The sequence below is a fragment of the Peribacillus sp. NPDC096448 genome (genome assembly GCF_044762675.1).
Taxonomy (GTDB): Bacteria; Bacillota; Bacilli; order Bacillales; family DSM-1321; genus Peribacillus; species Peribacillus frigoritolerans_B.
Map to the genome: position 1 here is coordinate 1 of NZ_JBIWEU010000012.1, position 57,671 is coordinate 57,671.

45 protein-coding genes and 2 pseudogenes (1 of these 47 running past the window's edge) are annotated in these 57,671 nt (G+C 39.8%); 13 read left to right on the forward strand and 34 right to left on the reverse strand.

Going from position 1 to position 57,671, the window contains the following annotated elements; all coding sequences use genetic code 11:
- Positions 1 to 312: 312 nt before the first annotated feature.
- From ACIQ0C_RS19390 to ACIQ0C_RS19420, 7 genes are all read right to left on the reverse strand, one after another.
- A complete protein-coding gene (locus tag ACIQ0C_RS19390) occupies positions 313 to 1,626 on the reverse strand; it encodes an HAD family hydrolase (protein ID WP_403062913.1) in 1,314 nt (437 codons plus the stop codon).
- Between the two features lie 450 nt (positions 1,627 to 2,076).
- The gene (locus tag ACIQ0C_RS19395; RefSeq protein ID WP_403063266.1) at positions 2,077 to 2,472 is read right to left on the reverse strand and encodes a GNAT family N-acetyltransferase; all 396 of its coding nucleotides are present in this window, start codon (positions 2,470 to 2,472) and stop codon (positions 2,077 to 2,079) included.
- Positions 2,473 to 2,802: 330 nt separating this feature from the next.
- Positions 2,803 to 2,982 carry a DUF6440 family protein gene (locus ACIQ0C_RS19400; protein WP_403062916.1) on the reverse strand — a complete coding sequence of 60 codons (180 nt, stop codon included), beginning with the start codon at positions 2,980 to 2,982 and terminating at the stop codon, positions 2,803 to 2,805.
- Positions 2,983 to 3,221: 239 nt separating this feature from the next.
- Entirely contained in the window at positions 3,222 to 3,371 is a 150-nt protein-coding gene (locus ACIQ0C_RS19405) for a hypothetical protein (protein ID WP_264741251.1), read from the reverse strand.
- A 576-nt stretch (positions 3,372 to 3,947) separates the two neighbouring features.
- The gene (locus tag ACIQ0C_RS19410) at positions 3,948 to 5,297 is read right to left on the reverse strand and encodes an erythromycin esterase family protein (protein ID WP_403062920.1); all 1,350 of its coding nucleotides are present in this window, start codon (positions 5,295 to 5,297) and stop codon (positions 3,948 to 3,950) included.
- Between the two features lie 429 nt (positions 5,298 to 5,726).
- Positions 5,727 to 7,514 (reverse strand): response regulator, encoded by a 1,788-nt coding sequence (locus ACIQ0C_RS19415; RefSeq protein WP_403062923.1) that lies wholly within the window; start codon positions 7,512 to 7,514, stop codon positions 5,727 to 5,729.
- A 94-nt stretch (positions 7,515 to 7,608) separates the two neighbouring features.
- Entirely contained in the window at positions 7,609 to 8,187 is a 579-nt protein-coding gene (locus tag ACIQ0C_RS19420) for a sensor domain-containing protein (protein WP_403062926.1), read from the reverse strand.
- A gap of 852 nt (positions 8,188 to 9,039) precedes the next feature.
- On the opposite strand from ACIQ0C_RS19420, the pseudogene ACIQ0C_RS19425 reads away from it, so the two are divergent.
- The 4 genes and pseudogenes from ACIQ0C_RS19425 (at position 9,040) to ACIQ0C_RS19440 (ending at position 12,962) form a co-directional block, all read left to right on the forward strand.
- Positions 9,040 to 10,222, forward strand: a pseudogene (locus ACIQ0C_RS19425) (serine hydrolase domain-containing protein).
- Between the two features lie 193 nt (positions 10,223 to 10,415).
- Positions 10,416 to 10,781, forward strand: coding sequence for a hypothetical protein (locus ACIQ0C_RS19430; protein WP_403062928.1), 366 nt, complete (start codon positions 10,416 to 10,418; stop codon positions 10,779 to 10,781).
- A 516-nt stretch (positions 10,782 to 11,297) separates the two neighbouring features.
- Entirely contained in the window at positions 11,298 to 12,401 is a 1,104-nt protein-coding gene (locus tag ACIQ0C_RS19435; protein ID WP_403062931.1) for a serine hydrolase domain-containing protein, read from the forward strand.
- Between the two features lie 423 nt (positions 12,402 to 12,824).
- Positions 12,825 to 12,962, forward strand: coding sequence for a hypothetical protein (locus ACIQ0C_RS19440; RefSeq protein WP_402840313.1), 138 nt, complete (start codon positions 12,825 to 12,827; stop codon positions 12,960 to 12,962).
- 140 nt (positions 12,963 to 13,102) lie between these two features.
- Here the strand turns inward: ACIQ0C_RS19440 and ACIQ0C_RS19445 are convergent.
- Positions 13,103 to 13,329, reverse strand: a pseudogene (locus tag ACIQ0C_RS19445) (helix-turn-helix transcriptional regulator); the annotation flags it as partial.
- A gap of 503 nt (positions 13,330 to 13,832) precedes the next feature.
- Here ACIQ0C_RS19445 and ACIQ0C_RS19450 point away from each other — a divergent pair.
- On the forward strand, positions 13,833 to 14,780 hold the full coding sequence (locus ACIQ0C_RS19450) for an IS110 family RNA-guided transposase (protein ID WP_403062934.1): 948 nt from the start codon (positions 13,833 to 13,835) through the stop codon (positions 14,778 to 14,780).
- Between the two features lie 92 nt (positions 14,781 to 14,872).
- On the forward strand, positions 14,873 to 15,064 hold the full coding sequence (locus ACIQ0C_RS19455; RefSeq protein WP_403062937.1) for a hypothetical protein: 192 nt from the start codon (positions 14,873 to 14,875) through the stop codon (positions 15,062 to 15,064).
- Positions 15,065 to 15,210: 146 nt separating this feature from the next.
- On the opposite strand, the gene ACIQ0C_RS19460 is transcribed toward ACIQ0C_RS19455, so the two are convergent.
- Positions 15,211 to 15,597, reverse strand: a complete 387-nt coding sequence (locus tag ACIQ0C_RS19460) for a DUF1259 domain-containing protein (RefSeq protein WP_402840319.1) — start codon at positions 15,595 to 15,597, stop codon at positions 15,211 to 15,213.
- 182 nt (positions 15,598 to 15,779) lie between these two features.
- A complete protein-coding gene (locus ACIQ0C_RS19465) occupies positions 15,780 to 17,345 on the reverse strand; it encodes a bifunctional metallophosphatase/5'-nucleotidase (protein ID WP_403062940.1) in 1,566 nt (521 codons plus the stop codon).
- Between the two features lie 270 nt (positions 17,346 to 17,615).
- Here ACIQ0C_RS19465 and ACIQ0C_RS19470 point away from each other — a divergent pair, with 270 nt between their 5' ends.
- Positions 17,616 to 17,978, forward strand: coding sequence for a hypothetical protein (locus ACIQ0C_RS19470; protein ID WP_403062943.1), 363 nt, complete (start codon positions 17,616 to 17,618; stop codon positions 17,976 to 17,978).
- Between the two features lie 123 nt (positions 17,979 to 18,101).
- On the opposite strand, the gene ACIQ0C_RS19475 is transcribed toward ACIQ0C_RS19470, so the two are convergent.
- From ACIQ0C_RS19475 to ACIQ0C_RS19510, 8 genes are all read right to left on the reverse strand, one after another.
- Positions 18,102 to 18,287, reverse strand: a complete 186-nt coding sequence (locus ACIQ0C_RS19475) for a hypothetical protein (RefSeq protein ID WP_403062946.1) — start codon at positions 18,285 to 18,287, stop codon at positions 18,102 to 18,104.
- 134 nt (positions 18,288 to 18,421) lie between these two features.
- On the reverse strand, positions 18,422 to 18,865 hold the full coding sequence (locus ACIQ0C_RS19480; RefSeq protein ID WP_402840331.1) for a cell wall hydrolase: 444 nt from the start codon (positions 18,863 to 18,865) through the stop codon (positions 18,422 to 18,424).
- 485 nt (positions 18,866 to 19,350) lie between these two features.
- The gene (locus ACIQ0C_RS19485; protein ID WP_402840334.1) at positions 19,351 to 19,929 is read right to left on the reverse strand and encodes a TetR/AcrR family transcriptional regulator; all 579 of its coding nucleotides are present in this window, start codon (positions 19,927 to 19,929) and stop codon (positions 19,351 to 19,353) included.
- Positions 19,930 to 20,041: 112 nt separating this feature from the next.
- Positions 20,042 to 21,685 carry an amidohydrolase gene (locus ACIQ0C_RS19490; protein ID WP_403062949.1) on the reverse strand — a complete coding sequence of 548 codons (1,644 nt, stop codon included), beginning with the start codon at positions 21,683 to 21,685 and terminating at the stop codon, positions 20,042 to 20,044.
- A gap of 43 nt (positions 21,686 to 21,728) precedes the next feature.
- Complete coding sequence (locus ACIQ0C_RS19495; protein WP_403062952.1) at positions 21,729 to 23,096, reverse strand: APC family permease; 1,368 nt, start codon at positions 23,094 to 23,096, stop codon at positions 21,729 to 21,731.
- A gap of 56 nt (positions 23,097 to 23,152) precedes the next feature.
- Positions 23,153 to 24,091 (reverse strand): agmatinase, encoded by a 939-nt coding sequence (speB, locus tag ACIQ0C_RS19500; RefSeq protein ID WP_403062955.1) that lies wholly within the window; start codon positions 24,089 to 24,091, stop codon positions 23,153 to 23,155.
- Positions 24,092 to 24,308: 217 nt separating this feature from the next.
- Positions 24,309 to 24,620, reverse strand: coding sequence for a hypothetical protein (locus ACIQ0C_RS19505; RefSeq protein WP_403062958.1), 312 nt, complete (start codon positions 24,618 to 24,620; stop codon positions 24,309 to 24,311).
- 611 nt (positions 24,621 to 25,231) lie between these two features.
- A complete protein-coding gene (locus ACIQ0C_RS19510; RefSeq protein ID WP_403062961.1) occupies positions 25,232 to 26,332 on the reverse strand; it encodes a GerAB/ArcD/ProY family transporter in 1,101 nt (366 codons plus the stop codon).
- Between the two features lie 788 nt (positions 26,333 to 27,120).
- On the opposite strand from ACIQ0C_RS19510, the gene brnQ reads away from it, so the two are divergent.
- Positions 27,121 to 28,461, forward strand: a complete 1,341-nt coding sequence (gene brnQ, locus ACIQ0C_RS19515; RefSeq protein ID WP_403062964.1) for a branched-chain amino acid transport system II carrier protein — start codon at positions 27,121 to 27,123, stop codon at positions 28,459 to 28,461.
- A 234-nt stretch (positions 28,462 to 28,695) separates the two neighbouring features.
- On the opposite strand, the gene ACIQ0C_RS19520 is transcribed toward brnQ, so the two are convergent.
- The 12 genes from ACIQ0C_RS19520 to ACIQ0C_RS19575 all read right to left on the reverse strand — a co-directional run bounded on the left by ACIQ0C_RS19520 (position 28,696) and on the right by ACIQ0C_RS19575 (position 47,690).
- Entirely contained in the window at positions 28,696 to 29,118 is a 423-nt protein-coding gene (locus tag ACIQ0C_RS19520; protein WP_403063269.1) for a DinB family protein, read from the reverse strand.
- A gap of 270 nt (positions 29,119 to 29,388) precedes the next feature.
- Complete coding sequence (locus ACIQ0C_RS19525) at positions 29,389 to 29,535, reverse strand: YuzK family famiily protein (RefSeq protein WP_402840357.1); 147 nt, start codon at positions 29,533 to 29,535, stop codon at positions 29,389 to 29,391.
- A 299-nt stretch (positions 29,536 to 29,834) separates the two neighbouring features.
- Entirely contained in the window at positions 29,835 to 30,710 is an 876-nt protein-coding gene (sdaAA, locus tag ACIQ0C_RS19530) for an L-serine ammonia-lyase, iron-sulfur-dependent, subunit alpha (RefSeq protein ID WP_053536547.1), read from the reverse strand.
- A 40-nt stretch (positions 30,711 to 30,750) separates the two neighbouring features.
- Positions 30,751 to 31,413 (reverse strand): L-serine ammonia-lyase, iron-sulfur-dependent subunit beta, encoded by a 663-nt coding sequence (gene sdaAB / locus ACIQ0C_RS19535; protein WP_403062967.1) that lies wholly within the window; start codon positions 31,411 to 31,413, stop codon positions 30,751 to 30,753.
- A gap of 573 nt (positions 31,414 to 31,986) precedes the next feature.
- A complete protein-coding gene (locus ACIQ0C_RS19540; protein ID WP_403062970.1) occupies positions 31,987 to 36,318 on the reverse strand; it encodes an endonuclease in 4,332 nt (1,443 codons plus the stop codon).
- 54 nt (positions 36,319 to 36,372) lie between these two features.
- Positions 36,373 to 39,183, reverse strand: a complete 2,811-nt coding sequence (locus ACIQ0C_RS19545) for a bifunctional metallophosphatase/5'-nucleotidase (RefSeq protein ID WP_403062973.1) — start codon at positions 39,181 to 39,183, stop codon at positions 36,373 to 36,375.
- A gap of 806 nt (positions 39,184 to 39,989) precedes the next feature.
- Entirely contained in the window at positions 39,990 to 40,775 is a 786-nt protein-coding gene (locus ACIQ0C_RS19550; RefSeq protein WP_403062976.1) for a PhzF family phenazine biosynthesis protein, read from the reverse strand.
- Between the two features lie 241 nt (positions 40,776 to 41,016).
- Positions 41,017 to 42,429, reverse strand: coding sequence for a glycoside hydrolase family 18 protein (locus ACIQ0C_RS19555; protein WP_403063272.1), 1,413 nt, complete (start codon positions 42,427 to 42,429; stop codon positions 41,017 to 41,019).
- Positions 42,430 to 42,669: 240 nt separating this feature from the next.
- Positions 42,670 to 43,719, reverse strand: coding sequence for an LLM class flavin-dependent oxidoreductase (locus ACIQ0C_RS19560; RefSeq protein ID WP_403062979.1), 1,050 nt, complete (start codon positions 43,717 to 43,719; stop codon positions 42,670 to 42,672).
- Between the two features lie 34 nt (positions 43,720 to 43,753).
- On the reverse strand, positions 43,754 to 44,809 hold the full coding sequence (locus tag ACIQ0C_RS19565; protein WP_403062982.1) for an LLM class flavin-dependent oxidoreductase: 1,056 nt from the start codon (positions 44,807 to 44,809) through the stop codon (positions 43,754 to 43,756).
- A 12-nt stretch (positions 44,810 to 44,821) separates the two neighbouring features.
- Positions 44,822 to 46,258 (reverse strand): 4-hydroxyphenylacetate 3-hydroxylase family protein, encoded by a 1,437-nt coding sequence (locus tag ACIQ0C_RS19570; protein WP_403062985.1) that lies wholly within the window; start codon positions 46,256 to 46,258, stop codon positions 44,822 to 44,824.
- The gene (locus ACIQ0C_RS19575) at positions 46,206 to 47,690 is read right to left on the reverse strand and encodes a 4-hydroxyphenylacetate 3-hydroxylase family protein (RefSeq protein WP_403062988.1); all 1,485 of its coding nucleotides are present in this window, start codon (positions 47,688 to 47,690) and stop codon (positions 46,206 to 46,208) included. The genes ACIQ0C_RS19570 and ACIQ0C_RS19575 overlap by 53 nt, the downstream gene beginning before the upstream one ends.
- Positions 47,691 to 48,031: 341 nt before the next feature.
- Between ACIQ0C_RS19575 and ACIQ0C_RS19580 the strand changes: the two genes are divergently transcribed.
- The 4 genes from ACIQ0C_RS19580 to ACIQ0C_RS19595 all read left to right on the forward strand — a co-directional run bounded on the left by ACIQ0C_RS19580 (position 48,032) and on the right by ACIQ0C_RS19595 (position 51,441).
- Positions 48,032 to 48,865 (forward strand): MetQ/NlpA family ABC transporter substrate-binding protein, encoded by an 834-nt coding sequence (locus ACIQ0C_RS19580; RefSeq protein WP_402840386.1) that lies wholly within the window; start codon positions 48,032 to 48,034, stop codon positions 48,863 to 48,865.
- Positions 48,866 to 48,899: 34 nt separating this feature from the next.
- Complete coding sequence (locus ACIQ0C_RS19585; protein WP_403062992.1) at positions 48,900 to 49,658, forward strand: methionine ABC transporter ATP-binding protein; 759 nt, start codon at positions 48,900 to 48,902, stop codon at positions 49,656 to 49,658.
- The gene (locus tag ACIQ0C_RS19590) at positions 49,651 to 50,313 is read left to right on the forward strand and encodes a methionine ABC transporter permease (RefSeq protein WP_403062995.1); all 663 of its coding nucleotides are present in this window, start codon (positions 49,651 to 49,653) and stop codon (positions 50,311 to 50,313) included. The genes ACIQ0C_RS19585 and ACIQ0C_RS19590 overlap by 8 nt, the downstream gene beginning before the upstream one ends.
- 375 nt (positions 50,314 to 50,688) lie before the next feature.
- Entirely contained in the window at positions 50,689 to 51,441 is a 753-nt protein-coding gene (locus ACIQ0C_RS19595; protein ID WP_403062998.1) for a sulfite exporter TauE/SafE family protein, read from the forward strand.
- A gap of 90 nt (positions 51,442 to 51,531) precedes the next feature.
- Here the strand turns inward: ACIQ0C_RS19595 and ACIQ0C_RS19600 are convergent, their stop codons facing one another.
- Both ACIQ0C_RS19600 and ACIQ0C_RS19605 read right to left on the reverse strand, forming a co-directional pair.
- Entirely contained in the window at positions 51,532 to 53,136 is a 1,605-nt protein-coding gene (locus ACIQ0C_RS19600) for an ABC transporter permease (RefSeq protein ID WP_403063001.1), read from the reverse strand.
- Positions 53,136 to 54,053 carry an ABC transporter ATP-binding protein gene (locus ACIQ0C_RS19605; protein ID WP_403063004.1) on the reverse strand — a complete coding sequence of 306 codons (918 nt, stop codon included), beginning with the start codon at positions 54,051 to 54,053 and terminating at the stop codon, positions 53,136 to 53,138. Before ACIQ0C_RS19605 ends, ACIQ0C_RS19600 begins: the two co-directional genes overlap by 1 nt.
- Positions 54,054 to 54,206: 153 nt before the next feature.
- On the opposite strand from ACIQ0C_RS19605, the gene ACIQ0C_RS19610 reads away from it, so the two are divergent.
- Positions 54,207 to 54,794, forward strand: a complete 588-nt coding sequence (locus tag ACIQ0C_RS19610; RefSeq protein WP_403063007.1) for a TetR/AcrR family transcriptional regulator — start codon at positions 54,207 to 54,209, stop codon at positions 54,792 to 54,794.
- A gap of 72 nt (positions 54,795 to 54,866) precedes the next feature.
- Here ACIQ0C_RS19610 and ACIQ0C_RS19615 read toward each other — a convergent pair whose 3' ends face one another.
- Both ACIQ0C_RS19615 and ACIQ0C_RS19620 read right to left on the reverse strand, forming a co-directional pair.
- Positions 54,867 to 55,565, reverse strand: a complete 699-nt coding sequence (locus ACIQ0C_RS19615) for a GntR family transcriptional regulator (protein WP_403063010.1) — start codon at positions 55,563 to 55,565, stop codon at positions 54,867 to 54,869.
- Positions 55,566 to 56,249: 684 nt separating this feature from the next.
- Positions 56,250 to 57,671 carry the 3' portion of an aminoacyl-histidine dipeptidase gene (locus tag ACIQ0C_RS19620; RefSeq protein ID WP_403063013.1) on the reverse strand. Its footprint extends 45 nt past the window's final position, so only the last 1,422 of its 1,467 coding nucleotides appear in the window; its start codon lies beyond the right edge, outside the window — the gene reads right to left on this strand; it ends in the stop codon at positions 56,250 to 56,252.

A 57,671-nucleotide genomic window follows, 5' to 3' on the forward strand; every position in this document is an offset into this window, starting at 1 on the left:
AGGTTTCAGAAGTAATTTGAGTGATTTTATGATTTTGGTTATAATTCATTGTGAGGCCTCCGATAGATGTTTTTGTCCTTTTTAGCTGGCCAGCTTAGGACACATTCATCTTATCAAGAGGTCTTTTTTCATTCAAACCTCATTTTCAGTTATTACAGGAATGCTGCCCCGATGCATAAGAAGAAGTAACTTTTATGTTTACCTTTTCAGTAAAAATCTTGGAGGTGAACCAACTTCTTGTTCTGCTAAGCAAGTGAACCTTCAATACATGAAACAATAGAAGGTTGACTGAATCTCCCTGGACGAATCTTTTTATGGATTCGTCAACAATTTTTCTTCATTTGACCCAAGCTTGATCGTGTATTCAGTCGGTATCCATAAGCCTGTATTCTCATTTCTTCCTTGGAGAACATATTTCGGGTTGTTTTTGCCCATCCGTTCTGCGGCTGTTTTCGCAAGCTTGCCGATATCACCTGTTTTGAGGCGGTTGATAATTAAACCGAGTTTCAAATTCTTTATTGTCAGCATTTCATAATCTGTGCTGCTGTCTCCCGCTACGAATATCGGACCGTATCCGCCCCGCGTTTTGGAGATGGCTGTTTCGATCACTTCCACCTTACCTTCTCGAGCAGTGATCGGCCAATTGTCTTCATATTCTGCTTGAGTAATTCCTTCCTTCTTTTTTAATCTCATCCCAAAGACATTTTCCTTTGGAACGTTGTAGCCGTATTTTGGATTTGACGAAAATACCTCCACCACCTCTTCCATCGAAGCCGAAATAACAAAAACGTCAATCCCATTCTCCATAAAAGTATGCATTAAGTTTGCGATTTCCGAGGCCAGACGCAGTCCTGTTGTATAGGTAACTTGAACAGAACCGGCTTTTCCTAACATTGACCCAGGACTTATAAGCGTTACCGATGCCATTTCCGCCCCTAAATTATAATCATTTGAAGCCTCTGCAAGCTGCTGAACTTCTTCGGTCGACATGTTGGCAAATAAATAAAGCACCCATGGATATCCGATTTCAACACCGTATGTTTCCCCAATGGCTTCATAAAGAAAGTACATTTTCGCTTTAAAATCTTTAAATTGATCAGTTGAATGAAGCGTTTCTAACCTCTCTTTTCCATTCATCCCATTATAGTTGGAATAAAGAAATTCGTAATCGCGCTTCAGATCATCGGCGATTTCCTTAAGAGTGACCGCATTTCCTTGAAGGTTTTTAAACTCGTGTGAAAAGGGTCCATTCGGCACATTCTTTTTGATCACTTCATAAAACTCTTCCGGTTGCATGTTATATGCCAAGTGATCAATTTGATAAAGAAAGAGGGCCTCCTCCGTATCATTCATGATGCTCGTATGATCCCAATCAAAAACAACATAAGGTTTTCGATTTGGATCGTATCCTGTACTTCCAGCACCATGTTTATCAATTAGGTTTTGAACAGACTTATAGGTGTCAGGAGCCCATTTCCCTTTATCCAACACTTGAATACAATGGCCCTCCCTATTTTGCGGAGTCGAAACTGCTTTTCCGCTTGCAGCCTCTCCTAAGGAAGCATACAAAAACAAGCAAATAACGATCATGCCAAATAAAGCTTTTAATTTGGTTCTATTATTCATATTATCCCCCCTGAAAATGCAAAAGACGCCTGCCCAATAGCTCGTTATTAGCTATTGAAACAGGCGCCATTGCCGATTGATTCTTTTATGCGTAAATATTATCACGAATTTTCAAAATAATCAAATATTTATTTGTGGTTCAGTTCTTTTCTTAACAATTGTAACTTTATAAAAAAGGATTTCTGTGATCCTTATTCAATTAAGCGCCCGTTTTGCTTAAAAGTCACAAAAGAACAACATTAGTAAGGTACTAGAATTCCAAACATCGGACAACAAAAAAACCAATCAACTTGTTTATTTTTCATTAGTTACCTCCAAAATGTTTATTAACCTATTATCAATTAAATGGTAATACAAAAAAAGAGTTACAAAACAACTCTTATTATAACCATATATTTTATTGGGTTCCTTAATGAACTAAACATCCGTTAATTAGACAATAAATTAAATTTATCGATTTATATTCTTTGTCATACCAATGGTAAACTTCTCAAATCCAAAAGTTTCATAATATGATTTCAAACTTTCTACACACATAAGTTGAGGAATTACTCGATTTTGCTCACAATGTTCAATTATTCGATTCAACATTTCTTTGCCGATTCCTTCGGACTGGTAGCTCGGTAGTACACACACTCCACATACAATTCCAGTAATCACACCATCTGAAATAACACGTCCCATACCCACTAACTGTTGTTCATCAAAAGCATAAATTGCATACCAACTTTGATTGCACATTTGTTTCAAATCATTAACTGTTAATTTAAGTGAATTCCATCCTAAAGATTCATATAAGGTTAGTAATTGCTTAAAATTTTCAGGGGGTTCTATTGTATAAAGTATAGTCTTTCCATAGAAGTACCTCCTTGAATTTTTGTATCTTACAGTTTAATATAAACATATAATTTGTATTATTTCCACATATTCCCTTACACAAACCAGCCCCTTTAACTCATAAGAAAAAGAGCTGCTGAGGCAACTCCCTTATGGAAGTAAAGCACCCTATAGTTTAAGTAGAGCCTTCACAATCTCTTCTAAGCTTTAACATAATCCAATCCCTAAAATGTGTTGTTCTAGAATCTGGTGCAATACAAAAAGACGCCTTCTTACTAAGGAAAAGTGCCCGATTCTGGAATAAGCCTTTACCAAATGGACACTTTAACTCATTCTCGACTATTTTTTAAAATTCTCATCTACCAATGGTTTTCCTTCTTGATCAACCATAACGGTTAATCCACTTCCAGCAGCAGAAAGATTCAACATGTATAGAACACCGGTCTGGTTATCACGAATAATCTTAAATAATTCTAGCTTTCCTTGAGTATAAATAATTTCAAAACGATTGCTATCCATTATCCCACTCTCCCTTATCCCGATAATTGCTAAAGTGATTCATTAATTTAAGTACAATTCTTGATAGCCCAACATATATATACGCTACTCAATTTAAAGCTATTACTCAAGAATTTAGCCAGATTGTTGAAAAAAGGTAATGACAATTGGTAAACTAACCTTCCCCTTTAATTTAATAACAAAAAAAGCCGGCCATAGAAGCCAGCTCTTCAAGTCAATCCGCTAGTTGTAAGAAACGCCTAATCTTCCATAAAAATACGCGCATAGTATTCCGTTTCTTCATCTAATTTGTTTTCTTTTCTCAATTCCTCAATAGTTTCTTTTCGGTCATCTTCAATCACTTGAAAACTTCCTGATACATTTGGTGTTTTCTCTTTGTTTTTATCCATACCTACACTCCTAAATTTATATTACGGCATTCATTTCCCTTTTCATTTTGTGCTTAATTTATCACTTTATTCGAATGACTCATAATGGTTTCTTCTTAAGCTAACCTGCCCCCTTGTTCAACTTTTAGAATTGTATCCATTTCGATTTAGCTTATCAAGGGAAAGTACGCCCTTGACAAGCTAAATCCGAAAGGATATTTGGTTTATAAGTTGAACAAGGAATAACTCTATTCATAGCTGAATGAAACACCATTTAAAAACATTGGGGTGTTGTGGGTTGACAGTTTCGTTCATATCAGTTGCATAAGATAATTAATTTTCCATCATTAATAATAGACCTATCTAGTTAGGTGTTCTTTAAATATCTGTTTAAAGTAAGGTTTAAAATCTATTTCTATCATTTGCTGAGTTTCTTCATTTATAACCGTTAACAGTACACTTGATTGGTCTTTTTTATTTTGTTGTAATAAAATGGGTAGTCTTTTGAACTGGTATCCAAAAGAGTGGGTTCACTTCATTTTCCGTTCCCAAGGATTATTTATAAATTAAACGTTTTATCTCAAACAACTTATATAATTATTTATTTATTTGAGTCGGACTTACATTTTGGATTTGTACAAGTATATCAAAGGTTTGATCCAACTTAATATCAACTGTAGATGGAATACCAGGTCCAACAGTTGTAATACCAGCAAATATTGGATGTTGTTCATTTAACCAAGCTTTTACCGAGCCGTTTGCCTTACGCAGGTCAATAAGGTATTGGTCTTTTTTGACTTTTCCTAAAGTGTAGTTATAACTGTTTGAATCTTTTGTGTCCAATTCCCCATAAGGCCCATACTCATCGTTAGTATTATAAACGTTATATTTCCCTTTATAGACAGACGTTCCGATTGTTACATACCTCTTTCCATAATGTTCAACTAGATGCTGACCTGACATTTTTGGATACACAAATGGTAACATATTCGTTTTAGAAATATGTCCATTATGTGCCCAAACAATTGTTTTCCCTAAATGTTCTTCTGTCCATTTTGCATTTTCATACATTGCTATATCGTGTTTCAAATAAAATTCAGAGGGGTTCTCTAGCATTTCAGTTGTCATTGTTGTAAACTGCTCGATAATTCGAGCATGTTGTTGAATCCAAGCAAATTCTTTTGAATTTCCATTTAATTTACTTTTATTCTGCTCTAATAACGTACTTATTTGCTTACCATCTGAAATATATTTTTCTTTTTCTTCTTTTTGTAGACTACTGAACGTGTTAAGATCCTTTGTAACAAGCATAAGTCCATTTAACTTTTCTTCTAGACTAGGAACTAGGTCAGGACTATATTTCTTTACATATCTTTTTATTTTTTCATAAACACCTTTATTTACTGTTTGTATATCCATTCCAATGATACGTATTTTCTTTTTGTGATTTGGATCTGCATTATAATTTTTTATCCATTTCAACATGTTTACGATTTCTTTCGTATTTAAGACAGGATTTAGATATTTACTTGGATCCCCCTTACCCGTAAGAACATATTTATCAAGCATTAATGCATTATCCCAATTATCTTCTAAAACTATATTTGAAAATCCTTTTTCTGAAACTAAGTAATTAACAATTCGATGCTTCATTGTAAAAATTTCATGGGCTCCATGAGTTGCTTCACCTAGACCTACAATCGATGCTGAACCGACCATTTCATTAAGAGGTTTCAGATCTTGAATGGAATCAGTAGGGATCGTCGTTTTAATAGCCTTTGAATGCTTTTCAAGCCATTTAACATTCCTCAGGTCATTTTTAATACCTTCGTGTGCACTTATATTATTTATTGAAACCTCTGTTTTTGTACTAGCATAAGTAGTGCCTAGAAAATTTGTCAATGCAAAGGCAGCAGTTGCGATTGCAAAAATAATTTTTTTATTCATCTCTTCCTCCTTAAAATATCTTGATAAAAATGTTTGAATCATTCATATCCTCAATAGTTTATAAACAAAGATTAGCTCTTCAATCTTTCATTTTCCTATCTTTATTCTTACTTATTTCTTAAAAAATGAAACAATTCACAAATATTAAAATACCTATTTGTGAAACTTTACAATTAAACTACTAATCTGCCATTTAGCGAAATAAAGGACGATCATTTTTGAACATCCTCTATTGTTGTTCAACTAACGCGCTCCTTAGTTGAATTAGAAAAGAAACCTTCTTTTTCCAGAGAAAGCAATGAACATTACAATAATTGTACATTTTCACCTGGAGATGCCAATTTCTCGTTTTAGGGTATTTACTTTTCTTAGATTGATTGTGATGTAGTGCTACCCCACTTAATCCTAAAGAAACAACAAATATTTTTCTCATTCAATAATTCCGATTTCTAGAGCCTTAAGGACGGCTTCTTCCTTGTTACGCACTCCTAACTTTATGTAAGCCGCGGAAGCATAGTTTCTGACCGTACCATTCGACAAATATAACCTTGAAGCTATGGTAGTGTATCGGAGTCCCTTTGCTACTAGCTGCAATATTTCTATCTCTCTGGCTGTTAGCTCATAAGCAGTTGCTTTTGATTGTGGTGTCTCGTTTTGCTCATCAAACTTCTCAAATATTTTGTGAGACATTCCCTGATCAATCAGTGTCCCACCTCTGTGAATAAGTCGGATCGTATTAGCTAGTTCCAACGTTTCAACAGATTTAAGTAAAAAACCATCCGCACCGTTACGAAGCGAGTCCAACGCCTGTTCCGTATCCTGAAACGTTGTAAAAATCAATACGCGGATATGTGGCCATTGTTGCTTAATCTTTTTGGTTGCTTCGACTCCATCCATGTGCTGCATATCTAAATCCATAAGTACAACGTGGGGTTGAAGGCGCCCGCACAAGTCGATAGCTTGAACGCCATCTTCAGCCAAACCGACTACATTTAAATCTTCATATTTGTCGAGTAGTGTACTTAAACTTTCCCGAACAAATGGCTGGTCGTCGACAATTAACAAACGGATAAGTCCATCTTTTATTTCAGTTTGTCTAGGTATGGTACATGTAACAAGCATTCCTTCATCTGGCTTTGTATATACAGACAATTGACCTTGCAAATTCATTGCCCGCTCTTTCATCGCATTAATACCGAAGCCTTCCTGCCATTCTACATTTCCCTTTCCATTATCTTGCACTTCCAACCTCGTATATTGTTGTTCAAAATGCAATGAAACTATAATTTCATTCCCCTGACCATGACGTACTGCATTCGTAAGGGACTCTTGTAAGCAACGAATGAACGCTATCCTCGCTTGCCGAGACAGTTGGTATTCCTCTCCGAATGCTCGAAAGCTTACATTCACCCGAGCGTACTCCTGAAATTCAGCTCCAAGATTTTGTAGAGATTCAATCAAGGAAAGCGATTGACACGGAGACTCCATTTGATGTAGGTAACCTCTCACGTCCTCGATGCTTTTACGTCCCATTTCAAGCAGAGAATCTAGCCTCTGTATACCCATTTCGGTAACAAGCTCGGTACGCAGTGTTTCCATCCCCAAAATAATGGAAGTATAAGCATGGCCAACTGTATCATGAAGCTCACTAGACAGCCTGCTTCGTTCCTCTGCAAGTGTAATACGTTCGATCTGAGACATATACTGCTCAAGTACCACGTTTTGTTTACAAATCGCTTCATTTTGCTTATGATTGACGATTAATAAATGAAAAGCGAACCCCATTACATAAACGAGTCCATAGTAGGTGACCATAATCCAATAGCTATTACTTGGTGCAACCGCATAGAAAATTCCAGTTATTATAAAAACTGTTGTTGGAGCTGTCCAATAATAGGACAAATGCTTACTATTTGCTGCGATAAAAAACACCGATATAAGAAATGAGGTGTAAGCTTCTGGAAATAAAGAGGTTAAATATATACATAGTCCGCCATATAGCAGTATTTCTGTGAATAAGTAGTATTTGTAATTGAACAGTAAGGCTACCCATGGAATAGAGAAGGCAACAACCTCCCAAAGAATAATAATCCAAAGTGGTAATGTTAAACCATCCTGAAAATTTAATGTAGCTAAAATGATTGACCCACTACCAAGTAGACGGATTCCAAACATAATCCAATCATACCAAAACCAATACTTAACCATATCTAACAAGTAATTTACCCCCTAAGTGCCTTCCTTCTTATTTCCTATATTATAGATTATTCTTTCTTATATTTTTAAGCTTTTAAGATTAGCCTGAAAATTTCTATCGATTTAGCTGCCGAATCATACTGTTTGTATAACCTCCAATTTTTTTTGCCAAACCATCTACTATTTTAATACTAATGAAGATAGACACTATACCCATAGACATTACAATGAGTGACTTGGCAAAAGTATCTACCTGCATGAAAAGGATATTCATGTCGATGTATCGATACAGTATTGGTGCCAACAGAAACATAAATGGCATTACATAAAAAATGATTGCACTAATGAGACTGAAAATTCCAATAACAAATTTCTGCATTAACCAAAAGACAGCAGACCAGGTGTGACGATTCGTAAGCCCTAATTTCACTTGAGCCCAGTCCGATGTATCCGTTGTGATACTTCTATTGTAAGAGTCTGTCGAAATATCAGCATAAATTTTCGTTTGTATGCGCTCGAATTGTATAAAACTTGTGGTAGTCTGTAGTACGCGTATAACTAGTGGAATCCCAACTACTGTAAATGAAAGGGTAAAACTGAGTAGCAGAGCTACAAGGTAAAAACAAAAATAAAACAATCCTGTAACGAAAGTTAGCAATAAAAAATAACCATTTTGGATGAATCTTGATTTCATAAGGTTCATCACTCCTCTCTGTTTAATAACCCCACCATAATGCTTACTTCGTCAAACTTACCAGTGTCAAAATGTCATATGACACTTTTATATAATGCAAAAAGGGGGAACAGCCTACTCCTGGTTAAAAACAAGATGGTTTTATTAATCCTCTACAAAACAATCCCGAGAAGATAAACCTGGAAAAAGGAGTACTCACATGGAAAATTACACACTTGAACATAAAATCACATTGACCGCTTATGGTTTTTCAATCAAGTCGAATTTTTTCTTATTGGGGCGCCGCCACATGCCCATCAAGCTAAGAAGAATGAATACCCAAAATGAAAATTTTAAGTTTCTTTTTCTAGAAACATCTTAGTTTTTCATCTTGAGGGACTTGAAAAATATTAACTTGATGGGCATGTGGTAGAACCCCTATTTATAAAGAACAACAAAAATTGAGTGAGATACGGCTGGATTAATAGCTATGTCATAGAAACCATGACAATTTGACACTACCGAATGTGACAGAAAAACACTTAGAATCAAAGAGCATTTTTTAACGCATTAACAATAAATGAGGAGGGGAGATTTTCATTGTGTATGATAAAAATATAAAGAGGCGTGAAAGGGGAAACAGGTATGACCAAGAAAAACAAACCAGTAACAAGAGTATTTTAAGGAAAAGAAGTAATTTCTAGGATTAACATACATGTGGAAAAAGAGGAATTTACCGTTTGTTAGGACACAATAGCGTTTGTGAAAATAATAATGAGTAAGATAATTGCAAATCCACTCTTGCCCTTTTGTCTTTGGTTAAGATGAAAGCTGTGTGACTAGTATAAAACAGCAAATAACTACCGATAAAATATGAATAGAGGAGAAGAATATCTTTATGAAAAAGCATTGTCAGATTACATCTACATGTTTAGTCCTTTTAATGACTGGAAGTTCTCTGTTATATACAACACCAACCTCAATTGTAAAAGCAGAGCCCACTCAAAATGTATCTAGTTCGTTACAAACAAGTACCCAACGAGATCGTACTTCTGTTAAGCAAGCAATGCGGGATACACTACAACTTGGATATCCTGGGGTACTTGCTAAAATTCATAAGGGTGGAAAAACGTGGAGTTATGCTGCTGGGATAGCGGATCTGAGAACCAAGAAACCGATGAAAACAGATTTTCGCTTTCGCATTGGCAGTGTGACGAAGACATTCATTGCAACAGTTCTACTTCAATTATCTGGAGAGAACCGCTTGAATCTAGACGACTCCATTGAAAAATGGTTGCCTGGTGTCATTCAAGGAAACGGATATGATGGTAACCAGATTACTATCCGGCAGATATTGAATCATACAAGTGGTATCGCTGACTATGTAAATTCAAAAGACTTTGATATTATGGATACAAAAAAATCGTATACGGCTGAAGAATTCGTAAAGATGGGGATTTCTCTTCCCCCAGACTTTGCCCCAGGAAAGGGGTGGTCTTATTCAAACACAGGATACGTAGTACTGGGGATCCTTATTGAAAAAGTAACTGGAAACAGCTATGCGGAAGAGGTTGAAAATCGGATTATTGAACCGCTTGATTTGTCAAATACATTCCTACCTGGCAATTCAAGCGTGATTCCAGGCACCAAGCATGCCCGTGGCTATTTCCAACTAGACGGAGCAAGTGAGCTAAAAGACGTTACTTATATTAACCCAGGTAGCTCGGATGGAGATATGATTTCTACTGCTGACGATTTAAACAAATTCTTCTCTTACTTACTCAGTGGTAAATTATTGAAGGAACAGCAACTAAAACAAATGCTTACTACAGTTCCTACAGGAAGAGAAGGAACCGGATATGGTCTTGGAATCTATGAAACTAAGCTTCCAAACAGTGTCTCGATATGGGGACACAAAGGTGGCGTTCTAGGGTTTACCACTTTTGCTGGTGGCACACTTGGAGGCAAGCATACATTGGCCGTCAATTTGAACAGCCTTAAAACTGACAGTCCTGATCCATTTAAAAATATTTTACTTGCTGAATTTAGCAAGTAGGCAAAAAGGAAAACCGGATAAATTTTGTCATAGTTTTTATAGTTAAAAATATACCTTTCTGGTTCAAAAAACAACTTACTCTAAAAAATTTTTTGGAAAAGCAAGTTCTTAATTTGATGTGTGGTGGTACCACTTTTCGAAAAATGCAAACATTCTGTCTAATGAAGGATGTAACAACAAAGGAGAAAAAAACATGAAAAAAAAGAAACAAAGTTTAGCAGTTTTATTGTCAGCTGGTGTTATTGCTACATCAATTAGTTTACCGATATGTAGCTATGCAGATACATCAAATAATGTACTGTCTACAGAGAAATATAATGAAACCATCAAGTTTTCAGAGTTTTTTTCTGGACAGCTGACTACATCATTTTCAACAAAAACTGAAGATGTAGTATTTCGATATGATGATGAAAATAAGGACAAATATAAACTAGGTACAAAGAGTGTTCAAGAATCATTCACTGTAAAGAAACAAGAAGTTAATCAACGGTTTTTATCCCCACAACAAGGTAACCATGATTATTTTATTGAAGTAGGGAGGCGAACTCCTAGAGCATAATATTTTTACATTCAGCAAGAGGCGAGTCATAGTCGATAGTAAACTTTTGTCATATTTATAAAGAACAGCAAAAATTGAGTGGGATACGGCTGGATTAATAGCTATGTCATAAAAACCATGACATTTTGACACTACCGTATGTGACAGAAAAACACTTAGAATCAAGGAGCAGTTTTTAACGCATTAACAATAAATGAGGAGGGGAGATTTTCATTGTGTATGATAAAAATATAAAGAGGCATGAAAGGGGAAACAGGTATGACCTATTTATGAAAAACAAACCAGTAACAAGAGTGTTTTAAGGAAAAGAAGTAATTTCTAGGATTAACATACATGTGGAAAAAGAGGAATTTACCGTTTGTTAGGACACAATAGCGTTTGTGAAAATAATACTGAGTAAGATAATTGCAAATCCACTTTTGTCCATTTGTCTTTGGTTAAGATGAAAGCTGTGTGACTAGTATAAAACAGCAAATAACTACCGATAAAATATGAATAGAGGAGAGGAATATCTTTATGAAAAAGCATTGTCAGATTACATCTGTAAAAGCAGAGCCCACTCAAAATGTATCTAGTTCGTTACAAACAAGTACCCAACGAGATCGTACTTCTGTTAAGCAAGCAATGCGGGATACACTACAACTTGGATACCCTGGAATACTTGCTAAAATTCATAAGGGTGGAAAAACGTGGAGTTATGCCGCTGGCATAGCGGATCTGAGAACCAAGAAGCCGATGAAAACAGATTTTCGCTTTCGCATTGGCAGTACGACGAAGACATTCATTGCAACAGTGCTACTTCAATTAGCTGGAGAGAACCGCTTGAATCTAGACGACTCCATTGAAAAATGGTTGCCTGGTGTCATTCAAGGAAACGGATATGATAGTAACCAGATTACTATCCGGCAGATATTGAATCACACAAGTGGTATCGCTGACTACATAAAGTCAAAAGACTTTGATATTAAAGATACAAAAAAATCGTATACAGCTGAAGAATTCGTAAAGATGGGGGTTTCTCTTCCCCCAGACTTTGCTCCAGGAAAGGGCTGGTCTTATTCAAACACAGGATACGTAGTACTGGGGATCCTTATTGAAAAAGTGACTGGAAACAGCTATGCGGAAGAGGTTGAAAATCGGATTATTGAACCGCTTGAATTGTCGAATACATTCCTGCCTGGCAATTCAACGGTTATTCCAGGTACCATGCATGCCCGTGGATATGAAAGATATGACGGAGAAAGTGAGCTAAAAGACGTTACTTATTCTAACCCAGGTAGCTCGGATGGAGATTTGATTTCTACTGCTGACGACTTAAACAAATTCTTCTCTTACTTACTCAGTGGCAAATTACTGAAGGAACAGCAACTAAAACAAATGCTTACTACGGTTCCTACTGGAATGGAAGGGATCGATGGATATGGTCTTGGAATCTATGAAACTAAGCTTCCAAACCACGTCTCGATATGGGGACACGCAGGCGGTGTTCCAGGGTTTTCTACTTTTGCTGGTGGCACACTTGGAGGCAAGCATACATTGGCCATCAATTTGAATGGCCATAAAGCTAATGGTGGTTCTGATCCTTTTAAAAATATTTTACTTGCTGAATTTAGCAAGTAGGCAAAAAGGAAAACCGGATAAATTTTGTCATAGTTTTTATAGTTAAAAATATGCCTTTCTGGTTCAAAAAACAACTTACTCTAAAATATTTTTTTGAATAAAGCAAGTTCTTAAGTTGATAGGCATGAGGTCCCGCCACGTCGCCATAAAACTAGGGTCTTGAAGTATCCCCTAAACGAAATTTTGTTTCTCTACAGGTAGTCACTTTGAGATGTCAGTTCATTTTTTTCCTTTTTCTTTCTTTAATTGATGAGTGTGGGGGAGCACCCATCGCTATCAACTTAAGAGAATTTTAATACTCGTAATTAAGTACCAAAAAACATTATCCTTTCTAATCTAGTTTAACCGAGGAATCATATTTGTTTTCGAAACGTGTCCATTATGTCCCCAAAATTTGGAGTACCTAAAATTAGCAGAGCGAACATGTTAATTTCATTATTTGTCGAAAAAGGCTTAGATAAGGAATTGGCTGAAATGATATTGCAGGCACGAGATTTAGGTATATCATTTGATGAAATTAGAGAATTTTTAAATCAATCCCAATCATTGAGACCTGAATAAGGTCTTTTTTTTTATTCTTTTAACTTATTGCACAGTTTGTGTCAACTCTACAATAGGTCTTATGCAACTGATATGAACGAAACTGTCAACCCACCACACCCAGTGCTTAATTTTCCGGCCATATGCTTATAGCATGTTCTTGCTTCATGTCCGTATTCAATTGCCACATCGATGATTCGAATATCACCTTTTTGTATCTCAAATGCTGCAAGTGTTAATCGCCTTCGTCTAATATATTCTGAAAGCGATACACCAGAAATTGAAGAAAACATCTTGAAAAATGAAACTCAGAGCAATTAGCTACTTTTGCAATTTCTTTGCAGTCTATTTCCTCATCCAGACTGTTTTCAATGTAGTGCCAATCCATGGTTTACTCCCTGTCAATTCGTACTTTAATACAGATTAGATATTATTTGCCCGACATTACTATCAATCATGCAATCGCTTATTCCAGAAAATGGCCCTTTTCTGGAACAATTTTATTAACATTAAACATCTTATTTCTTGATTTTTGGTTTTGTTTTCCATAGTGGCCCCTGAAATCCAGAATCGTTTCCTTACCCTAAGATTGGGGGTGGGGTGGTAGTTGCATAAGAAACTCCTATGGCGGCGCTCCTCGCCGCCACCATCTACTACGAAAATCTAAACTCAAAATAGAGTCTAACCCATTAACCCCTTGACGATAATGGATGATAACAATACAACCAGGCTGAACTTTTTTTGGTGGATCTTAAGGAAGATACCCTGTATAAGAAACTGGTTGTGACAGTATGGAAGAACCATTTAGTGTACTGCTAGTACGTATACAAAAATTTTTGCTACAAAACTCCTGTCATATGTATTGTTAATCTTTTTTGAGGTGATTCTCCTATGGAAGCAATGATTGAACGGTGTGCTGGCCTAGATGTACACCAAGAAACAGTAGTAGCCTGCGTTTTATTCGGTCCATTAGATAAAAAGCCAAAAACCTCTATTGAAACTTTTTCAACTACAACAACGGGACTGTTGGCTTTAAGTGATTGGCTCGCTACCCTTCAGGTATCCGATGTTGTGATGGAAAGTACCGGAGTCTACTGGAAACCAATATGGAATATACTCGAAGGATCTTTTCACCTTGTTCTTGCCAATGCCAGGCATGTCAAAAATGTTCCAGGGCGTAAAACTGATGTGAAAGATGCTGAATGGCTTGCCAAGCTTCTAAGATGCGGACTTATTGAAAACAATTTTGTACCACCAGAGGATATTCGTGATTTACGTGATCTTACTCGTTATCGAAAAAAATTGATTCATCATCGCACATCTGAGCAGAATCGCATTCACAAAATTCTTCAAGATGCTAATATCAAGCTAACATCCGTTCTATCAGACATTTTTGGAGTATCGGGACGCCGTATCCTTGAAGCGATTCTAAACGGTGAAAAAATAGAGACCGATGGTCTTCGAAAAATGGTAGATTGGCGAACAAAAGCAAGTATTACTGACATTGCCAATGCAATTAATGGTCGTATTCGCCGTCATCATCGTGATATGTTGCGTTACCATTGGGAGCATATGGGTTATTTAGAAAAAGCCATAGAAGAATTGGAAAAACAAATTGATCAACTCCTGTCCCCATATCATAAGGAAATAGAATTATTGGATGGTATACCTGGTGTGAACAAAGCTGCCGCAGCTACTTTTATTGCAGAGATGGGCGTGGATATGTCCGTATTTAAGTCGGCTAAACATCTTGCCTCTTGGGCTGGTGTGAGTCCCGGAAATTACGAAAGTGCTGGTAAAAAAAAACGAGTAAAACCACTCAAGGTAACAAAGCTTTGAAAACGATGGCCGTAGAGTGTGTATTAGCGACATCAAGGCAAAATAATCGAATTGCTTCACATCGAAAAAGGATTACCAAACGGCAGGGAAAAATGAAAGGACGAATTGCTTCTGCTCATTTACTATTGACGATTGCTTACAACATCTTAAAAACACGAGAACCCTATCATGAACTAGGCTCAAATTACCTTGAAGAAAAACAAAATAATAAAGAATTAAAAATGATTGAATACCTAAAAAAGAAAGGCTATTCAATTGCTCCATCTAAACAACAAACTGCATAACCAGTTAAAATGAAATAGTACATTTACGCCCTTCGAAAAAAATAAGAATATGGAGGGTTTTTTTAGCATGGCTTTTTTACTAATATGTTTTCATACAAAAAAGCTGCCTTAAAGACAGCTCCGGTTTCCCATTAGTGGGAAATCCGTTAGTTCCTTAATGCTTTTCTGACTTTCCTTGCAAAAACTAATGGATCATCAACAGCTTCGATATTAACGTAAACCAAATTCGGATTATCGAAAAGCCATTCATTGTGTATGGATGAAACTATTATTCCTTGTTTAAGAATGGAAGCAACGAAATTCTCGACTTCTTTTTGCAAGAGTGCTACCCTGCCTAGGCACAATGCTCGTCCAGTCTGATTATCTCTGGATTCAAATGAGAAAGAAGAGGTTACTCTAAAACGTTTTCCTAAAATTTTCACTTTTATTTCATTTCTATTTATGGTTGCCACACATTTGCCACCCGCAAATCCTTCTTGGCCGCCGATAATCCTAGCAAATTTTTGACAAATTAATTCATCATTAGATGCCAATCTATTCATCTCCTCCCTAGTATTAATAGGATATGAACTAATGAATAGATCCGAAACGGATATTTGACATATGAATAATGAAAAATTTTTTATAGCTCATTCAAACTATCCTGCTTACGTTAGTGAAAAAGCGTTCCTGCTTATTACAGAAACGCACCTGTTATGTTTCTCCTTCATTCTTTCTATGAATGGGGAGGATACTTCTGTTGGATATGGCGTATAAGTGCAGTGACAACTTGTGGACCGGATTCTACGAGTCTACCTTGTTCAAATGCAGTGAAGTTATCACCGCCTGAAGCTAAATAATTACTAACCGCTACTTCATATTCGTTGTTTGGCTGAATCTCTTGACCCTTCATGTCTTTCAGCTCAACAACGCGGCTGCCAATTGGAGCTTTGGGTTCCCAGTCATACGTTAAGCCAACCGTTTGTAACCTATTTTCATAATCTTTCGTCCACTGCTGTTCTAAAGCAAATTTTATCTGGTCTCCTGTTAAAATTAACTTACTGACATTATGACCCATAGGTACGTTTGTATAGAGGTCTTCTACAGTGATTTCCCCTTTTTTTAAACCTTTCCGCATTTCGCCTTGATGGACAAAAGCTATATCTACCCCCATGGCTTCCCGCTCAGATTCTGCAATCATTTTCGCTAATGGGGATTCACCGTTTGCATCTTGAATTCGTCTGATTTCTTCCGGCATTTCCCCTATTACCTGATTAAAATTGCTTCCCAATCTTTTTCTATATCTATCTAGAAGAGCAACCGTTTCTTCATCCGGTTTTAGATGATGATGTGAAGTGACAATTATCCTTGCTTGTTTCTTAACAATAATTTTTGAATGTGGGTCAATTTCAAGATTTACTTGAGAAAAGGCTTTCCCATTAGAATAAGCTTGAACGATCAGTTTACCGGCTGCAACGGTATTGGCATATTCATGGCTGTGACCCGCAAAAATGACATCGACCTCATCATCGATTTTTGGAGCCATCTCCACTAAGGCTCCACTGGAAATTGCTCCTGCCTTATCTGATTTAGCTGAATCATGTGCCAGTACAACAATCACTTTGATCCCTTTTTCCTTTAAATGCTTAACGGTTCGGTTAATAGCTGAAACTTCATCCGTAATTTCCACTTCTTTTCGATTTTCAGGGGACACATACATGTTGGTCTCTTTTGTGACCACACCGATAAATCCAATATTAATTCCGTCAATTTGTTTAATAACATACGGTGGTAACAAGGGAATACCCGACTTTCTGTCGATGATATTTGCAGAACTGTAAGAAGTATTGGAACCTTGAAAATAACCTGTTTTTTTATTGAATCCCCCATGAATAAGACGTTTCATTTCATTTACGCCTTCGTCCAATTCATGATTTCCAGGTGTCCCGACATCAAAGTGCAGGAGGTTTAAAAATTCAATCGTGGGTTCGTCTTGAAATTGAGAAGAGATTGGAGGACTTCCTCCTACCATATCACCAGCATGAACAAGTAGTGTATTTGGGTTTTCTTGTTTATATTTTTTTAAATAGGCAGCCAAGTATTCAGCACCGCCTGCCATGGTTCCTGAAACCATTTGATATTTGTTTAGTTGGCCGTGAAAATCATTAACGCCTAATAATTGTAGTTGAATGTAGCGGTTGGATGTGGAATGATTGGATGAGAATGCTGTGATTTTATAAGTTACGAAAATGATGATAAATACCAAGATCAACAAAGAAGTTATGGCCTGAAATTTTGACAACTTCCGATCCCTCCCTCTGGATGTAAATCAAGAATAACTCTTGAATTTTATATCCGTATAAAGGGACCGTGATTTTTTGTTATATTTTATATAATAATTATTAAATTAACCCAGTACATGCATTTCTTTTTAAAAATACTCATGCGGCTTAACATTTAGAGATCTGTTAAGATTTTGAATAGCTGTAAGGATGTTTAAAAAATTGGCCCATAGCACAATAATATAGGCAACGCATGCTTGTCTTTATTCCACCAAAGGAGGAGTATCCATTTGAAGATTTCTTCAATATCGTTCAAAGAACCTCCAGTTTATCATGAATTCCCTCCCCTCTATGAAGGTTTAGGGCTGCCTGAGTTATCTTCATTCATTCAGCAGCGATTTGAATTTACATATACCTTGGGGAAAGTCGAAAGAACAGGGCTTGCTAGCATTCGCTTTTATAAACGGCAGGGGGATTTCGAAGTACATATACCTGATAAGGTGCCAGGAGTGGGACCAATAAAGCTTCGGAAATTAAAGGGCCTGTTACTGGAGAAAGCCAAAACGGCATTCATCGAAAATATTGAATCCGAACCAGAAAAGCGAAAGGTCTACTACGCTGATTTTCGTCACCCTCGGAAAGATGCTGAATAACAATTCGACAAACTGGCACCCGTTTGAGGAAGCTAAATTGATGTATTGTTGATTTTGCTAAAAAAAGAATGCCTAAATTAACTTCCCCTCTAAAAAAAGGTTGCCGCAGCAACCTCCCTTATTTTAATAATCCGTTTTATTTTCATTATCCAAATCATCATCAAGAAAAGACTTTTTATCTTCTTTACCTCCATACTTTTTTTCAAGAAGTTGACCAATATTTGAATTGTTAATTCCTTTTCTTACTGCTGTTTCAATAACTATATAGAGCATGAATAACCCAACAATATAAAATATAATAGCCTTCACTAAAAATCCTCCCAAACCACAATCCATCACTTCCTTTATTTTACCAAAAAAACCTTGTTGAAGTGCCCGATTGTTGCATAAAAAAAGGAGCTGCCGATCAGCTCCTTGAAATGAAAGAATGGCCCCCAGACCTCCTAACCGCCGGTATAAACACTTTCACATGTTCCAGGTTTTGGTTCATAATAACAATGATTTTTAAATTGACCAGCAAAAGGTTGATCGTACCAAGTCGGTGGGCATGGAGCATATGGATTAAAATACCAAAGCGCATATTTCCCTGGGTGTTCTCTCCAATAATCCAAATTCTGTTTTGCTAATCTTTTTTCAGCAGTTCTCGCTCTTTGATAAAATACATTACCTTTTTGAACAGCTTCAAAAGAATAATTTCCTCCTTGTATTTGAAAAATGACTTGTCGAATGGTTCTTAGATCCTTAAAGTCCAAACAATTTGCTTTAAGACGGTTAACAATTACATTTCCAACATACAACATTCCTTGTAGTCCTTCACCTTCAGCTTCAGCTCTCATCATCCTCGCCATTAAGTCAACATCTGAACTTCGGTAACTTACTCTTGGCATTTTTTCACCCCAAATATATCATATGAAAAACAGCCTGCACTAATGTCGTTGTTTATAAAATAAGAATGCTTACTGTTAATAAGAACCTAAAGACAGATCAGATCTTCCTTTAATTTAGTAATCACAGAAAAATCGTACCGGCAGAGTAAATCAATAACAAACACATGATTAACCGAAATGACTTGTCATGTTTAGCAAAAAAATCTTTGAACAGCGAGCCGAACCCTGACCACTGAAGCAATGCCATCCACCCCAGAAAAATAGTTAACGCTAAAGCTATGTGAAAACTTATATTCACATAGCTTTTATTTTTCAATATTTTAAAAACATGATCGGTATCAAATTTCTTCCATCCATTAAGGATTACTGTAAAAAACCAAAAGATAATCCAGTACAGTTGATTGGATCGGGTATTCGAGACTCCCGCGGAAAGCGAGTGCCTGGAGTGGAGATCTGGTTTTTAGAGTATGAACTGTATGAATGTATCATCCACTTAGTCCATACCAAAAATTTTCCCATATATTCTGAATTCTAGGTTCCATATTCTCTTTACCATAATAAGAAAATTCCATGAATATCCCATCAATCAAACAGAAATAGGACATGATTAAATTCTCGATTTTCCCTTGGCGTATTTCTTTTTTATCAATTCCTTCGACAAAGATATCATGTAAGATAGCGGAAAATGATTCTTCGGATCTAAGGAAACTTTCATTCAAGATGTGCTTCAAATGCTCCGGCGGAAAGATCATTGCCCTCTTTAAAAATGTTGCTTTATCTTCATGGTTTTTATAATAGTTACAAGTATCAAGAAGGATGTGCTTTAACTTTTCTTCAGAAGAGAGTGTATTTATCTCTTCGACAAATTGTTCGACCTGTTGTATATGCTCTTCCAGGATTTCTTCAAACAGGCACAAGAAAAGGTCATCCTTATTTTTGAAATGGTTATAAATTGAGGGTTTTTGTATACCTACCCTCTTGGCAATTTCCGATAAAGCAGTTCCCTCGTATCCGTACTTTGTAAAAAGTGTTAAGGAAATGTTTTTAATTTCATTTTTTGTCATAATGAGCCCCCAAACTATCAAACGTTAGTTAATTTCATTATAAACTCATTTCCTTTTTTAAACTAAATATTTGGCGCCTTGGAAATAATCCTTTTTCTCTAAAAGATAAGAATTAGAGTATGCTCGATAAAGAAGTTTCTTCGCTTTTATACACAACTTTCCCATCGTTTATTGTAAGTTCCACTTTAGTATTAAGCACTTCGCTTTCTGGAATATCAAAGAGATTTCTGTCTAAAACCACAAGATCAGCAAGTTTCCCCTCTTCTATTGTGCCTAGCTCGTGCTCCCTGAAACATCCATAGGCTGAGCCATATGTATATGCTTGCAATGCCTCTGCCAAAGTGAGCTTTTGTTCAGGATGCCATGTGTTTTTTGGATCTCCGCTACTATCAACTCTTGTAATGGCAGTATATATTTGCCGCATTGGATTTAATGAGATGGAAACCGGAAAGTCTGTTCCTAAAGCTAAAGATGCACCTGAATTTAAAAGCGACTTCGTCAGGAAAACATTTTTTTCCCTTTCAGGACCTATTATTGAAGAATATACCTCTCTTGATGAAGCAGCCATGTGATCAGGTTGCATAGAGACAATGACCCCCAGTTTTGAAAAACGTTCAATGTCATCCTGATCGATTACTTCAATATGCTCTATTGTATGCCTTGAGTCTCTTTTTCCATTCTTGCGTACAGCTTCTTCAAAAGCGTCTAAAGCTAAACGAATTGCCGCATCTCCAATAGCGTGAAACCTGATTCTAAATCCAAGTTCATCCGCTTTAACAACTCGATCGATTAATACTTCTGGATCTAGAGCTGGATGACCGCAGATATCCACTTGATCGGAGTAAGGTTTCAGGAAGTAAGCGGTATGACCCGTGACTGTTCCATCAACGAATTGCTTTAATCCTGAGAATTGCAGTTTCTTTGATTCATATTTATTTCTCAGTATTTGAGCTTTGTCCAAATTGCCATCCAATTCAGGAGTGATATGAAATCTAGTCGTTAATCCTCCTTGCTTATCCAATTTCTCAAAAAGGTCATAGTCTTGAAGGAAGTCATCTATTGGAGCAAACAAATCGTTTACAGAAGTAATTCCATATTGTGATAATAATCTTAAAAACTCTTTTAATATCGTTTCTTTTTTATTTTGTGTTAACCGTAATGCCTCTTTTAAAACGATTTGCTGGGCTTCTTCATATAAAATTCCAGTAAGTAAACCATTCTTATCTCTTTCATAGCGACCAAAATCAGGATCACGTATATCCTCAGTAACACCTGCTAAGTCCATGGCCTTACTGTTCACCCATGTATAATGACCTTCAGCATGAAAAAGAACCACAGGACGATCTGGGATGACAGCGTCAAGTATTTTATAATGGGGCTCTTGTTTATCATGCCAATAACCTGCGTCCCATTGCATGCCTAAGATCCATTCTTCCTCAGGACAATCTTTAGAAAATTCCAGTACTTTTTCAGCTACTTCTTGAGCTGACCTGGCTTCAAATAAATTAATACTATTTAAACTTAGTGCACTAAACATAATGTGGAGATGAAAATCGTGAAATCCAGGCATGATCAATTGATTTCCATAGTTAAATACTTTTGTCCCACTTCCTATAAAAGGATCAATCTCCGCTTTTGATCCTACACTCATAATTTTGTCACCTAAGATAGCAATTGCACCAGACGTCGGCTCATGTGTAAGCCCTGTGAAAATAGCATCACTGGAAAGAACGATATCTGCTTTTTTATTAGCCATGGAGTTTACCTCTTTTCATTCAAAATAATAAAACAGTAACTTATCATTGAAATAGTTTTACATCGAATTCTTCTGTTTGCTCTGCAAAATTCAGTTCAGGAGGACGTTCCTTAAACATTTTTGTTAAGTACAATAAGTAAATGAACCCTACTGCCATCCAAGTAATCCCTAATACTAAAGAATGGATATCCAACTTTGTCATAAACAATATGGTTATGCCCGTGCCTATTAAGGGAAGAAGGAAATATAAAATGATACTTTTAGGAGATCTCTGCTTCTGCCTCACAAAATAATGGATAAGCACAGAAAGATTAACGAATGTAAAAGCAAACAGTGCTCCAAAATTAATGAAAGAAGTAGCCGTTGCGATATCCAAAAATACGGCGCTCATTGCAACACAAGCAATGATCAGGATATTGAATATCGGCGTTTGAAATTTTGGAGAAACGTATCCGAATATCCTCTTAGGCAGAACATTATCCCTCCCCATTGCATATAAAATCCTGGCTCCGCTTCCTCCTGAAGCTATCGCGGAAGCAGTAGCAGATGTCACTACGACCGAAATGAACAAACTATTCAGAAAATTACCCCCGGTATAAATCATGATATCGACTATAACTGTATCAGGGTTCTTAAAAGCATTGAAATCCGGGAAAATCGATTGTGCAAAATAGGTGGATGCAATAAATAATACCCCTCCAATCAATGTCGTAGCATAAATAGCTTTAGGAAGTGTTTTTTGGGGACTTTTGGTTTCTTCAGCTAATGTAGTAACCGCATCAAACCCAAGAAAACTAAAACATAATAGAGGTACGATCGAGAGCAGATTATTAATATTCACGTCAGGACTAAAAAAAGGATCCTTAGAAAACAACTCCCCGGTACCTTTTCCTGCTAAAAGTCCATTTATGCAAAGCAGGCTGAAGATAATGATAAAAAGAAATTGAAATATCACCAAAAAGGTATTCACATTTGCAGCAACCTTAATCCCAAAAATATTAATAGTTGTCACTGCAATAATAAAAGAAATGATAACTGCAATGATAGGAATACCAGGAAAGTAAGCATTCACCATAATTCCAAAAAGTAAAGCGCTGATCATAGGACTGAAAAGATAATCCAATAAAATGACCCATCCTACCAGAAAACCAAGGTGTGAATTAATTCCTTTCTGCACAAAGGTATAAGCTGAACCGGTAGTGGGATATACCTGAACCATTTTTGCGTAACTATATGAAGTGAATAGCATGACAATCAAAGCGATTATGTATGCTGTCGGAACCATTCCATGGGTACGATCAATAGCGATGCCATATGTGCTAAAGACTGTTACAGGAGCCATAAAGGAAAGTCCAAATACAATTACATATCTGGTATTCAGTGAACGCTTAAGCTCGGGTAATCCTTTCATCCAAAGAGCTGCCTCCTTTATTAAATATAATGGCTGTTTTTAAGTTAAAGTGATTATTAATGATTTTCTTTGGCACTTAATGCTGCAAGGCTGGCAAATTCATGCACAAGTGTTGCAGCTAAAAGTGAAGTGATTTGGCTTGGATCATATGAAGGCAGCACTTCAACCACGTCATACCCTATAAAGTTAAAATCAGTTAGGGAACGTATCATTTTTAATGTTTCAAAGCTGCTAAAACCTCCTATTTCAGGCGTACCCGTTCCTGGGGCAAAAGAAGGATCAACGAAATCTATATCAAATGTCAAGAAACAGGGGGTGTTACCAATCGTTTTCCTGATCTCTTTCAAAACATCTTCAAATCCACGATTGGAAAGTTCACCCGTTGTAATCAGACGATAACCTAAATCAAGACTTGCCTGTAAATCACCAGAGTGGTTTAGCGTGCCGCGGATTCCTATTTGAAATACTTTATCTGTCTGCAGCAGACCTTCTTCGTGTGCACGAATGAAAGGAGATCCATGCCAATATTTTTCCTCATAATATGTATCCCAGGTATCTGTATGGGAATCAAAATGAATCATGGCTACAGGGCCATATACCTTTGCCGCAGCGCGTAAACTAGCTAAAGTAACAGAATGATCTCCCCCTAATCCAATCGGTATGACCCCTTTGGCCATCAATTCATGCATGGATTCCTTCATTAATTCATAGCTTCGATGAATATTATGGGGAATAACAGGGATATCGCCAATATCAATGGCATTCATTTGTTCAAAAGGATATACATTATGAATCGGATGATATGGAAACAGGGTCATGGATGCTTGGCGAATGGCTTGAGGAGCAAACCTGGCCCCCACCCGAAAAGAGGCTGCTGTATCAAAAGGCATACCTACAATGGCAAGCTTTGCATCATGCTTTTGAGAAGGTAAACGCATAAAAGTTCCTGTTGTACAAAACTCTGGCTTAACATCTGGTGTAAGTGGATATTTCATAAGTATCAACTCCTGGTTTCATATAAAAATCTTTTCATAAATTTACAAACACAAAGTGTAATCGCTTACAACCTATACTTCAATAGATTACTTTTTATTTCTAACACCTACTTTTCGCACTATATTAACTAACGGTAGTTAGTATTAAACCAAATATATACATAGTTGTTAAAAAAGTCAAACTATTTTTCAACGTCGATTTGTCTAGTTCATAATACTAAAAAAACGTTCCAGTGATTCCGGAAATACGCTCCCTTTCCGCCGACTGTCTGCCAAGCCTCCTCGACGCAAGCGTCTGTGGGGTCTCGACTAGCCAGTATTTCGGCAGGACTGTCGCAAATTTCCTCCATCCATTAAGGATTACTGTAAAAAAACATGAAGGATCATCTAGTACAGTTGATTGGAACGGAAGGTGTAAGACTCCTCCTGCGGGAAAAGCGGTGCCGAGGGCCGACCGCCCGCGGAAAGCGAGTGCCTGTAGTGGATATCGGCGTCTAACTTGTACAAGTCCTAATAAAAATGTAGACAAAAGGGTTTTACCTAAAATTTCAAAACAAAGTTGATTGGAACGAAAGGCGCGAGACTCCTGCGGGAAAAGCGCATCGAGGGGAGACCCCACAGGCGCAAGGGCCGAGGAGGCTCCCCGATCGCCCGCGGAAAGCGAGTGCCTGTAGTGGAAATCGGCGTCTAACTTGTAAAGTCCTAATAAAAATGTAGCAAAAGGGTTTTACCTAAAATTTCAAAACAAAGTTGATTGGAACGAAAGGCGCGAGACTCCTGCGGGAAAAGCGCGTCGAGGGGAGACCCCACAGGCGCAAGGCGCCGAGGAGGCTCCCCGACCGCCCGCGGAAAGCGAGTGCCTGTAGTGGAAATCGGCGTCTAACTTGTACAAGTCCTAATAAAAATGTAGACAAAAGGGTTTTACCTAAAATTTCAAAACAAAGTTGATTGGAACGAAAGGTGCGAGACTCCTGCGGAGCAAAGCGCCGAGGGCCGACCGCCCGCGGAAAGCGAGTGCCTGTAGTGGATATCAACGGTCGAGGGGTTCTATTAACCCTCATAAAAACTGAGACAAAGTAAAAAATGACACCTGAGTTTCTAATGGAATTTTACACTAGTTTCTTAACTGATAGACCCGCCTTAGTTACGACGGTCATTTTTCTGAACCTTGGCGATTATTAGTAATATCAATGGCAGCAGAAACCCGAATGTCATGGCATAAAACGGCCAGATTTCTGTAATGAATTTACTATAATGAACAGTATTCGGTGACATAATCAATGTAAAGGCAATCAAAAGGATACCAAACGGAAAAACCAGAGGACGATAATCTTGCATTTTTAACGTTTGTGCCAGACCTAAAACGGTCACATAAAAAAACAAACTAAATCTAATAAAAATTGTGATGAACCATATTATGGCCATTATTGCCTCCAGCCGCGTCAAGAAATCGGCGATATTTATTTTCTTAGCCAACATATAGATTGGATAATTTTGTCTTGCCGTTGACTCGGAACCAAGTACAAGGATGGCAAACATGGTTATAATGATCAAAACACTTCCAGCCAACAATTGACCGACAAAAAGGCTTTTTCTTATTCTGTCTTTTTGACTTACGAATGGGAGGATCATTAGAACCGCAACCGGTTCAATAAACGGAAAAACAATAAATGGTATAGATCCCCTTATAACCGGTTTCAATCCTCCCTCCCATACGGGTTGCAGGTTTTGAAATTTAATCTCGGGAAGCAGAAGAATTATCAATGTTGATACAAGTAATACAACATAGGGGAAAAATATTTCCGCGCTTCGGGCCAAAGGTTCCAAACCAAGACGCGCGGCCATGAGGACGACACTCATAAAAAGAATCATGATCACTTGAATTGGAGTATCAGGCATAATATGAGTTACCATAAAATCCCCAATTTCACTCAGGTAAGTCGCTGTGGTTATAAAAAAGTAGTTTATAAATAGAAGGGAAATTGCCATTCCCAGCCACTTACCCAGAATTTTTTGGCTGTATTCCACTAGCGTTAAATCAGGATAGCATTTCCTTAAGGCTTCATATATAAAAACAATCAATAACGGAGCTATCGCCACGCTTATAATGCCCGAAATCCAACCATCTTGTTCAGCTTCGGAAGCGACGACGGAGGGAATGACTAAAATAGAATCTCCAAGCGTATATAAAATCACTAATATCATCAGTTGACGGCTTCCGATTTTACCCTTCTCGAGCATTTTCATAAGTTCCTTTCACGACAAAACGGTAAGTTATACACAAACGGCAGAAATTCTTATCCATACCATTATTGACAGAAGAGGAATATACAATCCCTGTGATTACAAGTTATTTTTTGCCATTGCAAGCCGCACTCGGCATTTTGGAAAATCAGAAATAATGTGATTCACCAACCACAGTTAGCTTAACGTCCCCTCAAACGAAGTTTAACCATCATTTTACCTGTTTCTTTTTCCTTCAAAATATATGGATGCCGCAAGAATAATGATTGCAATTGATACAATGCCAGATAACCAAAATAAGTCCATATCCGTGAAATACCCAACCATATTAAATATAGGAAGCGCGAATATCAAAATTAGTAATAAAACATCCTTTTTGCTTTGTTTCCGTTTTTCATAGAACAAACCCAGTATTTTTTCAAGAAATACTCCCCTTCTAAAACACCGCCTTAATTTGTCCACTTAAATTCCATTTAATTCAACCGTCTAAACCGTCACTCTTTATCGTGATTTCAAACTGGTTCGCGATGCAAAGCAGTTTTTTCCGCATCCTCATTTCCTTTACATTTCAAATTTCATTAGTATGAGCAGCTTATAGATGTTCAAAATAAGATAAGGGCGAATCACTGATCATAGAGGAAATAATAAAAAACAAAAAATATATTGAAATATCAATTTAATTTAGTTATAATACGATACGTTCTTAGTATTAGTGCTTATATAATTTTTAGAAAATTTAATAATTTTCTAAAATAGCAAATTTTGGTTTTCTCGGAGGGTTTATTTTGTCTAATAAGGTACCATCTTCATTTATAGTAGTGATTGGGTTCATGTTATTTGCCCTTTTCTTCGGGGCAGGGAATTTAATTTTCCCGCCAATGCTTGGTCAATCGGCAGGTATGAATATCTGGTCAGCTAATGCAGGGTTTTTGGTCACAGGAGTAGGATTACCGTTACTTGGTGTGCTGGCACTCGGTTTTTCTGGAAAAGATGACTTACAATCATTAGCGAGCCGCGTCCATCCTGTCTTTGGTATTGTATTCACAACCGTTCTTTATTTAGCCATTGGTCCATTATTCGCAATGCCTAGAACAGGAAATGTTTCTTATGAGATCGGTGTAAAACCTTTTTTACCTGAAGATCCTGGTCCATTGCCTTTACTTATTTTCACCATCATCTTTTTTACACTTTCATGCCTTCTTTCGCTCAATCCTGCGAAAATTGTCGAAATTGTGGGGAAAGTTTTAACACCCATCAAGTTAACGTTCATTGGAATCCTGGTTGTAGTCGCTTTCGTTAATCCAATTGGGGATTTCCAAGCACCTGCAGCACACTATATGGTTCAACCATTTTTCAATGGATTCAGAGAAGGGTATTTAACCATGGATACTCTTGCATCTTTTGTTTTTGGGATCATCATCATTAATGCCATCAAAGAAAAAGGTGCCAAAACAAAAAAACAAATAATGATCGTTTGTGGAAAAGCGACTGCCATTGCGGCCGTCATCCTTGCTACCATTTATACAGCTCTCTCTTACATGGGGGCTTCAAGCGTCGAGGAACTTGGACGCTTGGATAATGGAGGCATTATCTTGGCGAAAGTCTCGGATTACTATTTTGGATCATATGGTGGGCTATTATTGGGATTAATGATCACAGTAGCTTGTATAACAACGAGCGTGGGACTCATTACCTCTTGCTCGACGTACTTCCATAAGCTATTTCCAAATCTGCCTTACAAAACGATTGCCATAAGTTTATCGATATTCAGTGCAATCATTGCCAATATTGGACTAACCCAATTAATTGCCATTTCTGTACCGGTAATGACAGCCATTTATCCATTAGCCATTGTATTGATCTTCCTAACATTTCTTCATTCTTTATTTAAAGGAAGACCTGAAGTTTATCAAGGCAGCTTACTTTTAACTTTCATCGTCAGTTTATTCGATGGATTAAATGGAGCAGGTGTACACATTTCATTCATCAATGATTTCTTCACTACAATACTTCCTATGTACGAGGCAGGACTAGGGTGGGTCATCCCCGCTATTGTTGGAGGATTCATTGGGTATGCCAGCAGCGTCTTAAAGTCGAAATTCGGTCATAATCACCAAATAGATTAATGATATAAACTCGGTCCAGGAATATTTCCTGGACTTTTTTCATTTTCTGTAGGCCGAATTATAAATATCAAAACTATCCAGTATCTCAACATACAAAAAGCTGCCATAAAGGCAGCTCCCAGACTGAAAGAAAAGCAAGTTTGTCTACAGGTTCTTTATTTATTAAACATTCCATTGGATTTCAGAAATCCGCACCCTTTCCGCCGACTGCCTGCCAAGCCTCCTCACCGCTTCTCATTCATTACGTAATTTCTTCAGTAATTGAAAAATCTGACCTCGATGATGTGATTCATGTTCAATCAAATGGTAAACGACCCATTCAGGTGTGACGTCATATTGTTCAAGTACCCTCGGTTTACGCCAATCCGTTTGGTCCATTGTGCGAAAGTTCGAAAGAAATACCTCACGTACTTTATTGAGGCGGTAGAAATGTTCTTCTAATGTTTCTCCTTCAATGTGATTTAGGGAGCCATCTTCAGCTCGGCACCCTAATGGAAACAACGCGGATATTTCCGGATCCCATTCCGTAACAAGGACCTCTTCGTATAACCAATCTGCCTCTATCAGCGCTATGTGATATAACATTGAGCTAATCGTTTGCCTTTCATCGATTTTCGAATCGAGTATATTTTGGCTGATTCCAGTCAATTCCGATATAAGCGTACGGCGAACATCCTACAAACACCATAGCCACCGCCCAATTTCCGCTTCATATCCCGGTAATGCAGATACAAGTAATGCTCTTCTCTCCAACAAGATCATCCTCCTCTTCATGAACGTACATTCTATTTAAAAGTGTTGTTTCCTTCTTTTTAATGGAAAATCTAATTAATAGCGAGCCTTTTAGGGCAGGACAAAAGGAGCAATCTTTTAGATTGCTCCTTTTGTCCTGCTTTTCGCTTATGTTATCGATATTGTAGATCGAAATTAGCTCCCCAAAAAAAGATTGGCTCTCATCTCCTCTGATATACGCCTGCCCTGTAGATAATCCTGTTCCCGTTCTTGTTCAACCATCATGCGTTGCTCCAGTTGCTGAGCATATAGTGCATAGCCGATTCCATGAGCCTGAAACATCGCTTTTTCCATTGCCGACGTGTACGTTAATTCGAGAAAATTAATGAAGAATCAATCCTTCCCATAGTGAATTTCGTACTCATCTTATCATTGAAAGTGATAACTCACAAAGTTGCTACGGCTCCATATTCACTGATAATTCAGATTTTTCACCAACTGTTTCTATCTCCGTTTCCAAAAACGCCAAATCCCTCCATCTTCCTCTAATTTCCTTTTTTCATACATAAAAATTGTCTTATTTATTTTTAAGACAAATTAAAAATCCCATTAACAAACCTGATGTTAATGGGACTGAATGTTTATTTATATGAACCGAAAATTTCCTTTGCCAATTTTCGCCCAGTAGGAGTCGCAGCCAGACCGCCTTCTGCCGTTTCACGAAGTGCTACTGGCATGGTCAAGCCTATTTTATACATGGCATCGATAACTTCGTCACATGGAATGCGGCTCGTAATGCCTGCAAGTGCCATATCAGCTGCCGTTATTGCGTTGGATGCACCCATTGCGTTCCGTTTCACGCAAGGAACTTCAACCAATCCAGCCACTGGGTCACAAACCAATCCAAGCATATTTTTCAAAGTGATCGCCATCGCTTCTGCAGCTTGGCTTGGTGTACCGCCGGCAAGTTCCACTATCGCAGCTGCGGCCATTCCACTTGCCGAGCCCACTTCTGCTTGGCAGCCACCAGCCGCACCAGAAATGGAAGCATTGTTGGCAACCACGAATCCAAAAGCAGCGGAAGTGAAAAGAAATTCAATCATCTCTGCCCGGGTCGGATTTAATTTTTCTTTCACGGCAAATAATGTACCGGGCACAACGCCAGCGGATCCTGCAGTCGGAGTGGCACAAATCATTCCCATGGCTGCATTCACTTCGTTCGTCGCAACCGCTTTACTGACGGCATCCAATAATAAATTACCTGCCAGTGCTTTGCCCGACTTGATATAATTTTGCAAAAGAACGGCATCTCCGCCCGTTAGGCCTGTCACGGATTGCACACCTTTCAGACCTCTTTCCACCGCTTGTTCCATCACTGTCAAATTCCTGTCCATCTTTTCGATAATCTGTTCTCTCGACAGGCCTGAGAACTCCATTTCTTGTAAAATCATGATTTCCGCGATTTTTACATTTTTACTTTCAGCAAGTTCAACCAACTCTGCTACATTTCGGAACATGTTTTTACCTCCATATCTATGCCAACACTTTTAATGATGATCATTCAACCATCCTTATGACTTGCGACACGTTTTCCAATCCTTCAATTTCCTTCATGACATCGCCCTGGATTTTCTGATCGACTTCAATCACCATGAGGGCCATTTGACCTTTTTCTTTCCGAGAAACTTCCATATGTCCAATGTTAATTTCATGATTCGCCAATACTGTCGAAACGGAAGATATGATTCCAAACACATCGTTATGGACGACTAAAATGGCTGGGTTTTCCCCTGACAATTTGAGCTTGAACGTATTCAGCTCCGTTATTTCTATCGTTCCGCCGCCAATCGAGATACCGACAAGTTCCAATTCCTTATCTTCATCGAACAGTCTGATCTTTACTGTATTAGGATGATCCGTCACCGTATCCTCGATTGTAAAGGAAACTTCCATACCGGCTTCTTCCGCGATCGTTAAAGAGGCAGGGATTCGTTCATCATCCGTATCGAAATCCAATATCCCGCCTACGACAGCAACATCTGTACCGTGTCCCCTGTATGTTTTTGCAAAAGAACCATATAAAGAAATAATGGCTTTCTTCGGTTGCTTTCCGAATAATGTCCTTGCTACTCTGCCAATTCTGGCAGCTCCTGCTGTATGTGAACTTGAAGGTCCAATCATGACGGGACCGATTATATCGAATGCAGATCTGTATTTCATCGTGTAATGCCCCTTTTCTGGCAATATATTTTTTAACCGTCTTTTAAGGGTGAATGAAGATAAAAAGCGGCATAATCACTATATTAAGATATTTTTATCATTCCTGCAATGAAAACCCTTTCATTGCATATCCCATATTAACATATAATTACATAACATACCTACCAAAATTTTTATTATTTAACTCAGGAATAATGTTTGACTTTTCAGTATCTTAAGATAATTAACATTCGATCCATTAAATTTGCAGAAAAGCATGAAAAAAGCAGCCTGGTGGCCACTTTCAGTTTACAGACAAAATGGAGGTCGGAAAACGCCTCTTTCATCAAATAATGTTCCCAAACCAACACCTTTCAACTCCTCAGGTGTGGTTACTAACTAAAAGCCATAACAAAGTTGATTGGAGAAGAGGGTGCGAGACTCCTACGGGAAAAGCGAGTCCAGGGAGACCCCGCAGGCACAAGCCGAGGAGGCTCGCGGACCATACAAAACTGTAGACAAACTCGATTTTAGATCGAGTTTGTCTACAGTCTGAAAGCAGCCATCAGGCTGCTTTTCCCTTCGATCTCCGATTTAACTCGCCTTTTTTTCATCCATGGATTCAGCGGCACCCCAAATTTCGGATGCCCATTCAGGATGGTCGATGAATGGATTACGATTATTTTGCCAGTCATGAATGACATCATTCCGATGGTTCTCGAAATCGTCGACTGGATCGAGATCATTCCATTTCAAAAGTGTCGATAGCTTTCCATGAAGCGGCTTCGGATACGTATTGACTGTATCGGATAATTCAAGATCCAACTCGCCGTTACCTTCATATCTGACGGCCATGTAAAATAGCATCCGTGCTATATCGCCTTTAACATGGTCTGGCGGCTCCCATGAATCTGAATCAAACTTACACTCACATCCACTATATGTTTGACCTCCCTCGTCGAAATCAAGGTGGCCCCTTTTGCCATTCACTGTCACATCAGCGGGACGAAGGTGATGAAGGTCTGTCCCGGGACCTTTGCTTGTCCCAAAATCACCGTGGGACTTTGCCCAGACATGTTCGCGGTTCCATTGTCCGGCATTGCCCCCATTCGCGTTCTCCGAGATGGATTTTCCAGAGGAAAGCAAGATGACATTCTGTTCGTTCACCGGATCTTCATCCGTTTCTTTAAGGGCATTCCACACTTGATCATAAGTTAACATCGTATGGCCCTTAATTATCGAGTGCAGAACCGCTTTCAATTCCGTTCCCGTTTTTCCTGCCGCCGTTTGGTAATAAGCTTCAAGCGGCTTATCATTCGATACGGTCAAGGTGAAACGGGCAACGGCTTCCGATTGCTGGTCCTCGGCCTTGACTGCGACAAGGTATGTTCCAGCTGCATTTGCAGGAAGGGTTAATGTCTGGCCGGTGACTGTACCGATAGTGGACGAAAAGGTCAGCTTATCTCCATCTGGATCCGAGAAGTGCTCACTCAAATCGATGGTGACCTTGGAACCGGCTTTCACTTCAAGATTTTCCAGTTTTTTCGTTACGACGGGCGCATGATTCTCTTTAGGGTCGAAAGGGGAAGCAATCGCTTCCCCCTTGGAATTGACAAACTTGATATTCGATGTGTCGACACCTTCTGATACCGACCATTTCTGAACATTTTCAGCGCCCCTGATTTCTTTTACATTGGCGCTATCAATGATGACTTCCTTCACCGCCATGCCGCCAAAATCAATGATTGCACCATCCTTATCCGGCTTTATCGTCACAGCAGCATTCTTCAGCCCAAGACCTTTGAGTACAGCATATGAACCTTTTAACCAGATACCTTCTTCGATGTTGGATGTTTCGTCAAGATCGATCAAAACACTAGGTGAAGCAATCGTAAGTTTTTTTGTTTTAACGTTTGTCAGATTATACGTTTTTTCTGGAGCAGGCGTTTCAACTCCACCTGATTCAGATAAAGAGGTTGAAATCAATACAGGGTCATGATCGCTAGCCCTTCCGTGAACTTCCATGAAGGATGAATTAATATGGACAATATCGACTTTTGTGGATGCGGCCATATTATTCGATACCAGGATATGGTCCAGTACTTGTGAATTTCCTTGATATGTGTATGAATAACGTTTTTCAAAAGGAACTTTCTCGATCATATTGGTTAAATCTTTGCCCTTTAATGTTTTAAGCGGGGCCGAAAATTCAAAATCATTAAAGTCTCCAAGCAAGACGATATTCGCTTTGGCATCCTGTGACTTGATATCACTGACAAACCGATTGACGATAGAGGCAATTTGAAGCCTTTGCGTTTCACTTGAAAGGACAGGAGGCTGGTTTTTGCCGAATAACGGCTGGTCACCGCCCTTGGAATTGAAATGATTGGCCACCACCACTACGCTTTCGCCTTTAAATTCGAATTGAGCGGCTAAAGGCTTCCTGCTTGAAGTGAAGGCGGGATCGGCAGGCTCGATTCGTCCAGGGTTCAAGGTAAGTTTTCCATCTTTGAAGGCCACGGACTGTGTTGCCGTCCCTTTTGTTCCTTCAGTCAATTTGACACGGTCGACATTATACAAAAAGCCTACACGGATATTCCCGCCGGGTGCACCTCCATCAAGTTTATCTTCTGGAGCGATATCGATGTATTGATATTGCGGTCCGCCCAGCTCTTTTATTTTGTCGGTTAACTTCTTGGCACTTTGAGCAGAATCCGTTGTCCCGCTATCCGTTGCCCCATCATTATCCTGCATTTCCGTTACTCCGATGATATCGGGTTGCTTAAGATTGGTAATGATGGATGTTGCGATCGTTTCAACTTTTGAATCAGCGGTTTGAGTGGAGAAATTCTCTATATTATAGGAAGCGATCGATAGCTTATCAGCATCCTTCTCTAAAGATGTCACTTCCCGAGCCGTACCGCCATCCTTTAACGCGGGCAGCTGAGCTTTATCCGTCACTACCCTATAGTTGCTATATCCATAGCTGATTACACCCGTAACCGAGCCTTCAAAGAAATCACCCGTTTTCGCTGAAAATGATTCATCATTTATATCCAGGGTAATTCTTTCAGGGTTGAAATCCGTTTCCGTTATTTTGACGCCTCCAGCTGCAGTCGTCGTTTCCATATTCCCTGGAATCACGACTAATTCACCATAGTCTTGAGGTGCAACCACTTTCGGGTTATATACTTGCACGAGCATTCCTTCCAGACTCTCATAGAAATCAATGCCGTCTTCGCTTGGGTTAAAGTCTGTCAATCTATCATCATCGATGTTCTCAGACGGTGGAATGACATCTTTTCCGATGACGATCGGTTCTGGCATCACTGCAGTGCCAAGCTTTTCAATCGTCGTATTGGATAATTCAGTTGTTGGCAGATCCGTCGTTTTCATTTCAGCGTATCCTTCGATATACCACTCCGCGACTTTACCTGCCACTTTGACGTGATCTCCCGCTTTCAGGCCATGTGCTTTGTTGTACACAAGAATTCCCTCGGAAGTCGTTAAGTCCTTATCCGGGTTGGGATCTTGCATGTAAAAGTTATTCGCATCTTTTATATAAGTGACGACTCCTTCCACACCTGAAACGAGTTGAGTTTCATAGGATGAAAAATGATTCATCCCCTGAATGTCACGAATCTTCACTTCAGTGGTTTTGTTAACGGTATAGGCAAATGTGAAAACTTCCGATGTCTTGTCGTTGACAGCGATTGCCTTGATGACCGTATCTTTCGTTAAAATGATAGGTTCTGTGTACACAGCACTTGAAGACGTCGGCGTGGATCCATCCAGCGTATAATGGATTTTCGCTTCTTCCCAACCGGATTCAAGTGATACCTTTGTATTTTCACTAACCGTACCAGGGAAAATATCCGTGTATACGGCTGGTTTGTTTACCAGTTCATAATCTTCAATACCACGCGGCTTCAGCTGATACGTGTCATTGAACCTCGATCCGATTCCGGTTACGGAAATGACATCCCCTGCTTTAAAGCTCTTCACGAAATCTTCATAATTCGAACCGGTCCGGTTATCATGGCGAACGATGACGGATTTCCCTTCAGTATCTTCCGCCTTGAATTCGAATGTTCCGTATGTTCCCGATGCCGCCAATTCTGTAATGGTTGCCTTTTCAATGGTGACCAGCTCACCTTGTGTTTCCTCATTGACCCCAGAAGCATCAATTTTTTGGATTTCAGGAAGTCCATTTCCGGAAGAAACCACTTCAAGGGAAGTTGGTTGGATTTGCAATTCCTTATTATAAGCGGATACTTGTCCGATTAATGTAACCTTATCCCCTTGCTTTACTTCCGCAGGCCACGAAGAACCATAAACATATAGCCCAGCCGTTTCATCTTGGATATAAAAGCCTTTGCCTCCCCAATAACCAAGCCCCGTGGTGACCACCCCATCGACCTGCACTATATCTTCGGTATTCATGCGCGCCTCGGCAATGGAGTCCAGAACCTTCACATCAGGCTGTTCAGGAGTCGTCCCCCCATCAGAGATGATCGTGTAATCCGTTGCGGATTTCAGGCCGGGCACTGAAAAGTACTTTTCCAGCTTCCCCGTAATCGTCACCTGCACTTTAAGTAATTCCGGATGTTCGACCAAATTCAAAGCCGTTCGGATATTTCCGGCTGGAAGCTGAACGGGCATGATTTTCTTAACATCCGTTTCATCCGGACTATCCGCAATTCCTATGTTCGTACTTTCAGTAAAAGGCGATGTTTGTTGATAGCTTGTGCCGCTTTTAGCTGTACCGACGATATATCCCTTCACGGTCGCCGTTCCACTGTTATTATTAATCGCTTCCATTACCGATATTGTCCCTTCGGCTTTTGCAGCGGCTGCATTTGGCAGAACCGTTGACAGTACGATTAGTATGGCAAAGAAAAGCTTGCTTATCCCGTTCTTCTTCAAGATCTCAACCCCTCCAACTTTTTTTCATAGGCCCAGCAATCATTTGAATACCGCTTAAAGAATGGTTTCGCCATTCACGGTGACACCGCTCAGGCTCACGGTCTTACCGTCAAGTCCCGATAAATCCAAATCACCCTCTACCGTAACCTGTGAAAAAGTAAAATCATCCGGAGGAGTTCCCGTTAATGTAAGATTCCCTTTGACCACTGCATTTTCCAATGAAGCAATATCCGTGATATCCACAACTACATTACCTTCATGTGTTTTTGGGGCATCAGCCGTTCCGCCAAAGTCTTTAGCCAATACAACAGTCGGGCCTGTATTGCTTCCGGCCACATCCTTGATGCGTCCTTCGATGCTTGGATCGACAGTTTTCAGCCCGCTTACATAATCCCGTAAATTCTCCCAATCAGCGAGTCCGATATCCGTCACTCTTCCTTCTTCATAAGCCTTCTTGAAAACGGTGAATCCATCTCCGCCCTTGGCTGTAAAAGCATTGGTCGCCACGACATATTCCTTCGCTGCATCCAATTCGGAATATATTCCATCTAGTCCAAGGACTTCAACCTTTGTCACACGATTGCCTGCTTCCTTCGAACTGTCGTAACTGAATTTCATTCCGGAAACATGCAGGAAGCCGCCATTTTCCTTAGGAGCGAGGCTTACACTGTGCTCTAATGCTTCTTTGATTTCTGCACCCGTAAGCTTCATCGTCGCTAACGTGTTCCCAAACGGTAAAACGGTGAGGATTTCCCCTAAAGTGATCTCGCCTTGATCGATGCCAGCGCGGATGCCCCCGCCATTTTGGAATGCTATGACCGTATCCTTATTGAATTCCTTCGCTTTACTAAGCATTCCATCCGTAATTAAATTACCCAGTTCCGTTTCATTTTTGCGAACGCTCGGCTTCGTTGCATCTCCTGAATCACGCGGTGTTTCCAAGGCCTTCACAGCAGTTGCCCCCGTCTTCGTTTCCTTCAGCTCCTTAATCTTAGAGGAGTATGTTTCAAGGACTTTTGCCGCTTCAGCATCATCCTGTTTTTCAGAAAGCTTAATCAGCTGACCTGCTTGTCCGACAATCTTGCCTTTCTTATCGAATTCCACATCGATCGTTCCTAAATAGTCGCTATATTGATACCCTTGAACGATGACAGTCGGCTCTTTGGTTTTCCCTTTATCATCTTTATCGACAACAATGGGTGCGTCTAACTGCGTATGGCTATGTCCGCCCACAATCACGTCGATGCCCTTGACCTTGGCAGCTAATGTTAAATCATTGTCATAGGCTGCATTGTCATCGTAACCGATATGGGATACGGCAACTATCTTATTGACACCCATGCCTTTGAACGCCTTGACCGCTTTTTCGGCTTCTTCAAGATAGTTTTCAAATTCTATACTTCCTGGACTTGAAATGTCTTTCGTCTCTTCAGTTGTAAGCCCGAAGAACCCTACCTTTTGGCCATCCACTTGTTTTACGATGCCATTGTATACCTTCCCTTGCTCTGGCTTACTTGAAATCAGGTCTGAGAAAAGTCCCTTAAACTTATCATCTTTGGAGAAGTCCACATTCGAACTGACAAACGGGAACTTTGCCCCTTTAATGAAATCAGCCAAAGCTTGATGCCCTTCTGCGCTTGAACCCAAATCAAACTCATGATTCCCGAATGTCATGACGTCATATTTCATTAAGTTCATGAAGCGAAGATCCGCTTGCCCTTTGAATTCATTAAAATAGAGAGTTCCCGAGAATACGTCACCTGCATCAACCAAAAGAGCTTGGGGCTTACTCTTACGCACTTCCTTGACAGCCGTCACCCTTTTGGCCACATTGTCCAAGTGGGCATGCGTGTCATTCGTATGCATCAAGGAAAGCGTGATTGCCTTCGCAGGGTTTTTCAAAGCTTCTTCAGCAGCAGTGACTTTCTTATCCGCCAATGCAATATCCGAAAGGAACCCCTTTAGGTCCGACTCCTTGATTCCATTTAAATTAATGGCTGCTTTCGCCTTTTTAGCCGCGTTTATTTGTTCTTTTGTTTTTAGTTCCCCATTGGCAAGAGCTACATAGGCATTGACCCGTTTTGCCACTTCTTTTTTCTTTTCTGCATATACCGCATCATCATACTTACCTTTCACTTCTTTAACATAGGCATGTATGGCTTTTCCGAGCTTGGATGTTTTGCTGACCTTTTTCAACTGCGAAGAAACGGTTTGCATCCGCTTGTCCGCGGTCTTTAAATCCCCCTTATTCACCCAGTAAGCAGCCTTTTCATAATAGTATGGAACTTTCAGGTCACCGTTCAAAGCTGTTTTGGTCGCTTTAGTGAATTTATCGTATAGGAGCTTTTCGATTTTCGCACCGTAAACCGTATCTTTAATATCTTTATCTGCCTTTTTCACGGCTTGATCCAGTGCCTCGTATTGATTCCTGATATCAATTGATTTCTTGGCAAGTATTGAATTCGTAAGGTTGCCAATCGATTTGCCATGTGCAGCTTTTGCTTTCTCAGCCGCTTTATATCCTTTTACATAACCTTCTGAACGAGTGATATACTTATCATATGCTTCGATTTCTTTATATTTGGCATCTTTTTCTTTTTTGCTTAACATTGATTTTTTAATGGTAGAGTTGATGTCTTTTTTGGCTTGTTTTGCAGACTTGATTTGTTTTTCAACAGTGGACACTGAAGCGAGTTTAGAAGTGTAGAAATAGGTGTCGAATGGTTTTTTGATGGCGGCCTTGGCCGTTTTGATTTTACTATTCAGGCTAGTGGCAGCATCCGATGGTGCCGGCGCTACTGCTACGATCGTTGTCGCAGCCATTATGGTGGCTGATGCAATTTTTACGATTTTCTTTTTCCCCATTATCGTTAATCCCCCCATTAGTTCTATACTGACATAACATTCTGCTAACTTATCGATAGAATTGGCACACTTTTCCAGAAATTGAATTCCGACAAATTTACTTACCCATACACAAATCCACCCTACTTTTTTCCTCTAAAGATCCGTGTATCTCCTATATTACAACAAAATAATCCAATTTTAAAACAAATTTACAATACAACATCGAATATTAACAGAATATTATGATTATAATCACCCTAAAATACCTAGTAGAAGATAGATGTTATATCAACAAAATGATTTAATGGTAAAATAGCATCAGTTTCATTCGGAGTCACCCTTGGTCTTTATACCTAAATTAACCAAAAACGAAAAAAGAGAGAGTTAACTCTCTCTGAGACAGTAGACAAATTCGAAGAATAGCGAGATTGCCTGAAGTTTTTTGAAAGAACGTTCCAGCTAATTTCAGAAACCCGCTCCCTTTCCGCCGACTGGCTGCCAAGCCTCCTCGACTCAAGCGTCTGTGGGGTCTCGGCTAGCCAGTTATTCGGCAGGAGTGTCGCAAATTTCTTCAATCCAATGAGAGTTTCATAAAACAATAAAAAACCCAAAGTGTAACCATTTCTTAATCAAGGTTAGGGATGAGACTAGACCACAGTTTTTCTTTAAAAAACAATCCAGTGATTGGAACGGAAGGCGCGAGACTCCTGCGGGGAAACGAGTCCAAGGGAGGATCCCACAGGCGCAAAAGCGCCGAGGGCGGACCGCCGCAAAAAGCGGGCCTGGAATGGAAATGAACGTTCGAACCCCCCCAAACCCTTGGATTAAATGTTTAAGCTCCCTTCGAATATTGTCACGGCATGTCCGGAAAGTTTAACTGTGTCTTCCGTTACTTCAACCTTCAATAGTCCTCCTCTTTCCGATGCCTGATAGGCTATAAAACTACTTTTGTCCAACTTTCTTTTCCAATATGGTCCAAGGCAACAATGGGCCGAGCCGGTTACATGATCTTCGTCAAGGCCTTGGGCAGGGGAAAAGAAACGTGAAACGAAATCATATTCACCGCTATCCGATCGACTCGTTACAATGACACCCCGAATCGGCAATTGGGCAATGGAACCTATATCCGGCTTCATATTCCTTACGATTTCCTCTGATTGAACTTCGACTAGATAATCCCATTTGCTTTGTCCAACATACGCAGGCACAACACCTAAAGCTTTTATCAGTGATTCAGGGACAGCGGTCTCCTGCTCGATTAATGGCGGGAACTCCAATTGAACCATTCCATGAACGAATCTTGCTGTGAGAAGCCCACTTTTCGTCTGATAGACAATCGGTCGATCCCTTGGCACGTATCCTTTACCCCACAAAAAGAAAGAGCTTGCCAGCGTCCCATGTCCACAAATCGGTATTTCAATGGACGGTGTGAACCAACGCAGCTGCCATTCAGCTTTATGAAGGTGAATGAACGCAGTGACAGGCATATTAATCTCTTTTGCCATTCGCTGCATCCACTCGCTGTCACTTTCCCCGGTAAGAAGGCAGACAGCTGCAGGGTTTCCTTTAAAAGGTTGATCTGTAAACGTATTAATGATGGTTAATTCCATTAAATGTTCCTCCGGATAAGTAATATTCTAGTCTCCTAATTCCACAATGAGGAGCCCTTTTCCTTTTTTGAATGAAGAGTTCTCATTAAAATGAAAAAGAACACATATGGCGTCCTCGTTGTTAAAAAAACCTGTAATTCTTGTAGTGCATTTCGAAGTCACTAAAATAGACAGCTTTATAAAAAAAGCTGCCCATCACTATATTAATTATGTGTGATCCACCTTGCTGTAACAAACCACCCTACAGTTTCCGTACAATGAATGTATCCCCAAGCAATTCCCAATTCTGGGGAAAAGGATAACCAAGTACCCAATAACTGAGGCCCCTTGACCTGTAACTCTTCACCAGATCGAATTTAGCTTTAGCACTGCGTGCGTCCTCAAACCAAACTTCATGTGTGCGTCCCTGATTATCTTTGTACCTATAATACGGTGATTGGGCTGTCTCATCATATTTTATTTCTACATTATATTGGACGGCGCGTCTGATGGCTTCCTGCATGTCGAAAGTCTCTGCTTCCTGGCCCTCTTCATGAGGAATGAGCCAGTCCCGTGCATAAATTTGAAATCCTATGAAGATTTTATTTGTTGGTATCGCCGTTACGGCATAGTCAAGGACACGCTTTATTTCATTAATGGGAGAGATTGCCTGTGGCGGCCCCTTTCGATAACCCCATTCATATGTCATCAGCACTACGAAATCGAGCAGTCGTCCGTGAACTGGATAATCATGTGCTTCAACTAATAATCCCTTTTGGCTGGCGCTAGTTTTTGGGGCAAGGGAGGATGACACAAAGTAACCCTCAGGACGCAATCGATCCACTGCTCTTTGGAGAAAGCGATTATAGAAATCACGGTCCTCTGGTGCTACACTTTCAAAGTCGATATTCAATCCACGGTACCCTTTGTTTTTCATCGTTTTTATGACGTTGGTTAATATTTTTTCCACTAAACTTAAATCGGAAAGTATCGTATGTGCAAGCTGTGTTCCCGCTTCCGTCGCGGAAAAATTCGTTATGCACATCATGGGTATGACGCCAGTTGACTGTGCCGCCCGTATCGTCGGGGTATCATCTATGACTTCTAAGCTGCCATCTTGCCTCATTCTATAACCAAATGGACTTACGTAGGTCAAATCGTAGGCTACTTCACGTACCTGCTGCGCACCTGCTTGCCCGTAAACGTTTGTAAAACCATTTACTTCAATGATGGGTTTTGGTTTCTGGGGAATCCTCATTACCCTACCGATATGAATATTGGACGGATCTGTAATCCGATTCATCTGCATAATGGCTTGAACTGTCGTTCCATAACGTCTTGCTATATCATAAAGGGTATCTCGTTCCCTTACGGTATGATAAATAACCGGAATGGTTAGTCTCTGCCCTGGATAGATAGTAGAAGGATTTGTGATGCGATTCGATTGCATGATTTCCTGTACCGCAGTTCCAAACTGATTTGAGATTTTTTCTAGAGTATCCCCTTGCTGAACCCTGTACTGAAGATAAGGTTCGGGAATCAAAAGAGCTAGGCCAATCACCAGCTTATCTGGATTTTCAAGGCCATTGATCCGAACAATCCGGTTGGTACTGACACCATATTGCTGGGAAATTCCCCACAAAGAATCCCCCCTATTCACTACATGGATTTTCACATGCACTGCCCCACTTTCCTTCAAAATATTCCCTTCATTTTATTCCCTAGATAGCCCTAATATGATTTTTTGCGTTCAACATTCCAGTAATCTTTATTGAGAAAACCAAGGGAGTGATTACAGTAGAGGAAAAAATGAAAAAGACCACCATATGGCGGTCCTTCGTATTTCAGTGTTTTACCATTCACCCAAAGTTCCATATTGCGTCCTCGATTAAGCCCCAACAATCCTTGTCCATATTTATTTCTTTATGAACTCTGATTCCAAACGATTGTTTACGTTTTTATAAAAGTCCGGTAATTCTTGTAGTGCATTTCGAAAGGTTAATAGGATCTTATCGATTCCGATCGCTTTAAGTTCCTGGATTTTGATCGCAACCGATTCGTAACTGCCGATTAGCCCTGTCCTGAATCCCTCATTATTTGCTACAAAATCACTAATTGAAGACGCATTTTTCCACATTCCTTTTGTATCTTTACGGTTTTTAAACTGTGCTATTGCCGTATCGTCTGCGCGTTCGATAATATACTGATATTCGCTTTTTGCCTCCTCTTCCGTTTTTCTGGCAATGACAAAAGCATTGACGGCAAATTTCACTTCACGACCATGCTTTCGTGCTGCAGCCTTCACATATTCCATTTGTTCTTTCAACTCTACTATGGAAGCCCCATTCATAAAGTAATAGTCGGATAATTCACCCGCCATTTCTTGGGAATCCTGTGAATTCCCGCCTTGATAGATTGGTGGATATGGTTTTTGAATAGGTTTCGGTGCCAATATAGCATTATTGATTTGATAATAGTCTCCTTGATAAGAAAAATGATCGGTCGTCCACAATCCCTTTAAAACCTCCAGGTATTCCCTTGAACGTTTATATCGCTCTTCGTGCTTAATCCATTCTATCCCGAACATTTCTTGTTCTTCTTTAAACCAGCCGCTGACCAAATTAATGTGAAATCTCCCTTTTGAGATAATATCGATGCTCGAACCTACTTTAGCGAGGGTTGCAGGATGAATGAAACCCGGTAAAACCGCAGCAATGAAATGAATGTTTTCGGTATCCCCTGCCAAAGCAGTAATAACCGATAAAGGATCCAGTTGCCCTCTATCCGCCGAGCTACCTCCAATACTGCCAACATAGCGAATTGCATAAAGGATGGAGTCAACTTGTAGCTGGTCTGCCATTTTTGCAAGTTTACGATTGTATTCCATACTTCCATCCGTATTTTGTTCTACGTTTGCCCGTAAGAAACCACCGGATAAATTAGCTCCCCAGATTGAAAATTTCATATCCTTCTCCCCTTAGTTTTCAGGATCTTCCTGCTCATAAAACCTTTTCTCCAAATAATGGCCGCACCGTTCTCCCAAATCTTTCTGCTTCTTCCAAGTGTGGAAAACCTGATAGGATAAAATGCTTGACGCCAATATCGATATATTCTTGCAGGCCTTCCCTCACTTGTTCAGGAGTGCCTACAATGGCTGTACCTGCTCCTTTTCTGATTTTCCCGATTCCCGACCAACCATACCTTCCAAAACGTTCCTTGTTCTTCGTTAATTCATTCATCCGCTTTTGAGCCACCGAATCCGTCGTTTCATAGTAATGACTCATGTTTTCCAAAGATTCCCTGCCTGCCCTACTTATTATTTTCCTCGCTGCTTCCCATGCCTCATTCTCCTCGTCCCGAACAATCACATGAATCCTGACACCATATTCCAAATGCCTTCCATACTTCCTGGCCCTGTGTTTGACATCATTGATTTGTTGTTCAATTTGCTCCGCTGGTTCTCCCCATTGCAAATAAACATCGGCAGATTTCGCTGCAATTTCCTTTGCTGCATCGGATGAGCCTCCGAAATAAATCGGAATATTCGGACTTTGATGGATACTTGGATTCAATACTCCATCGCTGACCGTGAAATAGTCTCCTATATGATTCACTTTTTCTTCCGTCCATGATTTTTGTACCACATCAAGGAATTCACCTGTTCTGGCATATCGCTCATTATGCTCAAGGAAGTCACCATCCTGCCCCAATTCTTTTGCCGAACCTCCAGTAACTACATTGACAAGCATTCGCCCTTCCGAGAATTGGTCAAGGGTCGCGGCCATTTTTGCGGCAACCGTAGGAGCAATGAATCCTGGGCGAAAGGCAATCAATGGCTTGATCGTTCTTGTATGATGAATGATTGCCGAGCCCACTATCCATGAATCCAGGTAAGGGATGCCTGTTGGAATCAAAACCCCTTCAAAACCAGCCTCTTCTGCCGCTTTAGCAACATTCACTATATAATCCAAAGTGGGTTTCCTCTGCGGCTCGTTTAGTCCTAAGTATTCTCCATCGCCATTTGTAGGCACATACCAGTAAAAATGCACAGACATTATAAAACCTCCTTATTTTAAAATCTCATAAGCATAATCTACGAGATTCTGCTTTTTTTTATAATTTGTGTACTGTGCAGCATATGTTCTGACAGGATCACCGGAATAAAATCGTTCATATAATTCATGCCGTGATGCAAGCGGACTCCCTAATAAATCCCACGACAATTTAATTAATCGGGTCCTATCCTCGGCAGATGTCCCTGTACCCTGGTAATACTCTTTTAACAAAGGACCTATGGGTCCTTCCAATTCTTTCAAGCTGGATGGGACCTGTAACAGTCCTCCTGCACCAATTTGCTGGATGATTTCCAATGCCCTTGGGTAGAATCTCGTTCCCAGATTTCTGGCTGACGTTAAAAAATCTTGATCAGGAAGCATTATGCCATTATGCATTTTCGCTTTATATTCCGAAGCGAGCAGTAATGCCTTAATGGTTTCAAGCTGGATGATCAATTCTGCAAGCTTCTCTTTCACATGTAAAAATTGTGTAGCACCAGCCGTTTCCGCTAATTCATTTCCGATTGCTGCAACACTTTCCAGTTTGCTGACAAGCCTCACTACAGTTTGATGCTGGCTAAGCATTGATGAAGGGGCATCACAACGAAGCATCCATGCAAATTCAGGATCCTCTTGAACAAGCACCCGCTCCCAAGGGATGAATACATCATCAAAAATCAAGACGGCATCCATTTCGTCAAAACGTGCACTTAGCGGATGATCCTCCTCTCGTTCATCAGAAAACGACTCCCTGCAAACGATATGCAAACCTTTGGCATTGACAGGAACAAAGAAAACATTTGCGAATTCACGTTCATTTTCCTCTCTCTTGTGATAGGAAAAAATTAAAATTTCATCAACATATGGAGCAGCTGTCGCAATCATTTTCGCACCGCGAACATAGATTCCTTCACGATTTTTACGGCTGATATGTAAAATTCCCGGTTTCTTTCCCACTAATGTTTTTGAACGATCCTTTTGTGGATCATGCCCTGCAACTGTTGACAATAAATCAAGATTACGGGATTGATAGTAATAGCTTTCTATTTTCTCTGAAAAACCTGGATGTGCATCTTCATATTCTGAGCGGTTTGCGAACCAGCCAGTAATTATGGAACGGGAATATTCAGATAGACGGCTCATGACTCCAAAAGTCTGATCGGCCCAATGCTGATACGCCAAACGTTTTTTTTCCAGATCCTTATGTGTTCTTGGAACGAAGAATGACAGGTTCGCATCAAGCCCTTCCTCCGTCTTGTATGTCAGCAAGGATTTACTGCCTGTTTTTGTTTGTAAATCCAGCAAGGACTGAATCGTATGGACCGTACCTTTAAATGCAGGATGTTCCCCTACGTTCTTGATGATATCTCCATCTAACCAGATATTTCTCCCATCATTAAGTCGTTGAAGATACCGATTGTTTTCGATCATCACAATTCCCCTTTCCATTTACCTCCTCCAAAAAATGGTGGAGTCTTCGTTTTAATGGCTCTTTATCATAGGTTTCATACTGCATGGCAAAGGTTCGAATGGGATCCCCGGTATACAGCCTTTCATACAGATCATGCCTTGATCCCAGTGTGCTCCCTATCAGTTCCCATCCTACTTGAAATAAAGACGTTTTAGTGACGGCATCGACATTCGCTCCTCTAAAATACTTTTCTAATAATGGAATGAGTTCGTTGCTGTCCTCTATCGTTGTAGAAGGGAGCTGGATAAAACCGCCTGCCCCGATTTGTTTTAAAATCTCGATCGCTCTTGGATAATGGCGGGTTCCAAGATTTCGCGCGGTTTGCAAGGGTACGAGAGCAGGTAGATAAACACCCTTTTCGTTTAGTGATCCTTGAATCTCCGAGACAATAAGCAACGCCTCTATACTATCGATTTGGGTATATAGTTCACCAAGCTTCTCCTTCACTTGTAAGAATTGATCGACACCGATCGATTGAGCGATGGCAGTAGCCACCCCTGCAACGAATTGAAGTTTCGTCAGCAATCGGACAACCGTTTGATGATGGGCGAGACAGTTTAATTGCTGGTGCCGCTGCGCCTCAAACACCCCTTCTACGGATCCCCTTATAAATACACGTTCCCAAGGAATCAACACATCATCAAATAATAAAACAGCGTCCATTTCATCAAATTGCGCACTTAATGGATGTTTCCTTTGATCTCTTGAGGCGAATGATTCACGACAGACAATTTGCAGGCCGGGAAGATTCAAAGGGATAATGCACATATTTGCTTGTTCTGTTTTATCAGAAGACAGTTTCTGATGCGGCATGATGATGACATCGTGAGCATACGGGGAAGCGGTAGCAATCATTTTCGCACCTCTAACGACGATTCCTTCCTCCGTTTCCTTTATGACTTTCAATAAAGCATCTTCCTGTTCATCACCTGGCTTTGACCTATCGATCTGAGGATCAAGTATGGCCTGAATCACAATACGTCGTTCATCCCTGGCCTGTTCATAGTATTCCGTGATTTTCTTGGAAAATCCTGAATCATATTGGTTAAAGAAATCCCTATCAATGTAGTAGCCTGTAACCAGCGAATTCGCATAGTCAGATAATCGGCTCATCACTCCATAAGTTTTCCGCGACCATAATTCAAAGGCCTTTCTTCTTGAAATCAGCTCTTCCATATCTTTGGGGATAAGAAAAGATTTGTGAACAAATTCCTTTGTTTTTGGACTTTCATATCCGACAATCTTTTGTTCCTCAGGCGAATCCAGCATATCCAACAAATGTGTTAATGTGTCCAAGGTGCCTGTGAAAGCATGATGGGCATATAGATCGTCTATTTTCTTTCCATCAAGCCAAACATTTCTTCCATCTTTCAAACTTTCGGCTAGCCGTCTTCTTTTATTGACCTTCATTAAGCAATACCCCCCTTGGATAATACAAAAGCCCTTGAAGGAGTATGGAACTGACTCCTAACAAGGGCTCTCGGTTGTCCGATAAGCTATTTTTTTATGTTTACTATCATAATCCGATAAAATTAATTGGTCAAGTATGATTTAACTAATCACCCAAAAATAACCAGTAAAAATAATACTTGATAAATAATCAGCAATCTTGTTATAGTTTAATTATTCCAATTGGAAAACTATACTATGAAGGCCTACCGGATAACCGGCGGCATGAACAAACCTTGTTCATGCTTTTTTTTATTCCCAAAAAAAGAATGGACCCATAAAAAAGAAAAGAGGAATTCCAGATGAGAAATTCATTTTTGTTTATCATCATGTCCCTATTATTCGTCATGTTGCTTTCAGCTTGCACCAGCAGCGGCAGTGAAAAAGCCGCGAGTGAAGATAAGAAAGAAATTATTTTCGGCTTCACTCCAGGCCCTTATAGTGACCAAGTGAAAAAAGGAATAGAACCCTACCTGAAAAATAAAGGATACACCGTTAAGTATGTGGAAATCAGTGACCCGAACCAACCAAACTTTGCCTTAGCGGAAGGCTCAATCGATGTTAATGTATTTCAGCATACTGCATTTTTCAAGAATTTCATCAATGAAAACAAACTGGAACTTACCGAAACCATTAAAGTCCCTACAGCACCCATGGGATTATATTCAGACATACATGGAAGCAAGGATGAATTGAAGGAGGGGCAAAAAGTGGCAATCCCCAATGACCCCGCTAACGTGGCACGAGCATTAAGAATGCTTGAACAAATTGGCTGGCTTCAATTAAAAAAGGGATACGATCCCCTGACTGTATCCAAAAAAGATATCGTGGAGCAAAAGGTGAAATTTTCATTTGTTGAGGTGGAACAGGCTCAAGTTCCTCGAATCTTGCCTGATGTAGATTATGCGGTAGCGAATGGGTATACCATCCTGGTATCCGACCGGAAATTATCTTCTGCCATCTATTTAGAAGATCCCCCATTTGAATACCAAAATTTTGTGGCGGTAAGAACCGAAGATAAAGACAAGCAATTCGTGAAGGAAATCATTGACGCCTACCAATCCCCTGACTTTCAAAAAGCGATTGAAAGCAATAAAGAGTTTGAAGGTTTTCACCGACCTGATTATTTTAAATGAAAGATATATAACGCATGCAGATCGGAGGTTCAGAATGATAAAGTTTACTAATGTTTGTAAAACCTTTTCTGTCAAAAACAAATTATTCACTGCGGTTTCCCATGTAAATCTTGATATTAGGGAAAATGAAATATATGGGATCATCGGTTTTAGCGGGGCAGGTAAATCTACTTTACTGCGCATGGGCAACCTGCTGGAAAAGCCTACGGAAGGTACGATCGCGATAAATGATTCGATCCTTAGTGATTTATCTGGCAAACAGCTTCGGGAAGCACGCAACAAAATCGGGATGGTTTTCCAGCATTTCAACCTCTTGGCAAATCGAACGGTGCAAGGAAATGTCAGCCTCGCATTGGAACTTGCCAATGTACCAAAACATGAACGCGCCAAAATCATTGCCGAGTCCCTGCAAATCGTTGATTTATCTGATAAGGCAAATCATTATCCAGCTCAGCTCTCTGGCGGACAAAAGCAAAGAGTCGCGATTGCCCGTGCCATAAGCACAAAACCAAATGTGTTGCTTTGTGATGAGCCCACCTCTTCACTTGATCCACAAACCACTCAATCCATCCTGGCCTATCTAAAAAAAATAAACGAAACCTATGGTGTAACCATCCTGATCGTGACTCATGAAATGGATGTAATTCGAAGGTTAGCAAATAGGGTAGCGGTCATGGAAAATGGGAAAATCATGGAGGAATTGAACTTAGCGGACAATAGAACCATACCCACAACAAAAATCGGTAAAATTCTATTAAAACATGAATCTGAAGAGGTGAAGGTAAGTGTTTGATAATATCATTTCCTTACTCCCTGAAATTTACTTAGGTGTAGGCCAAACATTTTTAATGGTGGGGATAGCGATATTGGCAGCTATCTTATTAGGCCTCCCGCTTGGTTTCCTTGCATTTTTGACTTCAAAGGAACAATTACTCGAGCAGACTATCTTAAATAACGTTTTAAATGCAATGATCAACACGGTCCGTTCATTCCCATTCATCATTTTACTGATTGCTCTTATTCCATTTACACGAACGTTATTGGGAACATCTGTAGGTCCGCTTGCCGCCTCCATCCCACTATCGATAGCTGCCATTCCGTTTTTAGCTCGGCTTGTTGAACAATCTTTGCGTGAGGTGCTAAAAGGAACAATTGAGGCTGCTGTTGCGATGGGCGGTTCCCCCTTCCAGATCATTAGCAAAGTTTTATTATTGGAAGCCCGTTCCGGTCTCCTGTTAGGCCTCACTGTTACTGCCGTTTCTTTCATATCCTATTCAGCTATTGCCGGGGTCGTAGGAGGCGGGGGAATTGGCGACTTGGCCATTCGTTATGGATACTACCGTTTTCAAACTGACATCATGATAACAACCGTATTCCTTCTTATCATCATTGTTCAATCCGTCCAATTCGCCGGAAATTATCTATCTGCTAAACTTGATAAAAGGTGAACGCAATCATAGCCTTTCTTGGTTCGAATCCAATGAAAGGCTATGACTTTTTCTTTAAATTAAAAATGCTTCCCTTAAAAAGTATTGCCAGTAACATACAATCCTTCGATACCTCTATTAATCTGTTAGAAAACCCTCACATCAAAATAAATCAACACCTCAAGATATATACCCGCTTTTCCAGCCTCATTTCTGACTCCTAAGCCAACCAAAAACCACTCCTGTACTTTCACCATCAAAACACATATCAAACGTTCCATAGATAGGCTTATGGTCCTTGAATAACCTGTTTTAAAGCATAGTTCCCTCAATCCAAAACCAGATTGGTATGGTATGATTATAGAAGGGTTAATTTTCGCTTCAGGAGGTGGAATAATGACGATCAGCAGCATCATATTGGTGGTGGCGGCAGTCTTTATCGGCGCCTTGATGCGGACCATGTTCGGGTTTGGTGAAGCGATTGTCAGCATGCCTCTGCTTGCCTTACTTCACATTCCGCTTAATACATCAGTTTCCCTGATTGGATTGGCAGGTCTTACCGTCGCTTCACTAACCGTCGTTAGCGGATGGCGGCATATCGAACGCTCGGTAATAATCAGGCTGGTGGCTTCAACGGTCATCGGCATACCAGCCGGCCTCGCTTTGCTCCATTACGCACCTTCTTTGATCATTACTTCTGCACTCGGTGTTTTTTTGATTGCATATGGAGGATATTCTCTTCTAAAGCAAAAACTTTTTAAAGCTGTGGATAAACCATTACTTAACTCGAAGGGCTGGGTATGGCCGTTCGGTTTTGCGGCGGGAGTCCTTGGCAGCGCCTATAACTTTAACGGAGTGCCTGTCGTCGTCTATGGAACTTTACGAAGATGGAATCCAGATCGATTCCGCGGAACATTACAAGCCCATTTCCTTATATCCGGAATCCTGGTCGTGACGGGTCATGCGCTAGGCGGACTATGGACGGCCGATTCACTTATTCTTTACGCTTATTCCATTCCAGCCATATTACTTGCGACAGGTCTCGGAATCTTCATGAATAAGCGAATTCCCGCGAAGAAATTCGAAAGCTATTTATTCTTTATCATCATTGCGCTAGGTGTACTATTATTGATTCCCCATGACCGATAACCAATAAAAGCCTGATTTCTCTTTGAAACAAAGAAATCAGGCTTTAGTCTGAAGACAATTTACAAAAATAATAGAATCATAGTCGAATCATCAACCTCGGATATCCCGTTTGTTATATCCGATAAAGCCTGCTGCCAGTAATAAGATAGCCAGGATTGAAAGCATTGATACCTTCATGTAATCCATATCTTCAACAGGAAGTTTCGGAATATGGCCAAATGGTGTTAGTTTTCCCATCCATTCCGGGAATTGAAGCATCCCCCCTAAATAAACGACTAAGATTGAGTATGTCAAGTAAAGCCAAGTCAAGCCGGATAATTTTGGTGCAAAGCCAATAAACAGTACGGCGATGCCAATCATGATCCACATCGCAGGCAGGTAGACCATTGCTGCACTAAATAAAGTGCCGAAAGCAATCCCTTCATCCATCACTGAATTCCCGACTGCCCAAAGACCGATGTCAGCAAGCGCAAGCATGAGAAAACCGGCCATGACGGAGATGATAAAATAGCTGCCCATAAGCCTTGTACGGGATACGGCGCGGCTCAGTAAATGTTCAGTATGATTCTTTTTTTCTTCCCCTTTAAGTTTTAACATCGCCATTAAAGGCGGAATGGTGCATATCATGGAGATGACCGACATCAACATTGTCAAGAATTGTTCTGTCAGCGAATAGCCTTCAACTGGCGTCATTAGTTCCGCCATCATTTCATTTTTTGAAAAAAAGGATTCTAAATCACCTAAAACGGAACCGTAAGATGCTCCTAAAATGAACATCCCGGCTGCCCAGGCGATCAATCCTGTACGCTGAAGCCTTAGCGCGAGGCCAAGCGGACTTTTTAAAAACGATGAAGCATATTTCCTGCCGGGCTTAGCCGGAATGAATCCAGCTTCCAAATCACGGATGGCATTCAAATATAGAGATAGGGCAACCAAAATGATTGCCGCACCGATCGTAAGGATGATTGGCCACCAATAATTATTCACATATACTTCTGAACCTAAAACCCAACCCAATGGTGAAAACCAGGAAAGTGTTTCATTGCTGACATCCCCTACCGCCCGGATAAGATAGGAGAGAAGCAATACAGTGATGGAGTAACCAATCGTACCTCGAGCACTCTCCGTAAGCTGGGCAAATAATGCCGTTATCGCCGAGAAGAATATACCGGTTGCCCCTAAAGCAGCTCCATACATAAGGGAACCTTCCAAATCCATGCTTTCAATTCCCAGAGCATACAATCCGAAACCCGTTATTAGCGCGATCAATGCATTCGTTCCAAACGATACGGAAATAGTTGCATATAAATTCGCCGACCGTCCAGCTGGCAAAGAACGGATCATTTCGATACGGCCGTCCTCTTCATCTGCGCGTGTATGGCGCGTAACAAGTAAAATACTCATTATTCCCACGGCCATAGCGGTTAACAGTAACATTTGATGCGCCATCATCGCTCCGTTTGTATAGTCATCCAGGCCGTACCCTTTCCCCACCATCGCTGTCATTGCAGGGTTCTTCATCGTTTCTGCAATGGTTTGCCTTTCTAGCCCAGTCGGATACAGATCGGTGAATGCCATTGCAACCAAGAATGTAAGGACGGATAGGGAAATTATCCAAACAGGAATCCGAATCCGATCTTGCCGTACGATGAATCGGGAGAGCCTCCCTGTATTATGATAGGACTGGTTCGCCATTATAACGCACCTCCCGCCCCAGAATCAGAAGTCTTCCTTACACCTTCATAATGGCTCATGAATAAATCTTCCAATGTAGGCGGCGCACTTTCCAATTTTACAATTCCAAACTGGCTTATATATTTCATGACATTATCCAATTCCTCTGTATCCACTTGGAATGAAAGTGCCTCGTCTTTCTTCACGATATCCCAAACACCATTTACATTCCCTAAATCCGGAATAGGCTGCTTCGTTTCGACAAGCAAGCTCGTTCTCGTCAAATGACGTAACTCCTCCAATGTTCCCGTTTCAATTATTTGTCCTTGCCGAATGATGCCCACTTTATCGCATAACCTTTCCACTTCAGAAAGAATGTGACTGGAAAGCAATATACTTTTTCCTTCATTTTTCGCTTCCATCACACATTCCTGGAAAACCCTTTCCATCAATGGATCTAGACCTGATGTTGGTTCATCCAATATATAGAGGTCGGCATCAGATGAGAAAGCAGCAATCAAAGCAACCTTTTGCCTGTTCCCCTTTGAATATGTTCCACATTTCTTAGAAGGATCCAAGTCGAATTTTTTTATTAGTTCTTCGCGTCTGCTTTTATTGTTCGTCCCGCGTAATTCAACAAATAGATCAATAACTTCCCCGCCTGTTAAGTTGGGCCATAGGTTCACATCTCCAGGAACATATGCGATTCTCTTGTGAATTTCAACCGCATCTTTCCATGCATCCTTGCCAAAAATCTTCGCTTCCCCATCCGTCGCTTTTAAAATCCCGAGCAGCACACGGATCGTTGTTGATTTTCCAGCACCATTAGGACCGATGAACCCAAATACCTCACCTTTATTCACTTCAATGTTCACACCATTTAAAGCATTGAACTTTCCAAACTTTTTCGTTAAATCCGTTGTTTTCAATACGGACATTCCTCATCCACCTCTTCCTCATTGAAAGGATATGAAATATTTTAATCGATTTAGTTCATAATATACAAAAGGGGATTTCCTGACAATAGTTTATGAACTTATTTTATTGTTCTATTACATATTTTTAATTAAACTAAAGTTGAGGTGAAACAAATGGACGGATTTCAACGACGCAGGGAACAAAAGAAATTGCATATATTAGAAGCTGCCTTAGCTTTATTCATGGAGTATGGTGTACAGAAGATTTCGATTGGGGAAATAGCCAAAAAAGCAAATGTATCTCAAGTAACGATATATAATTACTTCGAAAGTAAACATAACTTGATTCATGAGGTTTTTATTCATTATACAAATAAGGCATTGGATGAATTTGAACAGATTCTTACCAGCAACGTTGCTTTCCCTGAAAAAATAAAGCAGCTGATGTTCACGAAGAATGAAACTGCGAAACAAATTCATGAAGATTTTTATCAATATTTAATGAGGGAATATACTTCCGGAGTCAATTACATGGAAAAAATATACATAGAAAAGGCCCTGCCACGCTTTATTGATCTGTTTAACCAAGGGAAGGAACAAGGATATGTTAATCCGAACTTATCCAATGAAGCGATTTTATTTTATATAAAAGCGATGAATGAATATATCCAACGGGAGGAGGTTTATCAAAGCATCCTGCCTTTGACTGAGGATATTATGAAGATTTTGTTTTATGGGATCGTTGGGGAAAAAGAGAAATGAATTAAAAAAACGGTGTGAATCGACATTTCCAATTCACACCGTAAAATCTTATTTAAGAATTTTCCGCTTTCTTTAAGTCAATGTTAATAATTTGGCTGAAGTGTAATTATATTTCTCGATTGATAGATCAAAAACGGCTCCCGCTTTTAAAAAGACCGTACTTTCAACTATTAAAGTCGGATCGCCTGGCTGCAAGTCCAAAAGCTTGGCATCGTCGTCATTTAGTTTTACACACGAAATGATTTTATCTGCAAACCCGATATTCAACTTCAAATCCTCGACTATATAATCATAAATGGAACCATTTGCGATTTCTTTATTCAAGATGGGGATGATGTCTTTATTGAAAAAGGACTCTTCTATTACAATGGGTTCACCATTTAAGTATCTAACCCTTTTGAGGTTATAGATTTTGGTTTTTACATTGCATTTCATTTGTTTGGCCAATTTTTCATCAGCTTCTATTAATTCTAACTTCAATACTTTACTTTTCATTTCATCATTTGGAAACACTTTGGTTAAGCCGCTCATATCCCTCATCGAAATGCAGCCCGGTCTGGAAAATTCCCTTAGGAATATGCCGCTTCCTTGCACTTGATAGATATAACCCTGCTCAACCAATATGTTGATTGCTTTTCTAATGGTATTCCTGCTGACATCGAACTTCTTCATCAACTCTTCTTCAGTAGGTAACTTAGTATTTAATGTATATTTTCCTTCTAATATTTCCTTCTCCATTTGTTCTACGACCATTCTATACTTTACACCCATATTTCCATTTACCTTCCTCTATACATAATGATTTAGAACAATAATTAAGACTGAATGCTAGGTTTTCTTTACAATAGTTTATTTTATAACGATTGTAAAGAAACCTCTGTTTCTTTCAGACTGCAGACAAATCCGAAGAAAAGCCTATAGTTTTTTCAAGAAAACATTCCAGCTGATTTCAGAAATCCGCTCCCTTTCCGCCGACTGCCTGCCAAGCCTCCTCGGCGCAACTGGATTGAAGATTTTTGAACGTTGATTTCCACTCCAGGCACTCGCTTTCCGCGGGCGGTCCGGGAGCCTCCTCGGCGCTTTTGCGCCTGCGGGTTCTCTCTTGGACGCGCTTTTCCCGCAGGAGTCTCGCACCTTCCGTTCCAATCAACTTTGTTTTACATTTAGATAGAACTCCTTTTGTCGACAAAAGTTCTGAATGGTCTCATCCCCTACCTTGATTAAGACAAGGTTACACTTTATGGCTTTTTACTGTAAGACAATCGATTGAATAAATTGTGACACTCCTGCAAAATAAATGGCTAGCCAAGAAAAGTACAAAACAATAAAGTGTAATGTTTATATCCTCGGGCTGATCCTCATTTCAACTAAAAAAGAGACACCCTATCGATTAACGATAGGACGTCTTCAAATCTATTGAATATCATTTTGCCGTTTCCTCAGACATGTAGTTGTTTATAGCTCCTTCATCCGCTTTAATGTGTAAACAAAATATTCCCAGTTGTTTATGGTCGAAGGGATGCTTAAGTGTTCTTCAGGTGTATGTACGGAAAACATATCCGGTCCGATTGAAACAGTATCCAACCCTGGTATCTTATCTATGAATACCCCACATTCGATCCCTGCATGGACAGCGATGATTTCAATTTCTTCATGATATTTTTCTTTGTATGTCTCTTCAAATAATTTCTTGAGTTTCGAATCAGGATTATAGGGCCATTCCGGATAATCCGCGTCAACCAATAGCTCACACCCAAGCATGTCGGCAATCGCCTTTGCCTGCGTGACCATATTATATTTGATGCTTTTGACCGAACTCCTGATTTCACTTTCGAATATCATTTCCGCTTCATTTGTTGTAACCACCCCTAGATTCGTCGAACTTTCGACTAACCCTTCTATTCCCATGCTCATTCCTTGAACGCCATGCGGGATCACCAGTAAGGAGGCAATGGCTTTAGTCACCGTCTCTTTGGAAAAAACGTTTGAAGAAATCGTTTCAATTTTTTCAAACCTGATCGATATCTCAGGGTCGGAAGATTGCAGTTCATTTTTAAAAGTATCCTCCCATTTCTGGAGTCTCTCCGTTATCTTCTGAACATCTTCTACAGAAATCAGTACAGTCGCCTCCGCTTCACGAGGGATTGCATTCCCTTTCAGGCCACCGTTCATTTGCTGTATGCAGCAAGGGAAGTCTGTCGTTAATTCATGCAATACTCTGCCCAAAAGTTTATTGGAGTTCCCTCTTCCCTTATGGATGGACATACCGGAGTGTCCGCCCTTCAACCCTTTAATCCTGATATTATAAGATACAGCATCAACAATGGAAGCCGGTTCCCATCCGATTGGCAGGATCTGCCGCACGCGTATTCCTCCAGCAGAGCTGACCAAAAGCTTCCCATCTTCTTCCGAATCGATATTGATCATCATTTTTCCTTTGAAGTGAGCCGGATCCACGGCAAGTGCACCGTTCATTGTCGTTTCTTCTTCAGTCGTTATGACTATTTCAAGAGAGGGATGCGGAATATCATTTGCATCCAATAATGCCAAAGCATAAGCAACAGCAATTCCATTATCCGCCCCCAATGTTGTATCCGTTGCATATAACATATCTCCCACAATCCTTAATTGAAGCGGATCTTTCTCAAAATCATGAAGCGTTCCCTTGTTCTTTTCACAAACCATATCCATATGCCCCTGGATAATGACTGTAGGTGCACTCTCATATCCAATTGTGGCAGGCTTTTTAATAATCACATTCAGCGCCTCATCCTGGATTACCTCCAGGTTCCTATCCTTGGCGAAGCGAACCAGATAATCACTGATCGCTTTTTCATTAGCCGATCCTCTCGGGATTTTGGAAATCGCTGCAAAATG

Coding starts and splice junctions, on each gene's coding strand:
- ACIQ0C_RS19545 (WP_403062973.1), bottom strand. CDS start 39,183: ATGGGGAAAAAGAAAATCGTAAAAATTGCATCAGCCACCATAATGGCT.
- ACIQ0C_RS19450 (WP_403062934.1), top strand. CDS start 13,833: ATGGAAGCAATGATTGAACGGTGTGCTGGCCTAGATGTACACCAAGAA.
- speB (WP_403062955.1), bottom strand. CDS start 24,091: ATGAAATATCCACTTACACCAGATGTTAAGCCAGAGTTTTGTACAACA.
- ACIQ0C_RS19510 (WP_403062961.1), bottom strand. CDS start 26,332: ATGCTCGAGAAGGGTAAAATCGGAAGCCGTCAACTGATGATATTAGTG.
- ACIQ0C_RS19560 (WP_403062979.1), bottom strand. CDS start 43,719: ATGAAATTTTCAATCTGGGGAGCTAATTTATCCGGTGGTTTCTTACGG.
- ACIQ0C_RS19580 (WP_402840386.1), top strand. CDS start 48,032: ATGAGAAATTCATTTTTGTTTATCATCATGTCCCTATTATTCGTCATG.
- ACIQ0C_RS19595 (WP_403062998.1), top strand. CDS start 50,689: ATGACGATCAGCAGCATCATATTGGTGGTGGCGGCAGTCTTTATCGGC.
- ACIQ0C_RS19455 (WP_403062937.1), top strand. CDS start 14,873: ATGAAAGGACGAATTGCTTCTGCTCATTTACTATTGACGATTGCTTAC.
- ACIQ0C_RS19490 (WP_403062949.1), bottom strand. CDS start 21,685: ATGGCTAATAAAAAAGCAGATATCGTTCTTTCCAGTGATGCTATTTTC.
- ACIQ0C_RS19610 (WP_403063007.1), top strand. CDS start 54,207: ATGGACGGATTTCAACGACGCAGGGAACAAAAGAAATTGCATATATTA.
- ACIQ0C_RS19525 (WP_402840357.1), bottom strand. CDS start 29,535: ATGTTTCAGGCTCATGGAATCGGCTATGCACTATATGCTCAGCAACTG.
- ACIQ0C_RS19605 (WP_403063004.1), bottom strand. CDS start 54,053: ATGTCCGTATTGAAAACAACGGATTTAACGAAAAAGTTTGGAAAGTTC.
- ACIQ0C_RS19585 (WP_403062992.1), top strand. CDS start 48,900: ATGATAAAGTTTACTAATGTTTGTAAAACCTTTTCTGTCAAAAACAAA.
- ACIQ0C_RS19390 (WP_403062913.1), bottom strand. CDS start 1,626: ATGAATAATAGAACCAAATTAAAAGCTTTATTTGGCATGATCGTTATT.
- ACIQ0C_RS19440 (WP_402840313.1), top strand. CDS start 12,825: ATGTTAATTTCATTATTTGTCGAAAAAGGCTTAGATAAGGAATTGGCT.
- ACIQ0C_RS19600 (WP_403063001.1), bottom strand. CDS start 53,136: ATGGCGAACCAGTCCTATCATAATACAGGGAGGCTCTCCCGATTCATC.
- ACIQ0C_RS19565 (WP_403062982.1), bottom strand. CDS start 44,809: ATGTCTGTGCATTTTTACTGGTATGTGCCTACAAATGGCGATGGAGAA.
- ACIQ0C_RS19430 (WP_403062928.1), top strand. CDS start 10,416: ATGAAAAAAAAGAAACAAAGTTTAGCAGTTTTATTGTCAGCTGGTGTT.
- ACIQ0C_RS19480 (WP_402840331.1), bottom strand. CDS start 18,865: ATGCCAAGAGTAAGTTACCGAAGTTCAGATGTTGACTTAATGGCGAGG.
- ACIQ0C_RS19410 (WP_403062920.1), bottom strand. CDS start 5,297: ATGAATAAAAAAATTATTTTTGCAATCGCAACTGCTGCCTTTGCATTG.
- ACIQ0C_RS19575 (WP_403062988.1), bottom strand. CDS start 47,690: ATGAAGGTCAATAAAAGAAGACGGCTAGCCGAAAGTTTGAAAGATGGA.
- ACIQ0C_RS19550 (WP_403062976.1), bottom strand. CDS start 40,775: ATGGAATTAACCATCATTAATACGTTTACAGATCAACCTTTTAAAGGA.
- ACIQ0C_RS19400 (WP_403062916.1), bottom strand. CDS start 2,982: ATGGATAGCAATCGTTTTGAAATTATTTATACTCAAGGAAAGCTAGAA.
- sdaAA (WP_053536547.1), bottom strand. CDS start 30,710: ATGTTCCGAAATGTAGCAGAGTTGGTTGAACTTGCTGAAAGTAAAAAT.
- ACIQ0C_RS19570 (WP_403062985.1), bottom strand. CDS start 46,258: ATGGAAAGGGGAATTGTGATGATCGAAAACAATCGGTATCTTCAACGA.
- ACIQ0C_RS19405 (WP_264741251.1), bottom strand. CDS start 3,371: ATGGATAAAAACAAAGAGAAAACACCAAATGTATCAGGAAGTTTTCAA.
- ACIQ0C_RS19435 (WP_403062931.1), top strand. CDS start 11,298: ATGAAAAAGCATTGTCAGATTACATCTGTAAAAGCAGAGCCCACTCAA.
- ACIQ0C_RS19495 (WP_403062952.1), bottom strand. CDS start 23,096: ATGAAAGGATTACCCGAGCTTAAGCGTTCACTGAATACCAGATATGTA.
- sdaAB (WP_403062967.1), bottom strand. CDS start 31,413: ATGAAATACAGATCTGCATTCGATATAATCGGTCCCGTCATGATTGGA.
- ACIQ0C_RS19615 (WP_403063010.1), bottom strand. CDS start 55,565: ATGGGTGTAAAGTATAGAATGGTCGTAGAACAAATGGAGAAGGAAATA.
- ACIQ0C_RS19420 (WP_403062926.1), bottom strand. CDS start 8,187: ATGAAATCAAGATTCATCCAAAATGGTTATTTTTTATTGCTAACTTTC.
- ACIQ0C_RS19485 (WP_402840334.1), bottom strand. CDS start 19,929: ATGACAAAAAATGAAATTAAAAACATTTCCTTAACACTTTTTACAAAG.